The following is a 56571-nucleotide window of genomic DNA, read 5'->3' as shown; positions in this document are numbered from 1 at the left end:
GCGGTGGTAGACGTCGATGTAGTTCAGCCCGATGGCCGTGTGGCGCACCCGCGCCTCGCCGGGGCCGGGATCGGCCAGCTCGACATCCTCGAACAGCATCTTCTCCGGGCCGCCCGGCTCGTGCACGCGTATCGCCTTGACCATGTTCTTCTTCCCTTGCTGGGTGGCCGCTGCCCCCGGTGTCGTCCCGGACCCCGGATCAGGTCCGGGGCAGGCCGCCGATCCGGGACCTGATTCAGAAGGCGCGCGGGCCGGCCCCGCCAACCCCCGCGCGCCGACCTGTTGTTACGCCAGCGCGCTGCGGAACAGCTCCAGCGTACGCTGGTTGGCGAGCTGCGCCGCCTTCTCGTCGTAATGCTCGCCGCCGACGCGGGCGAAGGCGTGATCGTTACCCTCGTAGTCGTAGAGGGTGACGTGCTCGTGGCTGTCGAGGCCCTCGTGCATCTTCGCCTGGGCTTCCTTGTCGACGAAGCCGTCCTCGGTGGCGACGTGCAGGATCAGCGGCCGCGAGATGTTTTTGGCCTCGCCCAGCATCTTGTCGATGTTCACGCCGTAATAGCCGGAGCCGGCGTCCGCGTCGGTCCGGGTCATGGACAGATAGGTCAGCAGGCCGCCCAGGCAGAAGCCGACCGTGCCGACCTTGCCGGTGCAGCCGTCGACGCCGCGCAGGTGGTCGATGGTGGCCTGGATGTCCTCCATGCCCTTGTCGACGTCGAATTTCTGGAACAGTTCGAAGGCCTTGGCCCATTCCTGTTCGGTCTTGTCGGTGATCTGGATGCCGGGCTCGATGCGCCAGAACAGGTCGGGGCAGAGCGCCACGAAGCCTTCCGAGGCGAGCCAGTCGGTGATGCCGCGCATGACCTGGTTGACGCCGAAGATCTCCTGGATGACGACGACGCCCGGGCCGCTGCCCGAGGCCGGTTTCGCCAGATAGCCGCCGAAGCCGCCGCCGTCCTTCGCCTTGATGCGGATGTCCTCGCCCATGTTGTTGTCCTCCCTTGTGCCGCGCGCCGTTTCACGTGAAACGCGTGTCTTTGAAACCCGGCAGGGATGGTAGGGAGGCGACGGTATCCCGGCAAGGGCGGCGGACCGCCCGGAGGGGCGTCAGAGCAGCACGCCCTCGTGGCGCAGCAGCCAGACCTTGTCCTCGACCCCGCCGGCGGCGGAGAAGCCGCCCAGCCTGCCGTTGGCCGCGACGATGCGGTGGCAGGGGATGATGACGGGGATCGGGTTCTGGCCGCAGGCCGTGCCGACCGCGCGGGCCGGAGCGCCGATCTCGCCGGCGACGTCGCCATAGGTGCGGATCGCGCCCTTCGGGATCGCCTGCATGGCGGCCCAGACCGAGCGCTGGAAGTTCGAGCCTGCGGGCCGGAGGGGCAGGTCGAATTCATCCAGCTCACCGGCGAAATAGGCCTCGAGCTGATCCGCGGCGCGGGCGTGCAGGCCGCAGTCTTCCGGCGCATCCGGCCAGCCGTCCTTCGACCAGCGGAGCGCGGTGATCGCGGCACCGTCGCTCTCGATACGGATGGTCCCCAGGGGACTGTCATGCAGGGTCACGGGCATGCAACGAAGATAGGGTGGCCGCGGGTTCCCGTCATCCCGGTTGTTGCGGTGGAAGCGGCGGTCCCGGCTCGGACCTCGCGCTGTCTGGCCAGGCCGGGATGACACCGAAGGGGAAGGCGGCGCAACTGATGTCTTCCCGGCCAAGGCGCGAAGCGCCGCCGAGCCGGGACCTAGGCCCTTCCCGCCAGCTCCCGCGCCAGCGACTCCGGGTCGGTGATCGGCAGGCCGCAGACCATCTCCCGGCAGACATAGGCCGCCGGTTTGCCGTCGACAGGCCCCTTGCCGTGGGCCGGATGGCTGTCGGGCAGGGCGCCGGCGCCGGGGTCGACGAGCTGCAGCAGACGGTCCGGTCCGGCATGGCGGCCGGCGGCGGCGAGGAGCGCGTCGGTCGCCGGGTCGTCGCGGCCGCCGGCGATCACGATGTCGAGGGCGGCCATGTCGAAGGCCATGGCGTTCATCGCCGTGGCGACGGGGAAGAAGTTCTTCGTCATCTGGGTGGCGAAGGCGCCGGCCAGCGTGTCCAGCCGCTCCCGCCAGGCCGCGTCGCCGGTCAGCCGCCAGAGCCGGCTGAGCACGCCGATCATCACGCCATTGCCGTTGGGCGCGGCGTTGTCGCCGAGATCGAGGGTGCGCACGATCAGCGCCTCGGCGTCGTCGGCGGTGAAGAAGTAGGCGCCGGACCGCTCGTCCAGGAAGTGTTCGTCCAGCACCTGCACCCAGCGGGTGGCGTGCTCGACATAGTGGCTGGCGCCGGTCGCCTCGTGCAGGGCCAGCGCGGCGTGGGCCATGCAGGCGTGGTCGTCGCGCATGCCGGTATGGCGCGCGCGGCCTTCGCGCCAGGCGTGGAACAGCCGCCCGCTTTCGCCCTGCATGTCTTTCACCACGGCGGCGAAGGCGCGCTGGGCGGCCTCGATCCAGGCCCGCTCGCCGAAGGTCAGCCCGGCCTCGACCAGGGCGGCGATCATCATGCCGTTCCAGTCCGCCAGCACCTTGTCGTCCCAGGCGGGGCGGACCCTCTCGGCCCGCTTCGCCAGCAGTTTCGTGCGCGCCGCGGCCAGCCGCGCCTCGGTTTCCGCGTCCACGAGATCGGGTTTCAGACGGCGGTTGGGAATGTTCTTCCCCTCGAAATTGCCGTCCGGCGTGATGTCGTAGAAGTCCTTGAACAGCGCGGCCTCCGGGCCGAGGACCGCGTCGATCTCGGCCTCGTCCCAGACATAGAACTTGCCTTCGACGCCCTCCGAATCAGCATCCAGCGAGGCGGCGAAGGCGCCGTTGGCGGCGATCATCTCGCGCAGCACCCATTCCGCGGTCTCGCGCACGCGCTGCTCCAGCAGCGGCAGACCCTCCTTGCGCCAGACCTGGCTCATCAGGGTGATCAGCGCCGAATTGTCGTAGAGCATCTTCTCGAAATGCGGCACCAGCCACTCGGCGTCGACGGAATAGCGGGCGAAGCCGCCGCCCAGATGATCGTAGATGCCGCCCTGGCCCATCCGCGCGAGGGTGTTGAGCACGGCGTGGCGGGCGTTGATATCGCCGGTGCGCAGGTGCATGCGCCAGAGCAGCTCGAAGGCCGGCACCTGCGGGAACTTGGGGGCGCCGCCGATGCCGCCATGCTGGGAATCGACCTCCTGCAGCAGGCGCTGGCCCACCTGGTCGAGCACGTTCGGCGCGATCTGCGGCCGGTCGGGACGGATCTCCAGCGTCGCGTTCTCGCGCAGGCCGGTCGTCAGGGCCTCGGTGTTCTTCGCGATGGTGTCCTTGTCCTGGTCGTAGACCTCGCGGATGCGCTGCAGCACGTCGGGGAAGCCCGGTCGGCCCCAGCGGCTTTCCGGCGGGAAATAGGTGCCGCCCCAGAAGGGCTTGCCGTCGGGCGTGAGGAACATGGTCAGCGGCCAGCCCCCCTGCTCGCCCAGCATGTGCAGGGCGGTCATGTAGATGGTGTCGATGTCGGGGCGTTCCTCGCGGTCGACCTTGATGTTGACGAACAACTCGTTCATCAGCCCGGCGATCGCCTCCGATTCGAAGCTTTCATGGGCCATCACGTGGCACCAGTGGCAGGCGGCGTAGCCGACCGAGAGCAGGATCGGCTTGTCTTCGGCGGCCGCGGCCTCCAGGACTTCGGCCGACCACATCTGCCAGTGGACCGGGTTGTCCCTGTGCTGCAGCAGATATGGACTGGTGCTCTGGTCGAGATTGTTGCGCTTCAGATCGAGCGTCATGACGGCGGCGGCTCCCACGTTCTATGATGCGTCTTGCTTCGGGGCGTTCCCCCAGAGAATAGGTGCCAGCACATGAAAATCACCATCGACATCGACTGCACGCCCGAGGAAGCGCGGATCTTCTTCGGCCTGCCGGACGTCCAGCCCATGCAGCAGCGCCTGATGGCCGACCTCGAGGAGCGGCTGCGCCAGAACATCCAGGACCTGGAGCCCGAGGCGCTGTTCGCCAAATGGCTGCCCATGGGCGTGCAGGGCGTGGAGCAGATGCAGAAGGCGATGTGGGCGGCCATGTCGGGCGGCGGCAAGAAGGACTGACCGGGCTGTCCGGCGCCGACACGATCTGCGCCCTGTCCAGCGCGCCCGGCCCCGCCGGCGTCGCGGTGATCCGGCTCTCCGGGCCGGCCTGCGACGCGGTCTGCCGCGGCCTGGCCCGTGATCTGCCGGAACCGCGGCGGGCCGCGCTGCGCACCCTGCGGGACCGTGACGGCGCGGCGATCGACCGCGGGCTGGTATTGCGTTTTCCCGGGCCGGGCAGCTTCACCGGGGAGGACGTGCTGGAGCTGCATGTCCATGGCGGCCGCGCCATCGTGGAGGACCTGCTCGCCGCGCTGGGCGGCTTCGAGGGGCTGCGCATGGCGGAGCCCGGCGAATTCACCCGCCGCGCCTTCGTCAACGGCCGCATGGATCTCACCGAGGCGGAGGGCGTCGCCGATCTGATCGCCGCCGAGACCACGGCGCAGCGCCGGGCGGCGCTGGATCAGGCAGGCGGGGCGCTTTCGGGGCTCTATGACGGCTGGCGGACGCGGCTGCTCCGCCATCTCGCCCATCTGGAGGCCTGGCTGGACTTCCCCGACGAGGAACTGCCCGATGACGTCATGGCCGGCGTTCTGGAGGATGTGGCCGCTCTCGCGGGCGAGATCGTGGCGCATCTGGCGGATGCGCGCCGCGGCGAACGGCTGCGCCGCGGGCTGCAGGTCGCTATCGTCGGCCCGCCCAATGCCGGGAAGTCGACGCTGCTGAACATCCTGGCCGAGCGCGACGTCGCCATCGTCTCGGAGACGCCGGGGACGACCCGCGACGTGCTGGAAGTCCATCTCGACCTCGGCGGCTGGCCGGTGACCCTGATCGACACGGCGGGACTTCGGGAGACCGAGGACGCCGTCGAAAGGGAGGGCGTGCGCCGCGCCGCCGAGCGCATGGCCGCCGCCGACGTGGTGCTGGCGCTGCACCCGGCGGACGGGGCGGCGGGATTCAGCATGCCGTCGCATGAAACCGCGGCGGTGCTGATCGAGGCGGTGAGCAAGGCGGACCGGCTCGCCCCGGATGCGGGGGCGGACGGGCGGCTCCGGCTGTCTGCGGCGACCGGCCAGGGCCTGCCGGAGCTGCTGGAACGGCTGACGGGGCTGGCGGCGGAGCTGATGGCGTCCGGCGGCGGGGCGGCGCCGACCCGGGCGCGGCACCGGGCCGGCCTGGCGGACTGCCGTTCGGCGCTGGAGCGGGCGGTCGAGGGCGGTCCCGGGCGGCCGCCCGAACTGATCGCCGAGGATCTCAGGCTTGCCATGCGGGCGCTGGGCCGCATCACAGGCGCCGTCGATGTCGAGGATCTGCTCGACGTGATCTTCCGGGATTTCTGTATCGGCAAGTAGGCGCGCCGGGGTTGGCTGGGCCGGCCCGTGCGCCGTCTGCACCGGCCGGCGGGCGTTCTGAATCCGGCCCGCGCCTGAGGTTTCACGTGAAACGGCCCGGCTTGAGGCGGGAGACCGGCAAGCAGCCGTGGACCCGAACCAATACTCCCGCCCTGCGCCACACGGCTCACCGCTTGAGGGCGCGGCCCGATGCGCGTATCTAGCGGCCCATGGGCACGGCCAGCGACATCGCGGACAACACCTGGGACGTCATCGTCATCGGCGGCGGCCATGCCGGCTGCGAGGCCGCGGCGGCGGCGGCGCGCACGGGCGCGGCGACCCTGCTGCTGACCCACCGCGCCGACACCATCGGCGAGATGTCCTGCAACCCGGCGATCGGCGGCGTCGGCAAGGGCCATCTGGTCCGGGAGATCGACGCCCTGGACGGTCTCATGGGCCGTGTCGCCGACGCGGCCGGCATCCAGTTCCGTCTGCTCAACCGTTCGAAGGGACCGGCGGTGCGGGGACCGCGGGCCCAGAGCGACCGCGCCCTCTACAGGGCGGCGATGCAGCGCGCCCTGGCCGAACAGGCGAATCTCACCATCCACGAGGCCGGGGCCGAGGACCTGATCCTGGAGGACCGGGGCGGGACCGCGCCGGGCGTCGCGGGCGTGGTCACCGACCGCGGCGAACGGCTCCGCGCGGGCCGGGTGATTCTCACCACGGGGACCTTCCTGCGCGGCCTGATCCATCTCGGCGAGAAGAACTGGCCCGCCGGAAGGGCGGGGGAGGCGCCGGCCGTGGGCCTGGCCGCCACGCTCGACCGGCTGGGCTTCCGCCTCGGGCGGCTGAAGACGGGCACGCCGCCCAGGCTCGACCGCCGCAGCATCGACTACGCCGCGCTGGAGGCGCAGCCGGGCGACGAGCCGCCCGTGCCCTTCTCCTGGATGACGGCGCGGATCGCGACGCCGCAGCTGCCCTGTCACATCACCGAGACGACGCCGGAAGCTCACGCGATCATCCGCGCCAATCTCGCGCGCTCGCCGATGTATTCGGGCCGGATCGAGTCGGCGGGGCCGCGCTACTGCCCCTCGATCGAGGACAAGGTGGTCCGCTTCGCCGACCGGGACCGCCACCAGATCTTCCTGGAGCCCGAGGGCCTGGAAAGCGATCTGGTCTACCCGAACGGCATCTCGACCTCGCTGCCGGAGGATGTGCAGCGCGCCATGATCGCGGTCCTACCGGGGCTGGCGAAGGCGCGCATCGTCCGCCCCGGCTACGCCATCGAATACGATTTCGTGGACCCGCGGGAGCTGCATCCGAGCCTCGAGGCCCGACGCGTGGTCGGACTCTATCTCGCCGGTCAGATCAACGGTACGACCGGCTATGAGGAGGCGGCCGGGCAGGGCCTGCTGGCCGGTCTCAACGCCGCCCGCGACGCGTCCGGCCAGCCGCCGGTGATTCTCGGCCGCGCGGACGCCTATATCGGGGTGATGATCGACGATCTGGTGACCCGCGGCGCTACCGAGCCCTATCGCATGTTCACCTCGCGCGCCGAATATCGCCTGACGCTCCGCGCCGACAACGCCGACCAGCGCCTGACCGAACTCGGCATCGAAGCGGGTGTCGTCGGCGGTGAGCGCGCGGCCATGTTCCGCGCGCGGATGGGGGAACTGGACAATGCCCGCACGATGATGGCGGAGCGCAGCCTGACCCCGCCCGAAGCGCAGCGCCACGGCCTCTCGGTCAACGCCGACGGCCAGCGGCGCAGCGCCATGGACCTGCTGCGCTACCCGTCGATCGCATTCGCGGACCTGGCCCGCATCTGGCCGGAGCTGGCCGGCATCGCGCCTGGCATCGTCGAGCAGCTCGAGATCGACGCCGTCTATGCCGGCTATCTCGACCGGCAGCAGGCGGATATCCGCGCCTTCCGCAAGGACGAGGCCGTGGCCCTCCCGGCGGATCTCGACTATGGCGCCATCGCCGGCCTGTCCAACGAGATGAAGGAAAAGCTGTCCGCGGCCCGGCCGTCCACCATCGGCCAGGCGGGCCGGATCCCGGGCGTGACCCCGGCGGCCCTGTCGCTGGTCCTGGCCCAGCTGCGCAAGGGCGCGCGCGCGGCGGCGGGCTGAGGGGCCGATGGACGCAGACGGCTTCGCGGCCCGCACCGGTGTTTCACGTGAAACAGTCGAGCGTCTGGAGATCTATGCCGCGCAGCTGCGGCGCTGGAACCGGGCGATCAATCTCGTCGCTCCGAAGACCCTGGACACGATCTGGTCGCGCCACTTCCTGGACTCCTGGCAGCTTCTCGAGATCGCCGGCGGGGCCGGCGGCGCGGGCGGGCGCTGGTACGACCTGGGCAGCGGGGGCGGATTTCCGGGCCTCGTGCTGGCCGCCTGCGGCCTCAAGGGCGTGACGCTGATCGAATCGGACCGCCGCAAGGCCACTTTCCTGCGTGAGACGGCGCGGGCGATGGAGGTCGCGGCGGCGATCCACGCCGAGCGGATCGAGGATCTCGACCTGCCGCCGGCGGACACGATCACGGCCCGCGCGCTGGCGCCGCTGCCGAAACTGATCGATCTGTCGGCGCATCTGCGCGGGCCACATACGCGCTGCCTGTTCCTCAAGGGCCAAGATGTAGAGAGTGAGTTGACTGCGGCTACGAAATATTGGAAATTCACTTTCTCCAGGCACCGAAGCCTCAGCGACAAGCGCGGGACGGTGCTGGTCATGGAGGAGCTGACGCGCCGTGACGATCCAGCATGACATCAAGGCCCAGGCCTCCCGCCGCCCGCGCACGCTGGCGGTGGTGAACCAGAAGGGCGGGGTCGGCAAGACGACGACCGCCATCAATCTCGGCACCGCCCTCGCGGCGGTCGGCCGTTCGGTGCTGATCGTCGATCTCGACGCCCAGGGCAACGCCTCGACCGGGCTCGGCATCGACCGCGACCGCCGCCGTACCAGCAGCTATCACGTGCTCGTCGACGCGGCCGCCGCCAGGGACGCAATCGTACCGTCGGACGTACCGCGCCTGGACATCATGCCGGCCTCGGTAGAACTGAGCGGCTCGGAGCTGGAGCTGATCGAGCTGCCGGAGCCGCAGCTGCGCCTGCGGCATGCGCTCGCCGCCCTACCGGCGAAATACGACTATGTGCTGATCGACTGCCCGCCCTCGCTCAATCTGGTGACGGTCAACGCCATGGCCGCGGCCGAGGCGGTGCTGGTGCCGCTGCAGTGCGAGTTCTTCGCCCTGGAGGGTCTGAGCCAGCTCATGTCGACGATCGACCGCGTGAAGCGTACCCTGAACCCGGAACTGGAGATCCAGGGAATCGTGCTCACCATGTTCGACCGCCGCAACAATCTCTCCGAGCAGGTCGCCGAGGATGTCCGCCGCCACATGGGGGCGAAGGTCTACGACGCGGTGATCCCGCGCAATGTCCGCATCTCGGAGGCGCCGTCCTATGGCCGCCCGGCCCTGCTCTACGACTACCGCTGCGCCGGCAGCCAGGCCTATATCCGCCTCGCCGGCGAACTCATCCGGCGCGAACGCGCCCGCACCGCCGCGGCCTGAAGCGCGCATGTCGGACCAGAACGAACCGCCGCGCCGGCCCGGCAACAGGGGCCTCGGACGGGGCCTGTCCGCCTTGCTGGGCGAGGCCTCGCAGGCCGATGACGAGACCCTGCAGCGCGCCCGCAGCATCCGCACCATGCCCGTCGAGCGGCTGCGGCCGGGGCGCTATCAGCCGCGTCAGAGCTTCGACGACAAGGAGATGCGCTCGCTGGTGGAATCGATCCGCCGCCAGGGCATCCTGCAGCCGATTCTGGTGCGCCGCGACCGTGACGAGCCCGAACTGTTCGAGATCGTCGCCGGCGAACGGCGCTGGCGGGCCGCCCAGGCGGCGCAGCTGCACGAGATCCCGGTGGTGGTCCGCGACCTGTCCGATGAGGACGCGCTGCGCATCGCCCTGGTCGAGAACATCCAGCGTCAGGATCTCAATCCGCTGGAGGAGGCCGAGGGCTATCGCCGGCTGATGCAGGAGTTCGGCCACGGCCAGACCGAGATCGCCGAGGCGGTGGGCAAGAGCCGCAGCCATGTCGCCAACGCCATCCGGCTGCTCGGCCTGCCGGACCGGATCAAGTCATACCTGCGCGAGGGCAAGCTGACCGCCGGCGCGGCGCGGGCCGTACTGACCGCCGAGGACCCGGTAGGTCTGGCGCAGGAGATCGTCGAACGCGGCCTCAATGTGCGCGAGGCGGAGGCCATCCGCCGCAAGGTCACGAAAGCGGCGGGCGACGCGCCGCCGCGCGCGCCGAAGGACGCCGACACGGCGGCCCTGGAGCAGAGCCTGCGCGAGGCCCTTGGCCTGGCGGTGGATGTGCGCCACAAGGGCCGGAAGGGTGGAGAAGTGCGGATTTCCTACCGTTCCCTGGAACAGCTCGACGAGATCTGCCGGCGCCTGACGCGTCATTGATCCGGGGTCCGGGCGGACCGCCCGGCTGCCCCGGACCGATTCAGCAACTGTTTGAATCTCCTGGCGTCCTGGGGCTTGACCCCAGGACCCAGTCCTTCGGTTCGCTGGCCCTTGGATCAAGTCCAGGGGCGACAGCGCATATTGGTTCAATCAACTATCGGATCACGCCAGGTCATACCCGTCCACGGTCGCCGATCAGCCGGTCCTTCCGGCCCTCCGGCAGGGCGGAAACGCGGCATCCGCCATGCCCGCCCGACGGGGTGCGGCGGCCCTACCGCGAAGCGGGACGGTGCAGGGCGGCGGCGCCGAGACGCAGCAGCAGGTTGCGGCAGACGATGCGGTCGTCGGCGTCTCCGCCGCGCATGTCGATATCGGCCTCGATGCAGAGCCGGCGGGCGAGGGCGCGCTTGCGCGACGGCCAGAGCCCGAGCTGGCGGCGGAAGGCGGCCTGGCGGTCCTTCGGCCCCAGGCGCAGCGCCCCCACCGCCTGGTCGGTGGATTTGCCCTGTTCCATCTGGGCGTCGGCCTCGTCGAACTTCTCGATATGCCGCGCCAGCGAGAGCGTCACCAGCATCGCCGGCGTCTTTTCCGCCAGGCTCTTGTCCAGCAGGGCCAGCGCGTCCGCCGTGCGGCCCTCGAAGGCGGCGAAGGCGATGGCGTCGAAACCGACCGCCGACTGGTCGCCCAGCACGGCGGCGACATCGGGCTCGGTCACGGGGCTGTCGTCGCCCAGCTTGTAGGTGGCGAGCGTCTCCAGCATCTGCCGGTTGGCCTGACGGTCGGGCCCCAGGCGCCGCGCAATCATGGCCCGCGCCGCCGGATCGACGCGCAGGCCCGAAAGCGCCTCGCCGATCAGCCGGTCCAGATCCTGCGCGCCGTCCGGATAGCAGGGCAGGGCGACCGCGGCCTTGCTGTCCTTCGCCAGCTTGCGCAGGCGGTTGGAAGGCTTGATGTCGCCGGCCTCGAAGATCACCGCGGCCGCGTCGGGCGGGGTTTCGAACAGGGCCGCCGCCGCCGCGCCCACGGCGGCCTGGCCGGCGTCGGCGACGCGGATCACCCGCTCGCCGCCGAACATGCCGATCTGGTTCGTCTCGTCGGACAGCCGCGAGGGGTCGTCAGACAGCATGTCGGCGTCCAGCCGCACGATCTGGAAGGGGTCGGGGTTGTCGCCCAGCAGGCGCTTCGCGATCCGCTCCGCGCGTTCCCGCACCAGTCCGGTATCAGGGCCATAGATGACGAAGAGCCGGTGCGGCCAGTCGGGCCCGCCCAGATAGCGGTCGACCTCCCAGGGCTTGACCTCCACGGGGCGCCGCTCTCAGTTGCGGGTGAAGTGGAAGAGCAGCCGCGTGCGGATGGCCTGGCCGACCAGCCGGCCCGCCTGTTCCGAGGCCTCGCGGCCCGCGATCAGCGTGGCGTACTCGTCATCGACGACGTTGTAGGAGACCGTGCGGCGCTCGGAACCGCTGTCCAGCACGCTCTCCCGGTCGGCGGCGAGCAGCCACCAGTGACCGGTCAGGCTGACATTGATGCGCGAGACGGTCTCGTCGGCCTGGATGCCGGCGCTTTCGCGATCTTCCAGCACCTCGAGACGGAGAAAATGTTCCGGGTCGGCGGGCTTGTCCGGCGCGCCGAGGGCGTCGAGCAGGGCGTTGCGGGTGGCGAAGGCGGCGTTGCCCTTCTGCTCCTGCACCTCGAGGCGGGAGAGCGGGCCGCGCACATCGCCTGCGCCGCCGGGCGCATAGACCGGCTGGAATCCGCAGCCCGCCAGCGCCAGCGCGCCGAGCGCCAGGGCGGCGAGGGCACCCCGCCGGGCGATGCGGCGCTCAGACGACGACATTGACGATCCGGTTCGGCACCACCACCACCTTGCGCACGGTCCTGCCCTCCATGGCGCGCTGCACGTTCGGCTCGGCCAGCGCCGCGGCTTCCACCTCGGCCGGATCGGCGTCGCGGGCCATGTTGATCACCGCGCGCTTCCTCCCCTTCACCTGAACGGCGATGGCGACGGTCTCCTGGCGCACCAGGGCCGGATCCGCCTCGGGCCAGGGCGCGTCGACGATCATGCCGTCATGACCCAACGCCGACCAGCATTCTTCGGCCAGGTGCGGGGTCATGGGCGCCATCAGCCGCACGATGGTTTCCACGGCGAAGCGCCGAGCGGCCCGGTCGGCCGGGCTGTCGCCGCCGGTCTTCTCGATCTCGTTGGCCAGTTCGTGGACGCGGGCGACGCCGCGGTTGAAATGGAACTTCTCCAGATCGCCGGTGAAGCCGTCGATGGCGCGGTGCGCGGCGCGGACGAGGTCGTGACCGGGGTCCGGCGCCCCGGCGTCGCCGGCGGCGGCGGCGCGGACCAGCCGCCAGACCCGCTGCAGGAAGCGCCAGGCGCCGTTGGCGCCCTCGTCCGACCATTCCAGATCGCGGTCGGGCGGGCTGTCGGAGAGCATGAACCAGCGTGCGGTATCGGCGCCGAAGCGGTCGATGATGGCGCCCGGGTCGACGGTGTTGTTGCGCGACTTGCTCATCTTCTCCAGTGCGCCCTCGGTCACCGGCTCGCCGGTTTCCACATGCCGCCAGGCGCCGTCGGCGCCCTTCTCCACCTCGGAGGGATAGAGCCAGCGCCCGTCCGCCGCGCGGTAGGTCCGGTGCACGACCATGCCCTGCGTGAACAGGCCCGCAAAGGGCTCGGACAGATCCGTATGACCGGTCGCGGTCATGCCGCGCATGAAGAAGCGGGAATAGAGCAGGTGCAGGATCGCGTGCTCGATGCCGCCGATATACTGATCGACCGGCAGCCAGTAGTCGGCGTCGGCGCGGCGCACGGGCTCGGTCCCGGCGTCGGCGCTGGCGAAGCGCGCGAAGTACCACGACGAATCGACGAAGGTGTCCATCGTGTCGGTTTCGCGTTCGGCGTCCGCGCCGCAGGCGGGGCAGGCGACGTGCTTCCAGGTCGGGTGGCGGTCCAGCGCGTTGCCGGGCTTGTCGAAGGTCACGTCCATGGGCAGCTCGACGGGAAGCTGCTCCGCCGGCGCCGGCACGACGCCGCAGGACGGGCAGTGGATCACCGGGATCGGGCAGCCCCAGTAGCGCTGGCGGCTGAGGCCCCAGTCGCGCAGGCGGAAGTTGACCGTGCGTTCCCCGCGGCCGGCCTGTTCCATCCGGCTGGCGACGGCGTCCTTGCCTTCCTCGATGCCCAGGCCGTCCAGGAAATCCGAATTGATCAGCCGCCCTTCGCCGGTGAAGGCCGTGTTGCCGACCTCGAAATCCGCCGGATCGGCGTCCGGGGGGCAGACGACGGGGATCACGGGCAGGCCGTATTTGCGCGCGAAATCCAGGTCGCGCTGGTCATGGGCCGGACAGCCGAAGATCGCGCCGGTGCCGTAGTCCATCAGGATGAAGTTGGCGATGTAGACCGGCAGGGTCTGGCCCTCGACGAAGGGGTGCCGGACCCGCAGGCCCGTGTCGAAGCCGCGCTTCTCGGCGCGCTCCAGCTCCTCCTCGGAGGTGCCCATGCGCCGGCATTCCTCGACGAAGGCGGCCGCCTCGGCGTTCGCCGCCGCCGCCTGCTGCGCCAGCGGATGCTCGGCGGCGACCGCCATGAAGCTGGCGCCGAAGATGGTGTCGGGGCGGGTGGTGTAGACCGTGAGGCCTTCCGCCGGGCCGCCGCCCGCGAAATCGAAGGTCATGCGCAGACCCTCCGACCGGCCGATCCACTGGGTCTGCATGGCGCGGACGCGGTCCGGCCAGCGCTCCAGGTTCGACAGTTCGGCCAGCAGATCCTCGGCGTAGCGGGTGATGCGGAAGAACCACTGGGTCAGCCGGCGCTTCTCCACCGGCGCACCCGAGCGCCAGCCCTTGCCGTCGATCACCTGCTCGTTGGCCAGCACGGTGTGGTCGACCGGATCCCAGTTGACCCAGCTTTCCCGGCGATAGACCAGATCCTGCTTCAGGAAGTCCAGGAACAGCTTCTGCTGGTGGCGGTAATAGTCCGCGTCGCAGGTGGCGAATTCCCTGGACCAGTCCAGGCTGAGGCCCATGGACTTCAGCTCCGCCTTCATGTTGGCGATGTTCTGATAGGTCCATTCCGCGGGATGCACCTTCTGGTCGCGCGCGGCGTTCTCCGCCGGCAGGCCGAAGGCGTCCCAGCCCATGGGGTGAAGCACGTTGAAGCCGCGGGCGCGCTTGTAGCGTGCGACCACGTCGCCCAGCGTGTAGTTGCGCACATGGCCCATGTGGATGCGCCCCGACGGATAGGGAAACATCTCCAGCACGTAATACTTCTCGCGCGACGTGTCGGTCGCGGCGCGGAAGCACTGGCCGTTCTCCCAAGCGGCCTGCCAGCGCGGCTCGACCTCGGCGGGATTGTATCTCTCGTTGATCTCGGTCATGCGTTCGGGAACTGAAGAAGCGGAAGGGATGGGCGCCCCGGACGGGGGCTTCAGAGACTGCCGGACTCCTGGCGCAGCACCAGGGCGCGGGCCAGGATCGAATCCACCAGGTTGGTCGGCACCGCCGGCGAGACCGGCACCTCGCGCCAGTTGCCGGCGTCGTCCAGTTCCTGGCGCTCCATCGTCAGTTCCATGGATTCGGCCCGCAGCGCGCGTGATGAAAATGCCACGTCGGCGCGGAATCTTTCGGTGGGTGCGCCGGGCGGAATGTACCATCCGGTCTCGATCACGCCGGCCAGATCGTCGAGCTCGAGGATCGGCATGAAGCCGATGGTTTCCAGCGTCGCCTGCCACATGAACGGATTGGCCGGCGCCGCTTCCGAACCTGCGGCTCCGCCGCCGCTCGAAGGCTGTGGGATAACCGTCTGATTCGAAACAGGCTGGGCCGGCGCTTCGTCGTCGCCGCCGAAGACGCCGCAGGCAGACGCAACCATGGCGAGCGCGGCGGCGAACGCCGCCCGGCGCAGGCCGGCGGCCGCGCGAGGCGGCCGAAGGGATGTCACGAACGGGATCATGGCGCCTTCATATCCGAGCCCCGCGCCGCGCACAACTGCGCCGCGACGCCCTCCGGCCACGGAATTGTCAATTGATTCACGCCCCGCTCAGCCATAATAACCTGCTGTTAACACGCAACGCGGAATCCTCGATACGCCATGCCGCTTTCAAACCGCCATATCCTCGCCATCGGCCTGGGCCTGTCGTGCGCCGCCGGCGCCGCCGCCCAGGCGCAGGAAGGCACGCTGCGCCTGAACCTGCAGGCGCCGGCGAAGGACGCGTCCGTGCAGGATGCGCCGGCGGCCGCGACGCTGGACGAACTGCTGTCGATGACGCCGCGCGCCAGCGGGCTCAACCTCAATCTCGACGCCGACCGGGCTCATGCCGAGGATATGCCGGATGTCCGCCTCGACTTCGGCGATCAGGCCGCGGGCGTCGGCTATCAGATCTTCGGCAGCGTCGGCGATGCGCGCGGCGACCGCGTCGGCATCTCCGGCCTGCAGGCGCAGGGCCTGTCGCTGGGCGCACCGCCGTCCGGGCCGCTGGCCCTGGCGGCGCCGGATGACAGCCGCGGCGGCGAATGGCGCGTCGGCGGCCGCATCGACTATGCCGGTTTCAGCTTCGGCGCCGACATGGCCCGTGAATGGCGGCTGGCCGAGGGCGCGGGCGTCCGCGATTACCGGCTGGGGATGAGCTATGGCGGCGAGGACTGGCGCGTCGGTATGCAGTACATGCGCTCGCTTTCCGGCGACCAGCAGCGCCTGACCGCGATCTCCGACGCGGTGGAGCTGGGCGGCGTGTGGAACGTCTCGCGCTCGGTCAACCTCGTCGGCGGCGTCCAGCTCTGGGACCAGGAGGACATCTCCAGCCTGGACAGCGACAGCCAGCGCGCGGCGCTGATCTTCCTGGGCACCCGCATCCAGTTCTGAGGCGGCCGTCGGCTCCGCCGCACGGCACGGGATTCAGTCCTGCAGCACGTAGCGCCGGTTGAGCGGCTGCAGCGGCCGGGCGTTCATGGCGTGGATATCCCGGAACTTCGCGATCGCCGCATCGGACACCGCGACCGAACCCTCCATCACCGACCAGAGCACGATCTCCGAGCAGGGCGGCGTCGTCAGCGAACCCTGATAGCGGAAGAAATCGTCGTCGCCGGGCATCAGCGCCCGCGCGTCCGCCGCGCCCAGCGCCGCTTCGCCCTTCGCCGCCGGGGCGGCGTCCATCACCCGCTCGAACAGGCCGTTGGCGCCGCCGCCCGACATCATCACCCCGATCACCGCAAGCCGGCCGTCCTCGGCGGCATGGACGAAATGGACCTCCATGGGCCAGCGCTCGCCGTCGATGGCGTGCTCGGACGGGCTGTGGAAGTGGAACTGCAGCAGATCGAAACGCTCCCCGTCGATCACGGCGTAACCCGCGTCCGGCGCCTGGACCTGAATCGTGTGGCCGTTGTTCAGCACCGTCCAGGCCGCCTCGGCGTTCCAGGCGAGCTCGATTTCCTCCAGTTCCGCCTCGACCGTATCCGGTTCGACGATGTCGACCGGCGACTGCTGCACGCCGCCGCCGCAGGCCGCGAAGCTCTCCGACAGCGCCGCCCATTGCGCCGGGCCGTCCGCGCCGGCGTAGCTCCAGTGCGTGTCCGCCGCCCATGCTGCGGCGGCGCCCATCGCGGCGGCGAACCCGATCGCCGCGAGCGGTTTTCCAGTGATCATCGGCGTGTCCCCCTCTGTCACGGGCCCGCAAACGGGCCGAACGGCGACATGATAGCCTATTTCACAGTTGAAATGGAGGTATTCAAAAGGCTTTCCACAGAAAAAATGGCTTCTATGTGACGCAGACAACGCCCCGGCGCTTGACACGCTCCTTGCACTCGTCTCTGTCTTCCGCGCCGCAACACGGAACCCGATCACGGAGCCGCCCGAATGGATCATCTCGACCGGCTGGAAAGCCAGAGCATCTATATCTTCCGCGAGGCCTTCAACCGCCTCGACCGGGTCGGCATGCTCTGGTCCCTCGGCAAGGATTCCAACGTCATGATCTGGCTGGCCCGCAAGGCCTTCTTCGGCCGCGTGCCCTTCCCCGTCATGCACGTCGACACGGGCAAGAAGTTCCCGGAGATGTACGAGTTCCGCGACCGTTACGCGAAGGAGTGGGACCTGACCTTCCTGCGCGGCGAGTGCCCGCCGATCGAGGAGATGGACCCGAGCCTGCCGCCGGCGGCGCGCTCGGCGGCGCGCAAGACCGAGGGCCTGAAGCGGTTCCTGGCCGAGAACCCCTTCGACGGCATCTTCGCCGGCATCCGCCGCGACGAGGAGGCGACCCGCGCCAAGGAGCGCGTGTTCAGCCCCCGCGGCGAAGGCGGGCAGTGGAACTTCCGCGACCAGCCGCCGGAGTTCTGGGACCAGTTCAACACCGAGTTTCCGCCGGGCACGCACATCCGCATCCATCCCCTGCTGCACTGGACCGAGGTCGATATCTGGCTCTACACCCAGCGCGAGAAGATCCCGGTCATCGACCTGTACTTCGCGAAGGACGGCAAGCGCTACCGCAGCCTGGGCGACAAGGACATCACCAGCCCCGTCGCCTCGAACGCCACGACCATCGAGGAAATCATCGAGGAGCTCCGGACCACGAAGATCCCCGAGCGCGCCGGGCGCGCCATGGACCACGAGGCCGAGGACGCCTTCGAGCGCCTGCGCGCCGACGGGTACATGTAGGCGCCGGCGAGAGGGGCACAGTCAGATGACCAACGGCAATATCCGCGATTTCCTGAAGATCGTCTTCGTCGGCCATGTCGACCACGGCAAGTCGACGCTGGTCGGGCGCATCTTCCACGACACCGACAGCCTGCCCGAGGGCAAGGTCGAATCCATCCGCCGCATGTGCGAGCGCCGCGGCATGCCGATGGAGTACGCCTTCCTGCTGGACGCGCTGCAGGCCGAGCGCGATCAGGGCATCACCATCGACACCACCCAGATCTGGTTCAAGTCGGCCAGGCGCGACTACGTCATCATCGACGCGCCGGGCCACAAGGAATTCCTCAAGAACATGATCACCGGCGCGGCCTCGGCCGACGCGGCCATCCTGGTGATCGACGCCAAAGAAGGCGTGCAGGAACAGTCGCGCCGCCACGGCTACCTGCTGCACCTGATGGGCGTGCCGCAGGTCACGGTCTGCGTCAACAAGATGGACCTGGTGGGCTATTCGCAGGACCGCTTCGACGCCATCGAGCGCGAGATCCGCGGCTATCTGCAGAGCATCGGCGTCAGCCCCGACCACGTCATCCCGGTCTCGGGCCGGGAAGGCGACCTGATCGTCGGGCCGTCGGCCAGCATGCCCTGGTACCCCGGCCCGTCGGTGGTGGACGCCCTGGACGGCTTCCGCGTGCCGGCGCCGGCGACGGATCAGCCGCTGCGCTTCCCCGTGCAGGACGTCTACAAGTTCGACGACCGGCGCATCATCGCCGGCCGTATCGAGAGCGGCACGCTCAGGGTCGGCGACACGCTGCTGTTCAGCCCCACCAACAAGACCGTGCGGGTCAAGTCCATCGAGGCCTGGAACGCGCCGGCGCCGCCGATGAAGGCCTCGGCCGGGCAGTCCGTCGGCATCACCCTGGACGAGCAGATCTTCGTCGAGCGCGGCCATGTCGCCAGCCACGAGTCCCACCCGCCGATCGAGACCGACGTCTTCCGCGCCCATGTCTTCTGGCTGGGCCGCGAGCCGCTGAAGACCGGCAAGACCTACCGCATGAAGCTGGCCAACACCGAGGCGCCGGTGACCGTGCAGTCGATCGACAACGTCATCGACACCGGCGACCTCAGCCAGCGCGCCGGTGCGACCGTGGAGCGCAACGCCGTCGCCGAGATCACAGTGCGCTCGCGCAAGATGCTGGCGCTCGACGAGTTCCGCGACAACCAGAAGACCGGCCGTTTCGTGCTGATCGACGGCTACGACATCTCCGGCGGCGGCATCGTCTCCATGGAGGGCTATGCCGATCAGCGCCAGATGATCACCAGGCGCGCCTCCAACATCACCCAGGTGATGCACGACATCACCGACGCCGACCGCGCCCGGCGAAACGGCCACAAGGGCGGCGTGCTCTGGTTCACCGGCCTGTCGGGCGCCGGCAAGTCGACGCTGGCGGTCGCCACCGAACGGCGGCTCTTCGATCTCGGCTACCAAGTCTACGTGCTGGACGGCGACAATGTCCGTTTCGGCCTCAACGCCGATCTCGGCTTCAGCCCCGAAGACCGCGCCGAGAACATCCGCCGCGTCGGCGAGGTCGCCGCCCTGATGGCCCGGGCGGGGCTGATCGTCATCACCGCCTTCATCTCGCCCTACCGTTCCGACCGCGACCGGGCGCGCCAGGCGGCCGGCCACGATTTCCACGAGATCTTCATCCAGGCCGATGTCGCCACCTGCGAAGCGCGCGATCCCAAGGGCCTCTACCAGAAGGCCCGCGCCGGCGAGATCAAGGAGTTCACCGGCGTCTCCGCGCCCTACGAGGCGCCCGACGCGCCGGAACTGTCGGTCGACACCGCGGCGCTGCCGGTGGACGCTTGCCTCGACAAGCTGATGGCTTATGTGGAGGAGACCTTCACGCGGACTAGGTGACATCATGGAATTCGCCCGCGCCGGCTTCGACATCGGCCTGTTCTCCAACGCCCGCGAGCCCCAGCTCGACTTCTGGCAGAAGACCGTCGGTCTGGCATACGACCACATGGGCAAGCTGGGCGGCGGCGTGCAGCAGCACCGCCACCATCTCCACGACGCGATCCTGAAGATGAACCATGCCCGCGACCCCCTGCCGGCCATGCCGCCGACCGGCTATGCCGAGCTGATCGTCGCCGTCGAAGGCCGCCCGGGCACCCATTCTGAGACCGACCCGGACGGCAACCGGGTGACGCTCGCGCCCGCCGGCAAGGACGGCATCGACGGCTATGCGCTCAAGCTTTCCGCCAACGACCCGGAAGCGACCATGCGCTTCTACCGCGACGTGATCGGTCTGGAGCAGCTTGGCGATCCGAAGGTCTTCCGCCACGGCAAGGGCCGCATCCTGATCCAGCCGGGCGAGGTCCGGGTCATCGACGACGCCGACTGGCGCGGCCCGGGCTTCCGCTACATCACCTTCCAGGTCATGGATGCGAAGACGGCCTTTCAGGAGGCCGAAGCCAAGGGCGCGTCGATCGGCGCGCCGCTCAGGGAGCTGGGCGACGTGGTGCGCTTCGGCTTCCTGCGCGACCCGGACGGCAACATGATCGAGATCAGCGAGCGCACGACCTTCACCGGCAAGGCTCTCTGAAACCGGGTTGCGCGGGATGGAGCGGCCGGCGCCGATGCGCCCACGAATGACGGCGCGGGCACTTTCATCGATGTCCTGCCCGCCGCAAGCAGCGCGCCGGTCGGATCGATCCTCCAATGCCGCGTCCCGGGGCCGGCGAAGCCGGCCCTTCGCGCCGGGCAGGACTCGGGTTCCCGCCGCCTCTGGACCGCGACCTTGAAGAACATCCCCCTCCCGAGCCGCTGACGCGGGCCACCCTCCCCCTTCCCGGAAGGGGGGCCAGGGAGGGGGGGATGTCTCGACAGATCGCCGGGGAATGCGCGCTTCCGTGAAAGCCCGCCCTCAGCCGTGCAGCGCGGTCCAGACCTTCACGGGCGTCAGCGGCATCTCGAGGCCTTCGAGATTGCCCTTGCCGTCGACGGCGTTCCGCACCGCGTTGACGAAGGCCGGCGGCGCGCCGATCGCGCCCGCCTCGCCCGCGCCCTTCACGCCCAGCGGATTGGTCGTGCAGCGGACATTGCGCGTGCGGAAGCGGATCGGGGGGAAGTCCTCGGCCCGGGGCATCTGGTAGTCCATGAAGCTGCCGGAGAGCAGCTGGCCGGTCTCCTCGTCATAGACCGTGTGCTCGTGCCAGGCCTGGCCGACGCCCTGGACGATGCCGCCATGCACCTGGCCCTCCAGCAGGATCGGGTTCAGGGTGACGCCGAAATCGTCGACCACGGTGTAGTCCAGAAGCTCCACCTGGCCGGTCTGCGGATCGACCTCGACCTCGCAGATGTGGCAGCCGTTGGGGAAGGTCGGCTTCTCGTTGTTGTGGTTCTGCTCGTTGTCCAGGCCCGGCTCGACGCCCTCGGGCAGGTTGGCCGGATCCTTCGCCGCCTCGGCGACCTCGTACAGGGACATGCCCCGGTCGGTGCCGGCGACCGAGAACCGGCCGTCGGCGTATTCGATGTCGACCTCGGCCGTCTCCAGCATCTTCGCGGCCACCTTGCGGCCCTTCTCCAGCGCGGCTTCGGCCGCGTCCAGCACCGAGGCGCCGCCCACGGGGATCGACTTGGAGCCGCCGGTGAAGCCGGGCGGCGTGCGGTCGGTGTCGCCCTGGATCAGCTCGATGTCCTCGGCGTCGATGCCCAGCTTCTGCGACAGGATCTGGGCGTAGGAGACGGCGTGGCCCTGGCCGGAATCGAGGCCGCCGGAATAGATCCGGACCTTGCCCTTCTCCTCGAAGCTGATGCGCGCCGGAACCCCGGCGCCGCCGCCGCAGCGCTCGACATAGGTGGCCATGCCGATGCCGCGCAGCCGGCCGCGGGCTTCCGACTGCTTGCGGCGCTCCGCGAAACCGGCCCAGTCGGCGTCCTTCATGGCGTCTTCCATCAGGCCGGTGAAGTCGCCGGAATCGATGACGTCGCCCAGTCCCATGGTGTGGGGCATCTCGTCGGCGTCGGGGAAGTTGATGCGGCGGATCTCGTCGGAGCTGATACCGGCGTCCTTCGCCGCCTGCTCCACCAGCCGCTCGATCATGTAGGCGGCCTCCGGCCGGCCCGCGCCGCGATAGGCGTCGGTCGGCACGGTGTTGGTCATGACGCCCTTCACGTTGAGGTACATCTTCGGGATCTTGTAGAGCCCGGTGTACATGCCGGCGCATGCGTCGGTCGGGATGAAGGGCGCGAAGTTCGCCAGATAGGCGCCCAGCGCCGCATAGGTGGTCGCCCTGAGCGCCTGGAAGCGGTTCTGCTCGTCCATCGCCACCTCCACGAAGGTGACGTGGTCGCGGCCCTGGCTGTCGGAGACGAACATCTCGCCCCGGTCGCCGGTCCAGCGCACGGAGCGGCCCAGCCGCTTCGCCGCCCACAGCGTCAGGCAGGCCTCCGGATAGAGGAACGCCTTGGTGCCGAAGCCGCCGCCGACATGGCCGGTGACCAGCCGGAGGTTCTTCATGTCGATGCCCAGCATGGCCGAGAGCTGCTGCATCTGCATGGCCGGGCCCTGACTGGGCACGTAGAGGGTGATCTTCCCGTCGCCCGGCTTCACCTCGGCCACGGCCGCGCGCGGCTCCATGGCGTTGCAGACCAGGCGGTTGTTGACGATGCGGACCTTCGAGACCTTCGCGGCCTTGTCGAAGATGGCTGCGACTTCCTCCTTGTCGCCCTTCTCGTAGTCCAGGATGACGTTGTTCGGCGCCTCCTCCCAGACCTGCGGCGCGCCGTCCAGCGTCGCCTCGTAGGTGCCGGTGGCCACTGGCAGCTCGTCGAAGTCGAACTCGATCAGGTCGGCGGCGTCGCGCGCCTGCGCCAGCGTTTCGGCGACGATGAAGGCGACCGGTTCGCCGACATGGCGCACCTTCTCCTTCGCCAGGATGTGGCGCGGCGGCTTGGGATGCTTCGAGCCGTCGCCGTTGCGGATGTCGGTGAGACAGGCCAGCGGCTTGACGTCGTCCTGCGTCAGCTCCTCGCCGGTCAGCACCGCGACCACGCCGGGCGCGCTGCGCGCCGCCTCGACGTCCAGCTTCGTGATCGTCGCGTGCGCCACGGGCGAGCGGAAGACATGGCCCTTCAGCGCGCCCTCCACGTGCACGTCGTCGGTATAGCGTCCCTGGCCGCGCACCAGGACCGGATCCTCGACCCGCCGCGGGCCGTCGCCAATGCCGAATTTCATGTTTCCGCCTCCCCGATGCGAACTGCTGCCTCTTGGCCCTGATTATGGGGCACACCGCCGCCGGCGAACAGGGGGCGGGGCGATGTTCATGCCGCGGGTGCGGTCATTTCGGCCGGCCATGCGGATCCACGGGGACGTTGCAGACCAGCAGCCGGCGCACCTCGGCGCCCTGCCCCAGCGGCAGCATCAGGCGGTGCCAGCTGCCGATCATGATGTCGTCCGGGGCCTGGTGGACGGTGTAGATTGGCGCGTGGTGGCGCTGGACGGCGATGTAGCAGGCGACGAAGAACAGCCGCGTCGGCAGGGTGGTCGGGACCTCGGTCACCAGCCGGCCGGTCATGTCGAATCCCGCCACGCCGGCGATGCGCGAGCCGTAGAGCGCATAGCGGAACCCCTCCCCGCCCTCCAGCGCGTCGACCAGCATGACATAGCCCAGCGCGCCGGCGATCCGCTCCGGTTCGATGCGGAGCTGCTGGGCCACGCCGTCGATCCGGGTCATGTCCTTCCAGTATTCGTGGACCACGGCCAGCGGCCGGTAGGGCAGGTCCGCGGTGTCGGGAAAGACCGTGGCCGACGGGCCGTGCAGGGCATCCCAGATTTCCGGCGCGCTCTCCCGCGTCAGCCGCCCGCGCGCCAGATCCTGGATCAATCGTTCCGGCGGCTGCGTCATCGGGGTCTCTCCGGCGGGTGGGCGCGCCGCCGCTTTGCGCTGCCTCGGGCGTCGGAGGATCGTGGCCGCCCGCGCGGGGGTTGTCAAACCGCCCGGACCGCAACTCCCGGCAGTTCCGCCGTGCGCATGGCGGATGGACGGTGATCGCCCTTCGCAGTGTGGACCGGCTGCACTAATCTCCTCCGCTGGTTGGGATCAGGGGAGACTGGCATGGACGCGAAGCACGATCTGGTCATCCGCGGCGGCACGGTCGTCGACGGCTCGGGCGGGACGCCCTTCGAAGCCGATGTGGCGATCGACGGCGGCGTGATCGCGACGGTCGGCGACGTCGCCGGCAGGGGCGCGGAGGAAATCGACGCGAAGGGCCGCATCGTCACGCCCGGCTTCGTCGACATCCACACCCACTATGACGGCCAGGCGAGCTGGGACCGGCATCTCACGCCCTCGTCCATGCACGGCGTCACCACCGCGGTGATGGGCAATTGCGGAGTCGGCTTCGCGCCCTGCCGGGCCGAGGACCATGGCCGGCTGATCCGCCTGATGGAGGGTGTCGAGGACATTCCCGGCGCGGTGCTGGACGAGGGCCTGCCCTGGAACTGGGAGAGCCTGCCCGAGTACCTCGATGCGGTCGCATCCATCCCCCACGACATCGACTTCGCCGCCCAGGTGCCGCACGGCGCGCTGCGCGTCTATGTCATGGGCCAGCGCGGCGCCGACCGGGAGCCGGCGACGGCGGAAGACATCGCCGAAATGGCGCGGCTGGCGCGCGAGGGCGTGGAGGCCGGGGCGCTCGGCTTCTCCACCTCGCGGACGCTCAACCACCGCACCAGCGACGGCCAGCCGACGCCGACGCTGACCGCCGAAGCGGACGAGCTTGTCGGCATCGCCAACGGCCTCGGCGCCGCCGGCCGGGGCGTGCTGCAGGTGGTCTCCGACCTCAAGGACCGGGAGGAGGAGTTCTCGATCTTTCGCCGCATGGTCACCGAGTCCGGCCGCCCGCTCTCGGTCTCGCTGGCGCAGAACGCCCGCGCGCCGGAGGCCTGGCGGACGACGCTGGACATGATCGGGCGGGCGGCGGCCGACGGCCTGCCCATCCGGGCGCAGGTCTGCGGCCGGCCCGTGGGCATCATCTTCGGCTTCGAGCTGACCATGAACCCGTTCTGCGACTTCCCGGCCTGGGACCGGGCGGCAGCCCTGCCGGTGGCGGAGCGGCTGAAGCTGGTGCAGACGGACGATTTCCGCCGCGAACTGCTGTCCGGCGCGCCGGAGAAACGCTCCGGCTTCGCCCGCCACACGCTGGCCGACTATGACAACATGTTCCCGCTGGGCGATCCGCCGGACTACGAACCGGCGCCGGACCGCTCCATCGGCGCGATGGCGGCGCGTCAGGGCGTGGACCCGGCGGCGCTGGCCTATGAGATGATGGCCGCGGACCACGGCCGGGGCATGCTCTACGTGCCGTTCCTCAACTTCGCCGGCCGCGACCTGCAGCCCAGCTTCGAGATGCTGACCGATCCGAACACCGTGCCGGGCCTGGGCGACGGCGGGGCGCATGTCGGCCTGATCTGCGACGGCAGCTTCCCGACCACCATGCTGACCCACTGGACCCGCGACCGGAAGCGCGGACCGAAGCTGGACCTGGAATGGGTGATCAAGGCGCAGTGCCGCGACACCGCCGAGGCGGTGGGCCTGCTGGACCGCGGCCTGCTGCGGCCCGGCTACCGCGCCGACCTCAACGTCATCGATCATGCGCGGCTGACCCTGCACCGCCCGGAAGTGCTCTACGACCTGCCGGCCGGCGGGCGGCGGCTGATGCAGCGCGCCAGCGGCTATGACGCGACCATCGTCGCGGGCCAGGTGACCTGGCGCGACGGCGAGCCGACGGGCGCCCTGCCCGGGCGGCTGGTCCGGGGCGCGCAGGCCGCTCCCGCCGCAAGGAGCGCCGCCTGATGCCGTCGCGCGTGCATGTCTACTCCAAGTTCAACGACCGTATCGTGGAGCCGCTGCAGGCGGTCTTTCCCGGGGCCGAGATCGTCACCCTGGACAGTGAAGCCGAGTTCGCCGACGGGCTGGGCGAGGCCGAATACCTGATGTGCCTGAAACCGCCGCGCGGCCACTGGGCGAAGGCGAAGCGGCTGAAGCTGGTGCAGAGCTTCGGCGCCGGCATCGACCATCTGGTGCCGATGGACGGCCTGCCCAAGGGCGTGAAGGTCTGCAACGCCGCCGGCCTCGCCGCCGAGCCCATGGGCGAATACGCCCTGACCCTGATCCTGATGTGCCTGAAGCGCGCCTGCTGGGCGGTCACCGGCCACCGTTCCGCCACCTGGCGGCAGTACATGCCGGGCTCGGCCAGCGGCGCCACGGTCTGCATCCTGGGGCTGGGGCGGATCGGCGAATCGACGGCCGCAAAATGCGCCGCGCTCGGCATGCGCGTCACGGGCACCCAGCGCCGCCCGCGGGAGGTGGCGCATGTCGAGCGGATCTGGCCCGCCGAGCAGACGAAGGAAGCCGTCGCCGATGCCGACGTGGTCGTCTCCATCCTGCCGCTGGTGCCGGAGACCGAGAACCTGATCGACGAGGCGCTGATGCGGGCGATGAAGCCCGGCAGCTACGTCATCAATCTGGGCCGCGGCGGCCAGGTCGACGAGGCGGCGCTGATGAAGCTGCTGGAGGAAGGGCATCTGGCGGGCGCGGCGCTCGACGTCTTCGCGCAGGAGCCGCTGCCGGCCGACAGCCCGCTCTGGACGACGCCGAACCTGATCATCACGCCCCATGTCGCCGGCGGCTTCCCCGACTACATGGGCGGGATCAGCCGCCTGTTCGCCGAGAATGTCCAGGCCCTGGAGGCCGGCCAGCCGCTGAAGACCGAAGTGGACCTCGCGCGCGGCTACTGAGACGGGTCCCGGACCCCGGCGCGCCAATCGCCGCTCAGGCCGCCAGTTCGACCTCGGGCAGGGTCAGGCCCAGCTCCTCGCAGACTTCCGTCGCGCGGCGGACATAGTCGTCGCGCATCTCCGCATTGGTGCGCTGCTTGATGCCCCATTTGCGGAAGATCTCGTTGTTCTTCGATTTCGGCCGGCCGAAGAAGGCGGGCAGATAGGGATAATAGCGGTTCACCGCGTCCTGGATGGCCGTCCGGCCTTCTTCCGTCTCCAGCATTTCCTTCGTGAAGTCCTTGCCGAACTGGGCGTGAAAGCGCTCCTCCGGCATGGTCATGCGGGCGAGATTGCGCAGCGGATGGAAGGAGCACATGGCCAGATCCTCGACCTGGATGATCTCCGCCAGATCGGCCAGCAGCTTGATGACGCAGAACTCGGCCCAGGTTTCCAGCGGGAATTCGAAGATCGAGAGCGGCCGCTTGCCGCTTTCGGGCACCATGCGCGCCGATTCGATACCCATTTCCTCGCCCAGTTCGCGGAAGCGGACGTGATGGCCGTACTCCTCCATGGCCACCCGGCAGGTGAGCCACTTGGCGTAGGGCGTGGGCGCCAGCGCGATGGCGGGCTCGTCGAAGACGCGCGCGCCGTGCAGCTCGTTGACGGCGTGGGAGATGACGATCTTCTCCAGCGCCTCGACATATTCCGGGTCGAGCCCCTTCAGCTCGGCCGCGGTCTTGACCTGCGGGATCTCGGTCATGGCTCAGTCCTCCACGGAGATGTCATGCCCGCCTTGTGCGGGCATCCGGTTTGCGTCGAAACATCCTTCGTCGCGGCGTGGCCGGAACGGCCGTCCGGACCCCCGCACAGGGCGGGGGTGACGGCAAAGGTTGCGGAAGCGATCCGGAGCCGCCGGCATCAGACGAAGGGCTCGGTATTGAACGCCTCGAGATCGGTTTCGAGGGGCGTGTAGTCGCTTTCGAACGCGGCCGCCGCCTCGGCCAGGCTTTCGGGCGTCCAGTCGGCGTCCTCCTGCACCAGCCGGGCGACGGGCCGGGGCTGGCTGAACAGGAAGATCTCGCGCCCGCGCACGCCGAAAAGCTGCCCCGTGACCTGCTGCGCCGCCGGGCCGCAGAGCCAGGTCACGGCGGTCGCGACGTGCTTCGGGTCGAGTTTCAGCGCGCGCGCCTTGTAGGACGCCTGGGCTTCGTTGGCGGGCTGGATGATGTCGGTGACCCGGGTGCGGGCGAAGGGCGCGAGCGCGTTGGCGGTGATGCCGGAGCGGGCCAGGTCCATCGCCGCGACGCGGGTCAGGCCGACCAGCCCGGCCTTGGCCGAGGCGTAGGGCGACTGGCCGAAATTGCCGTAGAGCCCGGCGGTGGAGACGATGTTGACGATGCGGCCGCGGTCATAGCTTTCGCCCCCGCCCCGGCCGGTCTTCGCGTTCTCGCGCATGATCGGCGCGGCGGCGTTGATCAGGTAGAAGGCGGCCGACAGATTGGTGCGGATCACCGCTTCCCAGTCCGCCGGATCGGCCTTGAAGATGAAGGCGTCGCGCAGGATCGCGGCGTTGTTGACGACGATGTCGAGACCGCCGAAGCGGTCCACGGCCATGCCGACGGCATGCCGCGCCGCGCCCGGGCTGGCGATGGATTCGGTGAATGCGGCTGCATCGGCCCCCAGTTCGCCCGCGGCCCGGCGGGCCACGTCCGGATCGCCGCCCTCGCCCGCGATGCCGCCGCCATGATCGGCGATCAGCACCTTCGCGCCCGCTTCGGCGAGGCCCCGTGCGATGGCGAGGCCGATGCCCCGGCCGCCGCCGGTGACGATGGCGACGCGTCCCTCCAGGCTTGCGCTCATGCCCGCTTCCTTTCCTGTTCGGCCAGTTCGCCGGCGCTGTAGAAGGCGTCGGCGTGGCAGTCGGCCTTCGCCAGACCCATGTCGGCGAGCGCCTCGACCGAGCTTTCCACCATGACCGGCGGGCCGGCCAGATAGGCCTTCCAGCCGTCCAGCGGGAATTGCCGCATCAGGTCGGCGCGCAGCACGTCCATCATCATCCCCGTGCGCCGCGCCGTCGGGCCGGACGGCTCCGACAGGGCGAAAGTCACCGACATGTCCCCGTGCGTCCCGGCCAGCGCCTTCAGTTCGTCTTCCATGTAGACGTCGCGTTCGTCGCGGACGCCGACGAAGACGCGGATCGGCTGAGGCAGCCCGGCATCGACCGCGCGCCTGACGATGGCGCGGATCGGCGCGAGGCCGGAGCCGCCGGCCACCGCCACGATCGGGCCGTTGTGTTTCTCGCGCAGATACGAGACGCCGAGCGGGCCCTCGACGCGGACCCGGTGGCCGGGCCGGAGGTCGCGGCGGACGAAGCTGCTGACCCCGCCCTCGCCCGAATCGCGGATGTGGAATTCCGGCCCCGGCTCGTCGGGGCTGTTGGCCATGGAATAGTCGCGCGCCGGCCAGCCGCCCTCGAAGCGGACCGAGGCGTACTGCCCGGCGGAAAAGTCGAACGGCCCGCCGGCCAGGATCTCCAGCCGGACCCGCGCGGTGTCGTGGGTCAGGGGCTCGACGCTCTCGACGGCGCAGTCCAGCTTGCGCAGCGGATGGGCCACGGTCTCGTCCTGATCCTGCCAGGTAACCTCGGCGTCGGACCAGGGCACGGCCCGGCAGGCCAGAATCAGACCCTGGCGCTGTTCGGCGCCGGTCAGGGCGTATTCGGAGAAGGGCGACATCTCGACCTCGCCCGAAGCCAGCGCCGACTTGCAGGCGCCGCAGTTCCCGGACTGGCAGCCGCACGGATAGGCGATGCCGTGACGAAGCGCGGCCTGGAGAATGGTTTCCCCCATGTCCACGTCGATGGTCTTCTCGACATTGGCGATGCGGACGGCGAAGGCCACGGACGCTCCCCGGGAATTATTGTTTGGTTACCCAACAATATCGTTCAAGGTGCGTTCATGATCAAGCGTCAGGAATTGAACCGGGGCATCCTGCCCTCGCTCGTAGGCTACAATCTGCGTCAGGCTCAGATCGCCGTGTTCAAGGATTTCGCGGACAGCGTCGGCCGGCTGGGGATCACCCCCGGACAGTTCGGGGTGCTGGAGCTGATCGCCAACAACGAAGGGCTCAGCCAGTCGGCCCTGGCCCGGGCGCTGGACGTCGACCGTTCGACCATCGTCGGCGTGCTGGACCGCCTCCAGGAAGCGGGGCTGGTGCAGCGCCGCCCCTCCCCGCGGGACCGCCGTTCCCACGAGCTGCATCTCAGCCCGCGCGGGGCCGAACGGGTGGGCGAGGTGCGCCGCGCCATTGCCGAACACGAAGGCCGCATGCTGTGCCGGCTGTCGGCGGAGGAGCGGGCGCGGCTGCTCGATCTGCTGGGCCGCATCCGTTAACGGGTTGTTCGACTTCTCAACCGACTATTGCCAGCCGTCCCGATTCCGCAACAATGCGACAGGGCGAAGGAGCTATCCCGTCGTGGAACTGCCGGAGCACAGCAGCCGATACGTCACCGTACTGGCCGAGGGCGAGGACGCCCTGGCGCGCGCAGACGGCCATTTCCGGCCGGCCATCGAGATGTGGCGCGCGGGCGGCGGACCGCTGCCGGACCGGCGGACGCTGGATCCGGCGCGGCTGGGCCGGCTGCTGGACAGCGTGCTGCTGCTGAAGCGCGAGGGCGACGACCTGATCCACCGCATCGCCGGCGGCGGCTTCATCGCCAGCAATGGCGACTTCGACCCGACCAGCCACGGCATCGGGGAGCTGTCGGCGACGCGCCGCGTGGCCCGCGTGCTGGCGCCGGTCTATTTCGACGTCGTGCAGCGCCCCCGGCCGGTGCTGGTCGACATCGTCTACGCCGACGACGGCGAGACCCTGGCCGACGCCGAGATGCTGATGCTGCCCTATGGCGACGGCGAGTCCGGCGGCGGCCTCAGCCACGTGCTCTCGGTCTACCGCTTCCGCGAATAGCGCCCGCGTCGTCGGAACCAGGTCCCGGATCGGCGGCGCCAAGCGCCACCCAGGACACGGAGTGCACAAGTAAAAATCCCGCGCAGGGCTGTTTCAGGATCACCCCTCCCGACCCGCTGACGCGGGCCACGCTCCCCCTTCCGGGAAGGGGGAGGGCAGGGAGGGGGATGACGTCACGGTGGGCAACGCTCGGGCATGGGGTCCGGGCGGCAGTGTTGAATCAGGGGCAGCCGGCTTCCGCCCAGGCCCTCAGCGCGCCGCGCGAGCCCGGGCCGAAGGCGCCGTCGATCGGTCCCTTGTAGTAGCCGGCGCGCTTCAGATAGCTCTGGGCCACCGTCGCGCGGATGACGCCGCGGGAGATCAGGTCGACATTGTCCTTTACCGTGATTTCGGGCTCGCCGGCCCGGCAGGCCGCGCCCGCGCGGTTGATCAGGGCCTTGCGATGGGTCGGGTTCAGCGTGATCGCCTTGCTGAAGTCGGCCAGCGCCTCCTGGTCGCGGCCCAGCCGGGCCAGCTCCCAGCCGCGCCAGTAGAAGCTGTCGGCCAGCTTGGGCTCCTTCTTCATGGAGACCTCATAGGCCTTCATCGCCGCGTCGGTGCGGCCGAGACGCGAGAGCGCGACCGCGCGGGAGAGGTAGACGCCGTCGGTTTCGTGGCCGCGTTCCAGGGCGCGCTCGACGTCTTCAAGGGCCTCGCCGGAGCGGTTCAGTTCCATCAGGGCGACGGCGCGGCGGTGAAAGTGCAGCCCGTTGGCGGGGTCGTGGCGGGTGGCCGCGTCCAGATCCGGCAGCGCGAGGTGATAGTACTTCTTCTTGTTGTAGGCGTGGCCGCGGCTGGAATACAGCGTCGCCAGCATCACGCCCTTGTAGTCGCCGGATTCGATCAGGGCCGTGCAGGCCTTGACCCGCGCGTCCCAGTTCTGGGACTGCTGACAGAGATCCATGTTGGCGGCCTGCGCTGTGCCGAACCCGGCCAGAACGGCCACCGCCGCCGCGGCGAGGAAGTTACGTACGTTCATCGTTGTCAAACTCCTCAGAGTACCGAACGCTTCTTCGGGAGCGGTTGATCGTACAGTTCGCGGGTGGAACCGGCCGCCCCCGCGCGGCCGCGCCCCTCAGCTGTCCCCTCCGCCGGTCAGGCCCCGTGCAGGCCGACGATCGCGATGGACGACACGTTCTGATGCGGAAACCCGCCCAGATTATGTGTCAGACCGATGGTCGGATCGTCAAGCTGCCTCGCGCCCGCGCGGCCGAGAAGCTGATTGTACATCTCGTAGAGCATACGCAGGCCGGACGCGCCGATCGGGTGGCCGAAGCACTTCAGGCCGCCGTCGATCTGCGCCGGCACGCCGCCATCGGCGTCGAAGAAGCCGTCGAGGAAGTCCTTCCAGGCCTCGCCCTCCTTCGAGATGAACAGGTCCTCCGCCGTCACCAGTTCGGTGATCGAGAAGCAGTCATGGCACTCGAACATCGAGACTTCCTTGCGGGGGTCCTTGATGCCGGCTTCCTGGTAGGCGCGCTTCGCCGCGTGCCGCGTGGTCAGGAAATAGCTGCCGTCCCAGTCGTTGTAGCTCGCTTCCAGGCCATTGGAGACGGCGAGCTGCAGCGCCTTGACCGAAACCATCTCGGCGCGCTTGCGGCCCAGCTTCTCGGCCATCTCGGTGGTGCAGACGATCGCCGCCGCGGCGCCGTCGGAGACGCCGCAGCAGTCGTAGAGGCCCAGCGGCTCGGCCACCATCGGCGCGTTGAGCACCGTGTCGGTGTCGACCGCCTTCTGCAGATGGGCCTTGGGGTTCTTCGCGCCGTTGGCGTGGCTCTTGACCGACACCTGGGCCATGGCGCGCTTCAGATCGTCGGCCCCGACGCCATGCTTCTTGCGGTAGGCGGAGGCGAGCTGCGCGAAGGAACCGGGCGCGGAGGCGTTGGCCCAGTACATGTTGGCGACGGGTCCGGCCATGTTCTGCGGCAGGCCGCCATAGCCGGTGTCCTTGAGCTTCTCGACGCCGCAGGCCAGCGCGATGTCGGCGGCCCCGGAGGCGACGGCGTAGACCGCGCCGCGGAAGGCCTCGGTGCCCGAGGCGCAGTAGTTCTCGACCCGGGTGACGGGGATGTAGGGCAGGCGCAGCGCCGTCGCCAGCGGCAGGGCCGACTTGCCGACGTGGATCTCCTCCAGCGCGGTCGAGAACCACGCCGCCTCGATCTGACTGGTCTCGACGCCGGCGTCGGCGAGGCATTCCTCATAGGCTTCGACGATCAGGTCGTCGGCGTCGCAGTCCCAGCGCTCCCCGAACTTCGAGCAACCCATCCCCAGAATGGCGACCTTGTCGCGGATACCCGACGGCATTTGGCGTTCTCCCCAGTCAAACAGCGGCCGATGAATTTTCGTTCGCATGTGTATCATATCGCCGCGCCGGGCGGAACGGTGCATGCGTCACACGGGGAGGAGAATTGATCGGGGATCGTCCGATGCTGTCATCCCCGATGGCCCGTGGGCCGCTCGGGGACCGGGCGAAGCCAAACGTCGACGCCCTTCCGTCGCCCCGATGCCCGCGCGCCTTCGGCGGCGGGCAAGACACCAAGGGAAACTCACTCCCCGATCAGCGCCTCCAGGGTCTCCAGGCGGTCGGCCTCCGCCGCGGGCTTGTCCCAGCGGATACGGGCGATGCGCGGGAAGCGCATGGCGACGCCGGACTTGTGGCGCTTCGAGCGGTGGATGCCGTCGAAGGCGATCTCCAGCACCAGCTTCGCCTCGACGGCGCGCACGGGGCCGTAGCGGTCCACCGTGTGGTTGCGCACGAAGCGGTCGAGTTCCGCCAGCTCCGCGTCGGTGAAACCGAAATAGGCCTTGCCCACGGGTACCAGCTCCGGGCCCGCCTCGCCGCCGCGCCAGACGCCGAAGGTGAAATCGGAATGGAGCGAGGAGCGCTTGCCGTGGCCGCGCTGGGCGTAGAGCAGGACGCAGTCGACGGTCATCGGATCGCGCTTCCACTTGTACCACAGCCCCTTCGGCCGGCCGGCGCGGTAGGGGCTGTCGGCGCGTTTCAGCATCACGCCCTCGATCGCCGGATGCGGCGGGTCCATGCGCCGGGATTCCAGCTCGTCCAGGTCGCGGAAGGGCACGAGGGGCGAGAGGTCGAGGCGCGGATGCGGCCTGGCCCGCGCCCAGGCCTCCAGTCTCGTGCGCCGGTCGTCGAAGCCGAGGCCGCGGAGGTCTTCCGCGCCGTCGAACAGGATGTCGTAGAGCCGCACGCCGGCGGGAAAGTCGGCCAGCAGTTTCTTCGTGACCGTCTTGCGGTTGAGGCGCTGCTGCAGGTCGTTGAAGCGCCCGAGGGCGCCTTCGCGCATGACCAGCAGTTCGCCGTCCAGCACGCCCTCGCCTTCCAGGCTCTCCAGCAGGTCGGGGAAGGCGGCGGAAATATCGTCGCCGGTGCGCGAGAACAGCCGCCGCTCGCCGCCGTGCAGCGCGAGCTGGACGCGGATGCCGTCCCATTTCCATTCGGCCCGGAAATCCGCCGGGTCGAGCCTCGGGCGCTCGGCGTCGTCGAGCGCATGCGAGAGCATCAACGGGCGGAAGACCACCGCTTCCGAGAGGTCGGGCTTCGGCGCGCGGCCCTCGATCCAGTCGAACAACGGGCCGTAGGGCGGCGCCAGCGCGTGCCAGACCTCCTCGATCTCGTCGATACCGGGCGCGCCCAGCTCGGCCAGCGCCGTCCGCGCCAGCCGCGCCGAGACGCCGACGCGCAGCCCGCCGGTGATCAGCTTCAGCAGCGCCCAGCGGCCATTGGCGTCGAGGCGGTCCAGCAGCTCGGCGACCAGCGCCGGGGCGTCCTTCCGCGCCGCGGCCTCCAGCCGTTCGACGGTCTCGGCCAGGCCCGGCGCGGCGTTCGCCGGCGTCTCGGGCGCGGGCCAGAGCAGGGCCACCGTCTCGGCCAGGTCGCCGACATAGTCGTAGGACAGGCGGAACAGCTCCGGGTCGGTGCGCGCGCCGGCCAGTTCGCGCACCAGCGCCGGCTTGACCGTCTTCAGGCTCAGCTCCCCGGCCAGCGCGGCCAGCGCCACGCCCCGGTCCGGGTCGGGCGTGCGGCGCATGTAGTCCGCGATCAGCCTGACCTTGACGTTGCGCGCGCCGACATGACTCAGCCGGTCGAGCAGTTCGGCGAAGGCTTCCATGTCCGCGGCTACCGTGCGGCTTCAGCGCCCGCCCGCATAGAGCCAGTCGAACAGCGCCGCGTCGGTCCCGGTAAGCCGGCCCGTCCGCGCGATGGCCGTCGCCGCCTCGTTGCGCTTCATCGTGTCGGTGGCGTAGAGCGAGTCGCCCGGCGGCTGGGCCGCGAACTCGACGTGCAGGAAAGCCGAGGCCAGGGCGATGGCGATCTTGGCCTCGGGGCGCACGCCCTCGATGGCGTAGGGATTGTCGATCGAGATGTAGAACACCGTTTCCGCGCGCGTCGGACGGTCGCCGGGGCCCAGGCCGATGGAGCGCCGCTGGTCGACGAGCTGGCCCGATTCCACGGTTTCCGTCCATGAGGTCACGAAATCCTCGGCGCTGCGCCCGCCGGAGGCGCTCGCCCAGACGCGCTCGAAGAACGGCCGCCAGTCCGGGTGGCGCAGCAGGAACTCCGGATGATCGGTGAAGAACAGCAGCATGTCGGGCTGGCAGCCCGGCGCGAACTCGATCCCCGGCAGGTTCGGGGCGGCGGACCTGAGCGCATCCTCGTAGACCCGCTTCACGTCGCCCGGCCGGATCGGCTCGTGCTCCTGGAACAGCGCCACCGAACCGACGCAGACGGGATCGTACCAGCGGTCGTAGAGGGCGATCTCCGCGCCCTCGAGCTCGGGCGGGCGCTCGCCTTCCTGCGCAGCGGCGCCGGCGGCGAGCCCCGCGGCGACAAGGCCGGCCGCGAGCAGGGCGGGCAGCCGGAACGGACGGCGGGCGGGTTCGGCGGTCACGGCGTCTCTCCTGTGTCGGCCTTGGAGCTCCGTTCGAATGTGGGCGATCGCCGCCGGCCTGTCACCCCGCAAGCCCCCCGGTCCCGGGGTCGGCACGCGGTTCAGGCGGCTTCCTCGTCCTCCTCGCGGCCGACAAGATGCAGCGCGCGGGCGTCGCGGCCGATGGAGCGGGCGTAGTGGACCAGCGCGTCCTCCCGGCCATGCGTGACCCAGATCTCCGGGGCATCGACCTCTTCGATGGTGCGGGTCAGTTCGTCCCAGTCGGCATGGTCGGAGATGATCAGCGGCAGCTCCGCGCCGCGTTGCCTGGCGCGGGCGCGGACCCGCATCCAGCCGGAGGCGACGGCGGTCACCGGGTCCGCCATGCGCCGCGACCAGCGGTCGGCGATGGCCGACGGCGGGCAGAGCACCAGCCTGCCCCTGAGCGCCGAACGCGGCAGGCCGGCGACCGGCGCGGTCGGACCCAGCTCGACGCCGAAGCGTTCGTAGAGCTTGCAGAGATTCTGCAGCGCGCCGTGCAGGTAGATGGTCTGATCGAAACCCGCTTCGCGGATCAGGCGGATAACCCGCTGGCACTTGCCCAGCGCGTAGACGCCCAGCAGGTGCGTCCGCTCGGGGAAGCGCTGCATGGAGGCCAGCAGCTTCGCGATCTCCTCCGCGTCCGGCGGATGGCGGAAGACCGGCAGGCCGAAGGTCGCCTCGGTGACGAAGACGTCGCAGGGCACGACCTCGAAGGCTTCGCAGGTGGGATCGCGGCGGCGCTTGTAGTCGCCGGAGACGACGATGCGCTCGCCGCCGTGCTCGATCACCGCCTGGGCGCTGCCCAGGACATGGCCCGCCGGGGCGAGGCGGAGCCTGGCGTCGCCGATGGTCAGCGTCTCGCCGAGGCGGAGCGGCTGCAGGCTGCGGCCCGCGCGTTCGCCGTAGCGCGCCTCGGCGATGGCCAGCGTCTCCGGCGTCGCCAGCACCGCCCCGTTGCCGGGACGGGCGTGGTCGGCATGGCCGTGGGTGACCACGGCCCGGTCCACGGGGCGGACGGGGTCGATGTAGAAATCGCCGGCATGGCAGTAGAGCCCCGCGGGGCGCGGCTCCAGCCAGGACCGGCGGCGGCTCAACTGAGCAGCAGCGCCGACAGCCGGCGCCGCGTCGGGCGGGTCAGCGGATCCTTCGGACCCCAGGCCTCGAACAGCTGCACCAGTTTCTTGCGGGCGGCGTCCTCGTTCCACTCGCGGTCGTGCTCGAAGATGTGCAGCAGGTGCTCGACCGCTTCCTCGCGCCGGCCGGCCGACAGCAGCGCCTCGGCCAGGTCGTAGCGGACCTGCGAATCGGACGGCTTCCCGTCCAGTTCGGCCTGCAGCCTGTCGACCTCCTCCGATCCCGCCGGGTCGCCGGTGTTGCGCGCCAGGTCGAGCGCCGCCTTGGCGCCGGAGATCTCGCCATGGAGGGAAATCGCCACCGGCACCTGGTCCAGCACTTCCTGCGCGGCATCCAGTTCGCCCAGTTCGACATAGCAGCGGATCAGCCCGGCGAAGCCCTCGGGGCTTTCCGGCTGCTCCTGCAGCAGCTGCGCATAGGCGCGCGCCGCGGTAGCGAAGTCGCCTTCCTCGCGTGCGGCGCTGGCTGCTTCGATGAGCTGTTCGGCGGGGCTCGGGCCGATGCCGCCGGCGATGCGATCGATGAACTCCCGGATCTGGCTCTCCGGCAGGGCGCCCATGAAGCCGTCCACCGGCTGACCGTCCTGGAACGCGAACACCGCCGGGATCGACTGGATGCGCATCTGCTGGGCGATCTGCTGATTCTCGTCGACGTTGATCTTCACCAGCTTGACCTTGCCGCCGGCCTGCTGGACCACCTTCTCCAGAATGGGCGTGAGCTGCTTGCAGGGGCCGCACCAGGGGGCCCAGAAGTCGACCAGCACCGGCTGTTCGCGCGACGCCTCGACGACGTCGGCCATGAAATTGCGGGTATCGGTGTCCTTGATCAGATCGCCGGCCGCGGGTGCCGCGCCGCTGTCGGCGCCGCCAATTATCGTTTCCATCTGCTTCGATCCCCGTGGTTCATGTCGTGTCCCGTGATGTAGAACGTCCGGAGCTTCAGGGCAATCGGGGGGCGCGCGCGGCCATGGCGGAGGAAAGGACGGGACGGCTGAGGTCCGGCTGGACCACCGGCGCCTGCGCGACCGCCGCGGCCAAGGCGGCCTTCACCGCGCTGCTGACCGGGCGTTTCCCCGATCCTGTGACCATCACCCTGCCGAAGGGGCAGACGCCCGCCTTCGCGCTGGCGTATCAGGGGCTTTCCGGCGAGGCCGCCAGCGCAGGCGTGATCAAGGACGCCGGCGACGACCCCGACGTCACCCACGGCGCGCTGATCGTCGCCACGGTGCGCCGCCTGCCGGCCGGTTCGGGCGTCCGCTTCCGCGCCGGCGAGGGCGTCGGCACGATCACGAAACCCGGCCTGCCGCTGCCCCCCGGGGAGCCGGCGATCAACCCCGTGCCGCGCGACATGATGCGGGCCGCCATCTTCGAGGCCGCGAGCGCCCTTGGCGCGGCGGGCGACGCGGAGATCGAGATCTCCATCCCCGGCGGGGAGAAACTGGCGGAGCGCACCTGGAACGGCCGCCTCGGCATCGAGGGCGGGCTTTCGATCCTCGGCACCACGGGCATCGTCAAGCCGTTTTCCTGCGCCGCCTGGATCGCCTCGATCCACCGCGGCGTCGATGTCGCGGTGGCAAACGGCTTCGCTCACGTCGCCGCGGCCACGGGCTCGACCTCGGAAGCGGCGGTACGCGCGCGCTACGGCCTGGACGAAAGCCATGTCCTCGACATGGGCGACTTCATCGGCGGCACGCTGAAGTACCTGAAGTCCCATCCCGTACCGCGGCTCACCATCGCCGGCGGCTTCGCCAAGCTGCTGAAATTCGCGCAAGGGGCGAACGACCTCCATTCGGGCCGCAGCCAGGTGGATTTCGCCCGGCTTGCGGCGACGCCGGGCCTGCCGGAGGCGCTGCGCGCGAAGGTCGCCGCGGCCAACACGGCCAAGCAGGCGCTGGACCTCTGCGGAGAAGCCGGCTTCGACCTCGCCGGGCCGGTGGCGGAGGCCGGACGGGCGCGCGCGGCGGAGATGCTGGCGGGCACAGGGGTCCGGGTCGGCGTCATGATCGTCGACCGCCAGGGCGGGATCGCCGCGCTGGCGGAAGATGCAAGCGCATGAAACGGGTCTTGCTGCTGGCCGGCACGGGGGAAGCACGCGCGATTGCGGCGGCGCTGAGAGACCGCTTCCGGGTCACCGCTTCGCTGGCCGGCGCGACGGCGCGGCCCGGCGATCTCGGCGTCGCCACCCGCACCGGCGGCTTCGGCGGGGCCGACGGGCTGCGGCGATTCATCGAAGCCGAAGGGATCGACCTGCTGATCGACGCCACGCACCCTTTCGCCGCGCGGATGAAGGCGAATGCGGCGGCGCAGATGGTTCCGGTGCTCCATGTCATCCGCCCGCCCTGGCGGCCCGGCCCGGACGAACGCTGGACCGTCGTTCCAGACCTCGAGGCCGCGGCCCGGGCGCTGCCCGCGGACGCCCGCGCCTTCCTGGCGCTGGGCGCGCGCCATCTCGATGCCTTCCGCGGCCACCCGGCGGAGATGCTGGTGCGCAGCGTGGACGCGCCGCCCGCGCCGGACACAGCGAACAGGTCTTCGCTTGAATCCCCCTCCCCCTTGGTGGGGGAGGGTCGGGGTGGGGGTGAGACACCCGGCGCCGGTGATGGGCTCAATGATTCAGAAGGCGCGCCAGCCAGCCATGCCATCCCTCGCGCGCCGACCGTCATCACCTTCATCCAGGGCCCGCCCGGCGCCGTGGCGGAAGAGACGGCGCTGCTCCGCGACCGCCGCATCACGCATCTGGTCTGCCGCAATTCGGGCGGCGGCGCCGGCCGGGCCAAGCTGGATGCGGCGCGGGCGCTCGGGATCGAGGTCATCGTGATCGGCCGTCCGCCCCCACCTTCCGGCGAGATTGTGGAATCCCCGGAAGACGCCATCCGCTGGGCGCTCGCCCGCGCCGGCGATTGACGCTCCCGCCCCCTCGCCGCACTCTCCGGCGAGAGACGATGTCACCGGGGAGGACAGCATGAACGCGGACGGGGCCGGGCGGCCGGACTATCACGACTTCATGGCGGGCTTCGATCCCGACAGCCTGGTGCGGGAGCTGGCCGGCGACATGAGCGCGCTCAACGCCTGCGTCGAGTGCTGCGACCGGCACGCCGGCCAGGGCCGGGTGGCGGTGAACTATGAGGGCGCGGACGGGACCAGCCGCGCCATCACCTTCGAGGAACTGAGAGATCGCTCGGCGCAGGTGGCGAACCTGCTGGCGAAGCACGGCGTCGGCCCCGGCGACCGGGTCTCGGGCCTGCTGCCGCGGATTCCGGAGCTGGTGGCGCTGGTGCTCGGCGTCTGGCGCGCCGGCGCGGTCTACCAGCCGCTGTTCACCGCCTTCGGGCCGAAGGCGATCGATCATCGCCTGAAGACGAGCGGCGCGAAGGTCGTGGTCACCGACCGGGAGAACCGGCCCAAGCTGGACGAGGTCGAGGAGCGCCCCGTCATCATGACCATCGGCGGCCATGGCGGCGACATCGACTTCAACGCCGCCGCGGACGCGGAGCCCGCCCGCTTCGAGCCGGTGATGCGGAAGGGATCCGACGGCATGCTGCTGATGGCGACCTCGGGGACGACGGGCCTGCCCAAGGGTGTGAAGGTGCCGCTCTCGGCGCTCCCCGCCTTCGCCGCCTACATGAAGTTCGGCCTGGAGCTGCTGCCCGACGACGTGTTCTGGAACATCGCCGATCCGGGCTGGGCCTACGGCCTCTACTACGCCGTCACGGGGCCGCTGCTGCTGGGCCACCAGACCACGCTGCACGACGGCCCGTTCAGCGTCGACAGCACGGTGCGCATCGTGAAGAAGCTGGGCGTCACCAACTTCACCGGCGCCCCCACCGCCTACCGCATGATCGCCGCCGGCGGCGGCGAAGCGCTGGCGACGATGAAGGGGCAGATCCGCGTCGCTTCCAGCGCCGGGGAGCCGCTCAACCCGGAGCTGATGCGCTGGTGGGAGGCCAATGTGGGCAGCCGCCTGTTCGACCAGTACGGCCAGACCGAATGCGCCATGGTGCTGATGAACCATCACGGGCTCAGCCATGATGTCCATCCGGGCGCCGCCGGCTATCCCATGCCGGGCTTCGCGCTCGCCGTGGTCGACGAGCAGGGCCGTCCGGTCGAGAAAGGGCAGCATGGCATCCTGGCGGTGGACCTGAAGAACTCCCCCTACATGTTCTTCGAGGGCTATCTCGGCCGCGAGGGGCAGGACTGGGTTGGCGATTACTACCTCACCGGCGACACGGTCGAGGAAAACCAGGACGGCACCATCAGCTTCGTCGGCCGCTCCGACGACGTCATCACCTCGGCGGGCTACCGCATCGGCCCCTTCGACGTCGAAAGCGCCCTGCTGGAGCACCCGGCGGTGGCCGAATCGGCGGTGGTCGGCAAGCCGGACCCGGAGCGCGGCGAGATCGTCAAGGCCTTCGTCATCCTGACCGCGGGCCATGCGGGCACCGACGCGCTGGCCGAGGAACTGCGCCAGCATGTCCGTCAGCGGCTCGGCAAGCACGCCTATCCGCGCGAGGTCGCCTTCCCCGACAGCCTGCCCAAGACGCCGTCGGGCAAGATCCAGCGCTTCCTGCTCAGGAAGGAATAGAGCGCGGGCAGGGTCTGGCGGTGATCCCCCCTCGATGGGGGAGGGTCGGGGCGGGGGTGAATTGGCGAAGCCGAATGGTCTCCGGTACATCCGAAAGCCGCCGCCGCCGCGCTGCATACCTTCCGGATCCCGGAGACGGCGGGCTGGCCGGCCCGGCCATCTCCAGACCGCCTGCGCCAGGAGCTCAGCCCGGCTTCGTCAGGCGGAAATGGCCGACGTCGATGACGCCGTGCTGGAAGCCCGCGGCGCAGTAGGCCAGGTAGTAGTCCCAGAGCCGCCGGAAGCGCTGATCGAAGCCGGGCATGGTCTGGATGTCCCCCCAGGCGCCGTGGAAGCGTTCGCGCCAGTCCAGCAGCGTCCGGGCGTAGCACTGGCCGAAGAAGCGTTCGGCCCGGGCCTCCAGCCCCGCCGCGCCCGCCGCGCGCACCAGGCGCTCGGCGCTGGGCAGCATGCCGCCGGGAAAGACAAAGCGCTGGATGAAGTCGGCGCGGCGGCGGTAGCTCTCGAAGGCCGCCTCGTCGATGGTGATGGACTGCACCACGGCGCGGCCGCCGGGCTTCAGCCGTTCGCGGACGGTGCGGAAGAAGGCCGGCCAGTGTTCCTCGCCCACGGCCTCGAACATCTCGATGGAGACCACGCGATCATAGGTTCCCCCGGTCTCCCGGTAATCGGTGAGGTGGAAGCTGGCGCGGTCGGCGAAGCCGCCCTCCGCCGCGCGCCGCCTGGCCCATTCGAGCTGCTCGGTGGACAGGGTGACGCCCTCGACGGTGGCGCCGTATTCGCGCGCGGCGAACGCCGCGAAGCCGCCCCAGCCGCAGCCGATCTCCAGCACCCGGCATCCGGGACGCAGGTCGGCCAGCTCGGCGATGGCCCGGTACTTGGCTTCCTGCGCGCGCTCCAGACTGTTGGCGCCGTCGGCGTAGAGGGCGGCGGAATAGGTCATCGAGGGGTCGAGCCAGCGGGCGTAGAAGTCGTTGCCCAGGTCGTAGTGCTCGGCAATGTTGCGCCGGCTGCCGCGGCGGCTGTTGCGGCGGCGGCGATGGGCCAGCAGGTTGACCACCCGCGACAGGGCCGAACCCTGCAGCGCGTCGTGCAGCGCCGTGCGGTTGGCCTGGATCACGCGGAACACCGCCAGCAGGTCCGGCGTCGTCCATTCGCTGTCCAGAAAGGACCGCGCGACGCCGATCTCGCCGCCGAGCGCCAGCCGTCTCAACGCCCGCCAGTCGCGGATCGCGACCTCCGCCGTCTCGCCGCCGCCGCCGCCTTCCAGCACCCGCCCGTCGGGCAGGGTCACGCGGATGCGGCCGCGCTCCATGCGCGCCAGCAGCCCGGCCAGCAGCCGCGGCCAGAGCCGTCCCGCCAGCCCCGCGCCCTCGCGGCGGCCGGCGTCCCCGAAATCCAGGTCCATCGTCATCCCCGAACGGTTCCCGCCGCGCCGCCGTTGCGGCCGATGAAGGGAACGCCCTTCAGCAAGAGCCGCGCCGCTTCCCAGTGAATACCGGCGATCACCTTGTAGGTCATCAGCGGATGACGCAGCGCCGCGCCGAGCAGCGCCCGGTCGGTCAAGGGCCGGCGCCGGCCGGTGAAGGCCGCGCCCAGCACGGGTCCGTCGGCGTCGGAATGGCGGATGACGACGGCGACATCCTCGCCGGGCGGGCGGACCTGGAAGCGGTACTGGCCTTCCATGGTCAGGAAGGGAGAGACGGGAAACCCCTTGTCGGCGCGCTGGCGGATCAGGGCGCCGTCGCGGCCGCCGTCCACGGGCAGGACATAGGCGTGGCGCTCGCCGAAGGTGTTGTGCACCTCGTAGACCGTGGCCGTCACCGCGTCCCCGCTGTCGCGGCAGAAATAGACCGTCAGCGGATTGAAGACATAGCCCATCAGCCGCGGATAGCACAGCATCTCGACCCGGACCGGGCGCTCGACGCCGATCCCGGCCACGGCCCGGTCAATCCACTGGCGCAGTGTGCCCTCGCGCTCCTTCGGTCCGTGATCGGGGCTCCGGATCGACATCAGACCCGCGCGGTCATGGGCGAACAGCCTGAGATCCCGATCGAGTTCGTCCAGCCGGTCGATATCCGCCAGCAGGGTGAAGACGCGGTAGGACAGGCGGTGGCGGCGCGGTCTCAGACGCTGGTGGACCACCCGGCCTTCATATATGGCGCCGGCATCGGCCATCAGGCGGCCCGCCGCCGGGCGGCCAGCAGCTCGGGCCAGCCGGCCGGGATCTGCAGCCGGCCGGATTCGTCGTCGACCCGCCAGGGCCGCCTCAGTCCGCTCAGTCCCTCGGCCACGGCGAGGCCGGACTGGATGCCGTCCTCGTGGAAGCCGTAACCCAGATGCGCGCCGCAGAACCAGAGATTCCGCGCGCCCTGGATGTTCCAGATCATCTTCTGCATGGCCGCCGCCTCGCCGTCGAACACGGGATGATCATAGGGGAAACTGCGCAGCACCGTCCCCGCCGCCGGCTGGTCCGCGGGGTTGAGGGTGACGAACAGCTCGCGCCGGGTCGCCAGCGGCTGCAGGCGGTTCATCCAGTAGGTCACCGAGGGCGGGCGCTTGCCGTCGTCCTCGCCCAGCAGGTAGTTCCAGCTGGCCCAGGCCCGCCGCCGCCGCGGCATGAAGGCCGGGTCGCTGTGCAGCACCGCCAGATTGCGCTGATAGCGGAAGCCGCCCAGGACGCGGCGTTCGGCGCCGTCGGCGTCCTTGATCATGGCCAGCGCCTCGTCGGCGTGGCAGGCCATGATCACCGCGTCGTGAATCTCGACGCCGTCCTGGCGATCCTCGACGCGCACGCCGTCGGGGGTTCGGGTGATGGCCTCGACGCCGGTGTTCAGGCGCACGCGGTCGCGGAAGCCGGCCGTCAGCGCCTCGACATAGGCCCGGCTGCCGCCGCGGACGGTGCGCCAGCGCGGCCGGTCGGTCAGGCCCAGCAGGCCGTGATTGTCCATGAAGCGGAAGAAGGCCGCCGCGGGGAAGTCCAGCATCCGCGCCGCCGGCGTCGACCAGATCGCCGCGCCCATCGGCAGCACGTGGCGGCTGACCAGTTCCGGGCCGAAGCCGTGGCAGTCCAGGAACTGGCCCAGCGTGGCCTCGCCGCCGCCGGCGAGATGCGCCTTGCCGGCGCGATGGAAGCGGCCGATGTCGCGCAGCATGCGGTAGAAGCGCGGGCTGGCGAGATTGGACGCCTGGGCGAACAGCATGGACGGCCGGGCGGCGCCGTATTCGAACCGCCCGCCTTCCGCCGAGACCGAGAAGGACATGTCCGACGGTGCGGTCTCCACGCCCAGCCTGTCGAACAGCGCCAGCAGGTTGGGGTAGTTGCGGTCGTTGCAGACGATGAAGCCGGTATCGACCGGTACGGCGCGGCCGCCATCGTCGACGTCGACCGTGTTGGCGTGGCCGCCGGCGTATTCGGCGCGGTCATAGACCGTGACCCGGTAGTTGCCGGCCAGCAGCCAGGCGGCCGACAGGCCGGAGATGCCGGCGCCGACGACGGCGATGCGGGAGCCGAATGGGAGGCCGGCGGTCATGGGGCGGACATCATGAACAGTTTCATTTCGATCATGGCCCCACTACGTCTGCCTTCCGGCGGCGGATCACAGCGCCGCCCGGCAGTGATCCACCGGCCGCCGGGGCCGTAGAAGGGACCATGAGGGCAATGGCGACAGTGCGCAGCGGCGGACCGACAGGCGCGACGGCCGCACCGGAGATCGACGGCGTCGCGCTGCTGGCGCGGGTTGCCGAGGCGCGGTGCCGGCTGAGCTTCGCCGACCTGTTCGGCCATTTCGGTCCGCGCATCAAGGGCTTCATGATGCGCTCAGGCGCGTCCGAGGATCTGGCCGAGGAAGTGGTGCAGGAAACCATGGTGACCGTCTGGACCAAGGCGCATCTGTTCGATCCGGCGAAGGCCGGCGCCAGCACCTGGATCTTCACCATCGCCCGCAACAAGCGCATCGACCTGATCCGTCGCCGCAACCGCCCGGAGCCGGACCCGAACGATCCCATGTTCGTGCCCGACCCGCCGGAGAGCGGCATCGAGACGGTGACCCGCAAGCAGGACGAACGGCGCATCCGCCAGGCGATTTCCGAACTGCCGCCGGAGCAGGCGCAGATCGTGATGCTGTCCTTCTTCGAGGAGCTACCCCATTCCGCCATCGCCGAACGGCTGGACCTGCCGCTCGGCACCGTGAAATCGAGGCTGCGGCTCGCCTTCCGCAAGGTGCGTGATTCCGTGGGAGAGGATTCGTGATGTCGATCCGACACCATCCGGCCGAGACGACCCTGATCGCCTACGCCGCCGGCCATCTGGACGAGGCCCTGTCGGCCATCGTCGCCAGCCATCTGGCCGTCTGCCCGCGCTGCCGCGGGCGCAGCCGCCTGGCCGACGGCATCGGCGGCGAGCTGCTGGACTCCGCCGAGCCCGCCACCCTGCGCGACGATGCGCTGGACGCGGTGCTGGCCCGCATCGCCGGCGCGGGGCCCGAGACCGCCGAACCGGCGCCACGGGCCGGCCGTCACGGCGTGGCCGCGCCGCTGGGCCAGCTCCTGCCGGAGCGGCTTTCGGACATCCGCTGGCGCACCGTCGGGCCCGGCATCCGCCAGGCGCGCCTGGGCGAGACGGGCCGCGACCCGGAAGGGCTGAAGCTGCTGAAGATCGCGCCGGGCCGCTCGGTGCCGCGCCATACGCACCGGGGCCACGAGATGACCCTGATCGTCTCCGGCTCCTACACCGACGAGCTCGGCCGCTTCCAGGCCGGCGACATCGCCGACCTGGACGGCGAGGTGGATCACCAGCCGGTCTCCGACACCGGCGAGGACTGCATCTGCATCATCGCCACCGACGCCCCGCTCCGCTTCGAGGGCTGGGTGCCCCGGCTGATGCAGCCCTTCGTGCGCATCTGATCCGGCCGCGGAGATCGATCGCCCCTGCAATTCCTCCACCCTTGTGGGGGAGGTGACTGCGCAGCAGCCGGAGGGGGCTGGTTGGCGCGTGCGGAACGCTCCGGGCCGGCGCGGTGCCGATTTCTGTTGTGCGGTGCTGATTTCGGGGTAAACGGGAACTGCGCTCCCTGATTTCGGGGCGCTTTGGGAACCCCGAGCCCATGACCGGCTACGCCAATCTGATGACCGGCGATCCCGCGCCCTGGTTCCATCAGCGCTCCTTCGCCAACCCGCGCTACGCCTTCGACACGGCGGCGGGCCGCTACATCGTGCTGTGCTTCTTCGCCTCCGCCGGCGACGACCATGCGAAGGCCGCCATTGCCGGCGTCCGCGCCCGCCCCGACCTGTTCGACGACACCATGGCCTCCTTCTTCGGCGTCAGCGCCGATCCGGCCGACGAGAGCGGCCGGCGCGTGGCAGAGAGCTATCCGGGCTATCGCTTTCTCTGGGATTTCGACGGCCTGATCGGCCGTCTCTACGGCGCGTTGCCGAAGGAGCCGGCGGCGGGCGCGGCCCCTGTGGTGCGCCGGCGCTGGGTCGTCCTCGACCCGACGCTGAGGGTGCTGAAGGTGCTGCCCTTCCGCGGCGACCGGGGCGACATCGCCGAACTGCTGGCCTTTCTCGACGGCCTGCCGCCGCCGTCGCGCCATGCCGGCGTGGAGCTGATGGCGCCGGTGCTGGTGCTGCCCAACGTCTTCGAACCGGCTTTCTGCGCGAAGCTCATCGGCCTCTACGAGGAGCATGGCGGCGAGGAATCGGGCTTCATGCGCGAACGCGACGGCCGCACCGTCGCCACCTACGACAACGCCCACAAGCGCCGCCGCGACCACGTGATCGAGGACGAGGCCGTGATCCAGCAGGCCCGGGCGCGGATCGCGCGCCGCGTGGTGCCGGAAATCCGCAAGATCCACCAGTTCGAGGTGACGCGGATGGAGCGCTACATCGTCGCCTGCTACGACGCCGAGGAGGGCGGACATTTCCGCACCCACCGCGACAACACGACCCGGGGGACGGCGCACCGGCGCTTCGCCGTCTCGGTCAACCTGAATGACGGGTTCGAGGGCGGCGAGGTCGGCTTTCCCGAATACGGCCCGCGCGGCTTCCGGCCGCCGGCGGGCGGGGCGCTGGTGTTCTCGTGCTCCCTGCTGCACCGGGTCTCGACGGTGACGCGGGGCCGGCGCTACGCCTTCCTGCCCTTCCTCTATGACGACGCCGCGGCGCGCCTGCGGGAGGCCAACAGCCGCTTCCTGGAGGACGGTCAGAGCCGATACCGCGCCACCCCGGCGAGCGAGCCGGAAACCGAAGGGGCGCGTCAGGCGTAGGGCAGCTTCGCCTTGCCGGCCCCCGGCCGCCCGCCTATCTTCCGCCACACGCCGACATTCACGGACCGAGGTCAGGGCGAACCCATGCCGATCCACGCGGCTCTCAACCACAAGACGCTGTACGACTACGACCGCAAGGTCTCGCTCTCGCCGCAGGTGATCCGGCTGCGGCCGGCCGGCCACTGCCGGACGCGGATCATCGGCTATTCGCTGAACATCTCGCCGAAGAACCACTTCATCAACTGGCAGCAGGACCCGCTGGGCAACTATCTCGCCCGCGTGGTCTTTCCCGATCCGGTGGACCATTTCCACGTCGAGGTCGACCTGACCGCCGAGATGGCGGTGCTCAATCCCTTCGACTTCTTCGTCGCCGAGCATGCCGAGACCTACCCCTTCGCCTATGAGGGCGAGGAGGCCGAGGAACTGGAGCCCTACCTCGACCCGGAGCCGGCGGGGCCGCTGCTGCAGGAATACCTGACGAAGGTCGACCGTTCGGAACGCCACATCGTCGACTTCCTGGTGGCGGTGAACCAGGACCTGGAACAGCGCATCGACTACATCGTGCGCATGGAGCCCGGCGTGCAGACGCCGGAGGAGACGCTGGAGAAGAACCGCGGCTCATGCCGCGACTCGGCCTGGCTGATGGTCCAGATCCTGCGCCATTGCGGGCTGGCGGCGCGCTTCACCTCGGGCTACCTGATCCAGCTCACGCCGGACCAGAAGGCGCTCGAAGGTCCGACCGGACCGGAGGCCGACTTCACCGACCTGCACGCCTGGGCCGAGGTCTACCTGCCCGGCGCCGGCTGGATCGGTCTCGACGCCACCTCCGGGCTGCTGGCCGGCGAGGGCCACATTCCGCTGGCCTGCGCCGCCGTGCCGACCAGCGCCGCGCCGATCACCGGCAATGTCAGCCGCTCCGAGGTCGATTTCCGCCACGAGATGTCGGTCCAGCGCATCTACGAGAGTCCGCGGGTGACCAGGCCCTACACGGGCGCGCAGTGGGCGGCGATCGACGTTCTGGGCGAGGCGGTGGAAGCGCGCCTGACGCAGGGCGACGTGCGGCTGACCATGGGCGGCGAGCCGACCTTCATCTCCATCGACGACATGGACGGCGCGGAATGGAACACCGCCGCGCTGGGTCCGACCAAGCGCAAGCTCGCCTACAACCTGATCCAGCGCCTGCGCAAGCGCTTCGCGCCGGACGGCTTGCAGACCTTCGGCCAGGGCAAGCAGTATCCGGGCGAGCCGCTGCCGCGCTGGGCCTTCGGTCTCTACTGGCGGGGCGATGGCCGGCCGCTGTGGAACGAGGAGCGGCTGATCGCCCGTGAGGACGTGGACTACAAGCCGACGCCCGTGGACGCGAAGCGCTTCATCATCTCGCTCTGCGAGAGGCTGGAGGTCGACCCGGACTACGTGATGCCGGCCTATGAGGACCCGCTGGAGCACGTCCAGGCGGAACAGGGCCTGCCCGTGAACCTGGACCCAGACGCGCCGGAACTGCAGAAGGACCAGGACCGCGCGCGGCTGGCCCGGGTGCTGCGTCAGGGCCTGGGCAATCCGGTGGGCTATGTCCTGCCGCTGCAGGCCTGGCAGGCCAAGGCCGGTCCGTCCTGGATCACCGGCCGCTGGCCGTTCCGCGGTGAGCACCTGTTCCTGCTGCCCGGCGATTCGCCGGTCGGCTTCCGGCTGCCGCTGGAATCGCTGCCCTACATCCCGCCCGGCCGCTATCCCTATCATTTCCCGGCCGACCCGTTCTCCATCGAGGGGCCGCTGCCGGAGCCGGACCTGAAGCGCCAGCCCTTCCGTCGCGGCGAGACTGGGCCCGCCGGCGAGACGCAGTCGCCCCAGCGCCTGCCGGACCCGGCGGCCCAGCGCGAGCCGACGGAAGGCGACGTCGGGCTGGTCAGCAAGGACGTGCGCACAGCCCTGGCCGTGGAGCCGCGCGGCGGGCGGCTCAACGTCTTCATGCCGCCGACCAGCCAGGCCGAGCAGTATCTGGAGCTGGCGGCGGCCTGCGAGGACGTCGCCGCCGAGATGGACATCCCGATCCACCTGGAAGGCTACGACCCGCCCCACGATCCGCGGCTCAACGTCATCAAGGTCACCCCGGACCCCGGCGTGATCGAGGTGAACATCCACCCCTCGGCCAGCTGGAGCGGCCTGCGCGACGTGACCATGGCGCTCTACGAGGAGGCCCGCCAGTCCCGGCTGGGCACCGAGAAGTTCATGGTCGACGGCCGCCATATCGGCACCGGCGGCGGCAATCACATCGTCTGCGGTGGCAAGTCGCCGGCCGACAGCCCGTTCCTGCGCCGCCCCGACCTGCTCGGCTCGCTGATCCGCTACTGGCAGAACCATCCGAGCCTCTCATACCTGTTTTCCGGGCTGTTCATCGGCCCGACCAGCCAGGCGCCCCGGGTCGACGAAGGCCGCGACGACATCCTCTACGAACTGGAGATCGCGCTGGCGCAGCTGCCCGGCCCGGGCGAGAACGCGCCGCTGTGGCTGGTCGACCGCATCCTGCGCAACCTGCTGATCGACCTGACGGGCAATACCCACCGCGCCGAGATCTGCATCGACAAGCTCTACTCGCCGGACGGGCCGTCGGGGCGGCTGGGCCTGGTGGAGTTCCGCGCCTTCGAGATGCCGCCGCATGCGGAGATGAGCCTGGCGCAGCAACTGCTGCTCAGGGCGCTGATCGCGCGCTTCTGGGATCATCCCTACACCAAGCCGCTGGTGCGGCACGGCGACCGGCTGCGCGACCGCTACATGCTGCCCCACTACATCTGGCAGGACTTCCGCGGCGTGCTGCAGGAAATGCGCGAGAGCGGCATCCCCGTGCAGGACGACTGGTACGCGCCGCATTTCGAGTTCCGCTTCCCGCGCTGCGGCGACGTCAGCTACAGCGGCATGAACATCGAGATCCGCACCGCGCTGGAGCCCTGGCACGTCATGGGCGAGGAGCCGGGCGGCGGCGGCACGGTGCGCTATGTCGACAGCTCGGTGGAGCGCCTGCAGGTCAGGATCGACGGGCTGACCCATCCCGAGCGCTATGTCATCGCCTGCAACGGCCGCCGCGTGCCGCTGCAGGCCACCGAGACCGCGGGCGAGTACGTCGCCGGGGTGCGGTTCCGCGCCTGGCAGCCGTCCTCGGCCCTGCACCCGACGATCGGCGTGCATTCGCCGCTGGTCTTCGACCTGATCGACAGCTGGAACGGCCGCGCGCTCGGCGGCTGCCGCTATCATGTCGCCCACCCCGGCGGCCGCTCCCACGAGACCACGCCCGTCAATGCCGAGGAGGCCGAGGGCCGGCGGCTGGCGCGCTTCGACGCGCACGGGCACACGCCCGGCGTCGCCGGCGTGCCGGTGCGCGAGCACAATCCGAGCTATCCGCACACGCTCGACCTGCGCGCGCCGGTCATGCGATCGGACGTGTGAGCGGGACCGGCATGGGCGACGGCGAGCGGGCGGCGCCCCGGAATCCCTGGAGCAGCGATTTCCGCCTGGGCTACGGGCCGGAACCCGGCGTCCATGACGAGATGACCGAATCCCATGGCGGTCTCAGGCCGGCCTGGGGGGAGATCGCCGACTTCATGGCGGAACTGTCGGAGGAGGACTGGCGCCGGCGCTGGGACCGCGGCCTGCGCACCCTCCGCGAGCATGGCGTCACCTACAACGTCTATCACGGCCGCCAGTCGGAGGCGGACCGCTGGCGGCTCGATCCGGTGCCCATGGTGCTGCGCGCCGACGAGTGGGGCATGCTGTCGGCCGCGCTGGCGCAGCGCGCCAAGCTGCTGGATCTGATCCTGCGCGACCTGCTGGGGTCGCAGACCCTGCTCGCCAGCGGCCTGATCCCGCCGCCGCTGGTGTTCGGCCATCCGGGCTTCTTCCGACCCACCGTCGACGCCGCCGGCGGCGACCGCCAGCGGCTGTTCCTCTACGGCGCGGATCTCGCCCGCACCCCGGACGGCCAGTGGCGCATCATGATGGACCGCACCGAGGCGCCGTCGGGCTTCGGCTATGCGCTGGAGAACCGGGCGATCCTGGGCCGGGTGTTCCCGGAACTGATGCGCCGCGCCAATGTGCGGCCGGTCTCCGCCTTCTTCGCGGCGATGCGGGAGGGTCTGGGCGCGGCCGCCCCCGGCAAGGACGATCCGCGCATCGTCGTGCTGACGCCGGGGCCGCGCAACGAGGCGCATTTCGAACACGCCTATCTGGCGCGGCGGCTGGGCTGCCCGCTGGTTGAGGCCGACGACCTGACCGTGCGCGGCGGCGAGGTATTCCTGAAGACCCTGCAGGGTCTGCGCTTGGTCGACGTCATCCTGCGCCGCACCGACACCGCCTTCTGCGACCCGCTGGAGCTGCGCGGCGATTCGGCGCTGGGCGTCGCCGGCCTGACCCATGCGGCCCGCGAGGGCGCGGTCGCGGTGGTCAACGCGCTGGGCTCGGGCGTGGTGGAATCGCCGGGGCTGATGCCCTTCATGCCGGGCCTCTGCCGCAGCCTGCTGGACGAGGAACTGCGTCTGCCGTCGGTCGCCACCTGGTGGTGCGGCCAGACGCAGGAGCGCGCCCATGTGCGCGAAAGTCTGGACTCGCTGGTGGTCAAGCCCGCCTTTCCTTCCGATCCGGGCGAGCCCGTCTTCGGGGCCAGGGCGGACGCCGCGCGGCTGGCGGCGCTGGAGACCGCCATCGGCGAACGCCCCGAGCGCTTCATCGGTCAGGAATATGTCCGCCTGTCGACCGCCCCCACCTGGTCCGATCACGGGCTGGAGCCGCGGGCGATCATGCTGCGTATGCTGCTCTGCTGGACGCCCGAGGGCTGGACGGTGATGCCCGGCGGCATGGTCCGCGTCGCCCCCGACCGCCACGACCCGGTCGTCTCCATGCAGCGCGGCGGCGGCGCCAAGGACGTCTGGGTGCTGGGTCAGGTCGGCCCGGAGGGCGGGGAGAGCGAGCCCGCCGAGCGCCCGCCCGAGATCCGCCGCGGCCGCGGCAACCTGCCGTCGCGCACCGCCGACGGCATGTACTGGTTCGGCCGCTATCTGGAGCGCGCGACGGCCATCGCCCGGCGCTTCCGCGGCGCGGTCAACAGCGTCGACGAACGGCTGCTGCCGCTGGCCACGGGCGAGGAGGCGGAGGTCGTGCGCGGCCTGCTCGGCTCCGGCGTCTTCAGCGCGCCCGAGGCGGAGAAGGCAACGCCGGCCCGGCTGCTGGATCACGCCTCGGGGCTGCTGTTCGATCCCGATCATCAGGGCGGGCTGCTGCACGCGCTGACGCGGCTGCGCGATTCGGCCGAGACCGTGCGTCACGTGATGTCGAACGACACCTGGCTGGCGGTCACGCGGGTGCACGAGGCGCTGGGCGCGGCCCGGCGCGCGCCGCGCCGCCCGACCCTGCTGGGGGAACGGATGGACGACGTCGTCTATGCCCTGCAGGCGGCCAATGGCTCCACCAACGAGACCATGGACCGCGGCCACGCCTGGCGCTTCTACGATCTCGGCCGGCGGCTGGAGACGGGGCTGCAGATGCTGGAGCTGTTCTCCGCCACCGTGCTGCAGCCCAGTGGCGGTTCGCGGCTGATGCTGGAGACGCTGCTGGAGGTCTGCGACTGCGTCACCACCTATCGCGGGCGCTACCGCGATCGTCCGGAATTCACCACGGTCCTCGACCTGCTGATCTCCGACCTCGACAATCCCCGCTCGCTGGGCCATCAGCTCCGCCGCATCACCGGGCATGTGGAGGCCCTGGCCGAACTGCGCGGGCCGCTGGTGGGCGACGACGAGCGCCTTGCGGTCTCGGCCTTTGCCGCGGTCAGGACCGCCGATGCGGCGCAGCTCGCGCTGCTGGAAGACGGCGAAAGACCGCTGCTGGGGCGTTTCGTCGAGTTCCTGCAATCCCATCTGTGGGAGATGAACGACGCCGTCGTGGTGCGCTATTTCAGCCATGTGGAAGGCCGGGGGCGGCAATTGTCCATCGGTCTCGCCGCCGGCATCGAGGACGTGCTGTGATCTACCGCGTCCGCCACAGAACCGCCTACGCCTATGGCGACACGGTGCTGCTGTCGCATCACATGCTGCACCTGACGCCGCGCTCGACGGAGCGGCAGAAGCGGCTGGAGACGCGGCTGGTGATCGAGCCGGAGCCCGCCGGACCGGTGGCGCGGCGGCGCGACTTCTACGGCAACGAGGTGGCGATCTTCGAGCTGACCACCGCGCATCGCCGCTTCGCCGTCGAGAGCTCCAGCCTGGTGGCGGTGGACCCGCTCGTCCTGCCGCCGGCTGGCGCGACCGAGCCGTGGCAGGACATCGCCGCCGACGTCATGAACAACAACGATCCCCGCGCCTATGCGCTGTCGGACTTCGCCGGCCGCAACGAGCATTCCCAGGTGGCGGAGCAGTTGCGCGACTATGTCCGCCCCAGCTTTCCCGCCGGCCGGCCGGTGCTGGAGGCCGCCCGCGACCTGGCGCGGCGCGTCCACGACGATTTCGACTACGTGCCCGGCGTCACCGACGTGACCACCTCCGTCGGCGCGGTGATGCAGAAGCGGCGCGGCGTCTGCCAGGACTTCGCCCATCTGATGGTCGCGGGGCTGCGCGTCATCGGCCTGCCGGCGCGCTACGTCTCGGGCTATCTCAGGACCGAGCCGCCCGAGGGTCAGGCGCGCCTGATCGGCGCCGACCAGTCGCACGCCTGGGTCGGCGTCTGGATGCGCGAGGCGGGCTGGATCGACCTGGACCCGACCAACGCCTGCTTCGCCGGGGAGGACCACATCACCCTGGCCTGGGGCCGGACCTATGCCGACGTGGCGCCGGTCAAGGGCGTGCTCACCGGCGGCGGCGAGCACCAGCTCAAGGTGGAGGTCGACGTCATCCCCGCCGAGACCGGCCCGGCCGAGGACAGCGCCCTGGTGGCGTGAGGGGTCCTGTTCTTCATGCAACGATCAGGATTGTTAACCGACACTTGATTCTGGAGTGATCCGGGACTTTCCGGGACGAGGCGGGACTATGCGGGACGGCGCGGAAAACCGGGGCTCCTGCATGGGGAGGTGTCAGGCGTCGTTCATGGCGTCTGAATCCGGAGTGGCGGTCGATCCGAGGAATCTCGCCAGTTGAAACCGGAATCGCGCGGCAGGCAATGAGCGGCCTATCAGACGTCAATTAGAGCGCCCCGAGAGGGCCATTAGATGAGCCTGCCAATCCAGCGGACACGACCGGCGACGTGGACCTGGTCGAGCTCGCCCGCGCCGATGGTCTGCTCAACATAGGCGGGATTGTCGGACTTCACCGAAACGCCGCCGGTGAAGAAGCGCTGGATGCGCTTGACCACCAGATTGCCGGCCATGGCGATGACGTAGATGGCGTCGTCGCGGAAGTGGTCGATCGAGGTGTCGATCAGCAGCAGGTCTCCGGAGCGGATGACCGGCTCCATGGAATCGCCGGCGGCCGTGATCAGGACCAGGTGGTCCGGGTCGGCGCGGAGCGCCTGGCGCACCCATTTCCGCTGGAAGGCCATGTAATCCACGACGTTTTCCTGATCGGAGAACATGCCGGGCCCGGCCGAGGCCTCGACATCGTAGCGGGGAATCATGACGAATCCAGGTTCCAGGCCGTTGGCGCTGCCCACGCCGTTCTCGATCGCCTTCACGCGTTCCCGGATGTCGGCGAGCTGGGTTTGTGTGTGGTTCTGCTGCTGGGCTGGCGGCTCGTCTGGCCGCATGGGCCCTTCGCCATAGGTGAGCCATTCGAGCCGGAATCCTGTGGCCTTAGCAATCTCGCCCAGCGCAATTGCCGAGGGCGTCGTACCGGTCTTGTAGCTCTGGAGACTGCGGACCTTCACGCCAGACCGGTCGTTAACAGCCTTGTCGCCGCCTGCGCATGATATTGCGTACCGAATCCGCTCCTGCATTTCGGAGTTCGGCCCCGGAACTGCGAAATCCGCTTCGTTCTTAACAGACATTTTCGTTGTTCCCGCAAGTGAATGATATTGCGGAGAAAATCCAAAATTGCATGATCATGCGCTCTATCTTGAACTACGAAGCGCGAAATTATGTTGATAGAAGCCCATAATTTTGCGTACCCTCGTCTCAGTTGCGATGCGCATAGCGCGAACAAAGCCGGCCTGGCGGGGCCGGCGATCGGACAGAGAGACGGATGGCCCAGAAGGCAAGGAACGCAGACCCGAACGACATCATGGCCGAGATCCGCAAGCGGATCGGGTCCATGTCGGAACTCGCGCGCCGTCACGGCGTCTCGACCTCGACGATCCGCTGCGCCACCCGCAGGCCGCAGCCGACCGGCAACCGCATCATCGCCGAGTTCCTGGGCCGGAGCGTGCACGAACTCTGGCCCGAATGGTTCGACGCCGACGGCAACCGCCGTCTCTCCAGCCTGAACCGTAGCGCCGGGCGCGGCCGGAGTCAGTGTCAAAAGCGGGAGGCGGCGTAGACATGGGCGCCCGCACCAAGCTCCGCCCGACGACGCTATCCAAGCATGAAGCGCAGCTGGCCCAGTGCTCCGGCAAGAAGCGCTTTCCGAATGGCACCCTCGCGCACCGCGCCCTCAAGGGCCGCCGGAAGATCAAGGGCCGCGAGGCCTATCGCTGCGAATTCTGCGGCGGCTGGCACCTCGGCGTCTCGAGTACCGCGCCATGACCGGTCTCGTCCTGAAGCGCATCCCCGTCGCCGACATCCTTGTCGGGCGCCGCATCCGTCCCGTCGACCGGCGGGCGCTCGGGCCTCTCAAGGCGGACATCGAGGTCCACGGACTTCGCAACCCGATCGAAGTCGGCCAGGAGGAGGGAGGGCGCTGGCGCCTGGTTGCCGGCCTGCACCGGCTGACCGCGGTCCAGGAACTCGGCCACGAAGAGATCGACGTGCTCGTCTGCGAGGACGACGCCAATGCCCGGCGCGAGCGCGAGCTGATGGAGAACCTCTGCCGCATCGAGCTCTCCGCGCTGGAGCGGTGCCAGTTCCTGCACCAGCTGAAGTGTCTTTTCCAGGAGCGCACTCACGCCCGGCACGGCGGCGACCGGCGGAGCGATCACGCGACCAATGTGCCACGGTTGGCAGATTGGTATCGCTCCGTCGCGCTGCGGGCGAGTTGCAGCGCCAGAACCGTCCAGCGCCAGGCGCTGATCGGCCACGACCTGGACGAGCTCGCCGCCGACAGGCTGCGCGGCACCCCGTTCGAGGACAGCCAGCGGGAGCTGGAGTCGCTGTCGCGGCTGGAACCGCGGAAGCAACAGCGCGTCGCGCTGTTGCTGACGGCCGAGGACGAGGCCGCCCGCGCGGCGAGCGTGGCCGACGCCCTGGCGAAGGTCGATGGCGAGACCGAAGCGCCCGAGGCGAAGACGCCGAC

Annotated in this window: 49 protein-coding genes and 1 pseudogene (2 of these 50 running past the window's edge); 26 read left to right on the top strand and 24 right to left on the bottom strand. The window is 70.0% G+C overall.

The window, feature by feature from the left end; all coding sequences use genetic code 11:
- The 4 genes from CWC60_RS03695 to CWC60_RS03680 all read right to left on the bottom strand — a co-directional run.
- Window positions 1–144, bottom strand: the start of a protein-coding gene (locus CWC60_RS03695) for a quinone oxidoreductase family protein (RefSeq protein ID WP_109792656.1). 831 nt of this gene lie to the left of the window's left edge; 144 of the gene's 975 nt are visible here — the first part of the coding sequence; it begins with the start codon at window positions 142–144; its stop codon lies off the left edge, out of view.
- A gap of 141 nt (window positions 145–285) precedes the next feature.
- A complete protein-coding gene (locus CWC60_RS03690; RefSeq protein WP_109792655.1) occupies window positions 286–984 on the bottom strand; it encodes a dienelactone hydrolase family protein in 699 nt (232 codons plus the stop codon).
- A gap of 120 nt (window positions 985–1104) precedes the next feature.
- Window positions 1105–1563: a methylated-DNA--[protein]-cysteine S-methyltransferase gene (locus tag CWC60_RS03685; protein ID WP_109792654.1), complete on the bottom strand. Its 459-nt coding sequence runs from the start codon at window positions 1561–1563 to the stop codon at window positions 1105–1107.
- A gap of 170 nt (window positions 1564–1733) precedes the next feature.
- Complete coding sequence (locus CWC60_RS03680; RefSeq protein ID WP_109792653.1) at window positions 1734–3782, bottom strand: thioredoxin domain-containing protein; 2049 nt, start codon at window positions 3780–3782, stop codon at window positions 1734–1736.
- 72 nt (window positions 3783–3854) lie between these two features.
- Here CWC60_RS03680 and CWC60_RS03675 point away from each other — a divergent pair, with 72 nt between their 5' ends.
- The 6 genes from CWC60_RS03675 (at window position 3855) to CWC60_RS03650 (ending at window position 9879) form a co-directional block, all read left to right on the top strand.
- Window positions 3855–4097 carry a DUF6489 family protein gene (locus tag CWC60_RS03675; protein WP_109792652.1) on the top strand — a complete coding sequence of 81 codons (243 nt, stop codon included), beginning with the start codon at window positions 3855–3857 and terminating at the stop codon, window positions 4095–4097.
- Entirely contained in the window at window positions 4061–5428 is a 1368-nt protein-coding gene (mnmE, locus tag CWC60_RS03670; RefSeq protein WP_206419752.1) for a tRNA uridine-5-carboxymethylaminomethyl(34) synthesis GTPase MnmE, read from the top strand. The genes CWC60_RS03675 and mnmE overlap by 37 nt, the downstream gene beginning before the upstream one ends.
- 209 nt (window positions 5429–5637) lie before the next feature.
- Window positions 5638–7539 (top strand): tRNA uridine-5-carboxymethylaminomethyl(34) synthesis enzyme MnmG, encoded by a 1902-nt coding sequence (gene mnmG / locus CWC60_RS03665; RefSeq protein ID WP_109792650.1) that lies wholly within the window; start codon window positions 5638–5640, stop codon window positions 7537–7539.
- A 7-nt stretch (window positions 7540–7546) separates the two neighbouring features.
- Window positions 7547–8173 carry a 16S rRNA (guanine(527)-N(7))-methyltransferase RsmG gene (rsmG, locus tag CWC60_RS03660; RefSeq protein WP_109792649.1) on the top strand — a complete coding sequence of 209 codons (627 nt, stop codon included), beginning with the start codon at window positions 7547–7549 and terminating at the stop codon, window positions 8171–8173.
- Window position 8174: 1 nt separating this feature from the next.
- Window positions 8175–8978 (top strand): ParA family protein, encoded by an 804-nt coding sequence (locus CWC60_RS03655; RefSeq protein ID WP_109792728.1) that lies wholly within the window; start codon window positions 8175–8177, stop codon window positions 8976–8978.
- A 7-nt stretch (window positions 8979–8985) separates the two neighbouring features.
- Window positions 8986–9879: a ParB/RepB/Spo0J family partition protein gene (locus tag CWC60_RS03650; RefSeq protein WP_109792648.1), complete on the top strand. Its 894-nt coding sequence runs from the start codon at window positions 8986–8988 to the stop codon at window positions 9877–9879.
- Between the two features lie 271 nt (window positions 9880–10150).
- On the opposite strand, the gene holA is transcribed toward CWC60_RS03650, so the two are convergent.
- From holA to CWC60_RS03630, 4 genes are read right to left on the bottom strand one after another with little or no spacing between them, the layout of a single operon-like run.
- Window positions 10151–11182, bottom strand: coding sequence for a DNA polymerase III subunit delta (gene holA, locus CWC60_RS03645; RefSeq protein WP_109792647.1), 1032 nt, complete (start codon window positions 11180–11182; stop codon window positions 10151–10153).
- 12 nt (window positions 11183–11194) lie between these two features.
- A complete protein-coding gene (locus CWC60_RS03640; RefSeq protein WP_109792646.1) occupies window positions 11195–11716 on the bottom strand; it encodes a hypothetical protein in 522 nt (173 codons plus the stop codon).
- Window positions 11703–14264: a leucine--tRNA ligase gene (gene leuS, locus CWC60_RS03635; protein ID WP_109792645.1), complete on the bottom strand. Its 2562-nt coding sequence runs from the start codon at window positions 14262–14264 to the stop codon at window positions 11703–11705. Before leuS ends, CWC60_RS03640 begins: the two co-directional genes overlap by 14 nt.
- A 50-nt stretch (window positions 14265–14314) precedes the next feature.
- A complete protein-coding gene (locus CWC60_RS03630) occupies window positions 14315–14872 on the bottom strand; it encodes a DUF3576 domain-containing protein (RefSeq protein ID WP_109792644.1) in 558 nt (185 codons plus the stop codon).
- Window positions 14873–14977: 105 nt separating this feature from the next.
- Between CWC60_RS03630 and CWC60_RS03625 the strand changes: the two are divergent.
- Window positions 14978–15652, top strand: a pseudogene (locus CWC60_RS03625) (hypothetical protein); the annotation flags it as partial.
- A 129-nt stretch (window positions 15653–15781) separates the two neighbouring features.
- Here CWC60_RS03625 and CWC60_RS03620 read toward each other — a convergent pair.
- Window positions 15782–16528, bottom strand: coding sequence for a carbonic anhydrase (locus tag CWC60_RS03620; protein ID WP_164516344.1), 747 nt, complete (start codon window positions 16526–16528; stop codon window positions 15782–15784).
- A gap of 210 nt (window positions 16529–16738) precedes the next feature.
- Between CWC60_RS03620 and cysD the strand changes: the two genes are divergently transcribed.
- Genes cysD through CWC60_RS03605 form a run of 3 tightly spaced genes read left to right on the top strand, consistent with a single transcriptional unit; the run spans window position 16739 to window position 20118 of the window.
- The gene (gene cysD, locus CWC60_RS03615) at window positions 16739–17533 is read left to right on the top strand and encodes a sulfate adenylyltransferase subunit CysD (RefSeq protein WP_109792641.1); all 795 of its coding nucleotides are present in this window, start codon (window positions 16739–16741) and stop codon (window positions 17531–17533) included.
- Window positions 17534–17558: 25 nt separating this feature from the next.
- Window positions 17559–19430 (top strand): adenylyl-sulfate kinase, encoded by a 1872-nt coding sequence (gene cysC, locus CWC60_RS03610; protein WP_109792640.1) that lies wholly within the window; start codon window positions 17559–17561, stop codon window positions 19428–19430.
- A 4-nt stretch (window positions 19431–19434) separates the two neighbouring features.
- Window positions 19435–20118, top strand: a complete 684-nt coding sequence (locus tag CWC60_RS03605) for a VOC family protein (RefSeq protein WP_164516343.1) — start codon at window positions 19435–19437, stop codon at window positions 20116–20118.
- Between the two features lie 321 nt (window positions 20119–20439).
- On the opposite strand, the gene CWC60_RS03600 is transcribed toward CWC60_RS03605, so the two are convergent.
- Both CWC60_RS03600 and CWC60_RS03595 read right to left on the bottom strand, forming a co-directional pair.
- Entirely contained in the window at window positions 20440–22752 is a 2313-nt protein-coding gene (locus CWC60_RS03600; protein WP_109792638.1) for a xanthine dehydrogenase family protein molybdopterin-binding subunit, read from the bottom strand.
- 103 nt (window positions 22753–22855) lie between these two features.
- Entirely contained in the window at window positions 22856–23422 is a 567-nt protein-coding gene (locus CWC60_RS03595) for a PAS domain-containing protein (RefSeq protein WP_109792637.1), read from the bottom strand.
- 210 nt (window positions 23423–23632) lie between these two features.
- Between CWC60_RS03595 and CWC60_RS03590 the strand changes: the two genes are divergently transcribed.
- Together CWC60_RS03590 and CWC60_RS03585 are read left to right on the top strand one after the other, a co-directional pair.
- Window positions 23633–25372 carry an N-acyl-D-amino-acid deacylase family protein gene (locus CWC60_RS03590; protein WP_109792636.1) on the top strand — a complete coding sequence of 580 codons (1740 nt, stop codon included), beginning with the start codon at window positions 23633–23635 and terminating at the stop codon, window positions 25370–25372.
- Window positions 25372–26316: a D-2-hydroxyacid dehydrogenase gene (locus tag CWC60_RS03585; RefSeq protein ID WP_109792635.1), complete on the top strand. Its 945-nt coding sequence runs from the start codon at window positions 25372–25374 to the stop codon at window positions 26314–26316. The genes CWC60_RS03590 and CWC60_RS03585 overlap by 1 nt, the downstream gene beginning before the upstream one ends.
- A gap of 34 nt (window positions 26317–26350) precedes the next feature.
- Here CWC60_RS03585 and CWC60_RS03580 read toward each other — a convergent pair whose 3' ends face one another.
- The 3 genes from CWC60_RS03580 to CWC60_RS03570 all read right to left on the bottom strand — a co-directional run bounded on the left by CWC60_RS03580 (window position 26351) and on the right by CWC60_RS03570 (window position 29198).
- On the bottom strand, window positions 26351–27058 hold the full coding sequence (locus CWC60_RS03580) for a Phenylacetic acid catabolic protein (protein WP_109792634.1): 708 nt from the start codon (window positions 27056–27058) through the stop codon (window positions 26351–26353).
- A 158-nt stretch (window positions 27059–27216) separates the two neighbouring features.
- Window positions 27217–28158, bottom strand: a complete 942-nt coding sequence (locus CWC60_RS03575; RefSeq protein WP_109792633.1) for an SDR family NAD(P)-dependent oxidoreductase — start codon at window positions 28156–28158, stop codon at window positions 27217–27219.
- Window positions 28155–29198 carry a 2Fe-2S iron-sulfur cluster-binding protein gene (locus CWC60_RS03570; RefSeq protein ID WP_206419751.1) on the bottom strand — a complete coding sequence of 348 codons (1044 nt, stop codon included), beginning with the start codon at window positions 29196–29198 and terminating at the stop codon, window positions 28155–28157. Before CWC60_RS03570 ends, CWC60_RS03575 begins: the two co-directional genes overlap by 4 nt.
- A gap of 57 nt (window positions 29199–29255) precedes the next feature.
- Between CWC60_RS03570 and CWC60_RS03565 the strand changes: the two genes are divergently transcribed.
- Entirely contained in the window at window positions 29256–29690 is a 435-nt protein-coding gene (locus CWC60_RS03565; RefSeq protein ID WP_109792632.1) for a MarR family winged helix-turn-helix transcriptional regulator, read from the top strand.
- Between the two features lie 82 nt (window positions 29691–29772).
- Window positions 29773–30264, top strand: a complete 492-nt coding sequence (locus tag CWC60_RS03560; protein ID WP_109792631.1) for a PAS domain-containing protein — start codon at window positions 29773–29775, stop codon at window positions 30262–30264.
- A gap of 220 nt (window positions 30265–30484) precedes the next feature.
- Here the strand turns inward: CWC60_RS03560 and CWC60_RS03555 are convergent, their stop codons facing one another.
- The 6 genes from CWC60_RS03555 to trxA all read right to left on the bottom strand — a co-directional run bounded on the left by CWC60_RS03555 (window position 30485) and on the right by trxA (window position 37251).
- A complete protein-coding gene (locus CWC60_RS03555; RefSeq protein WP_109792630.1) occupies window positions 30485–31282 on the bottom strand; it encodes a tetratricopeptide repeat protein in 798 nt (265 codons plus the stop codon).
- A 116-nt stretch (window positions 31283–31398) separates the two neighbouring features.
- Window positions 31399–32607 (bottom strand): acetyl-CoA acetyltransferase, encoded by a 1209-nt coding sequence (locus CWC60_RS03550; protein WP_109792629.1) that lies wholly within the window; start codon window positions 32605–32607, stop codon window positions 31399–31401.
- Between the two features lie 242 nt (window positions 32608–32849).
- Entirely contained in the window at window positions 32850–34433 is a 1584-nt protein-coding gene (locus CWC60_RS03545) for a cisplatin damage response ATP-dependent DNA ligase (RefSeq protein WP_109792628.1), read from the bottom strand.
- 21 nt (window positions 34434–34454) lie between these two features.
- Complete coding sequence (locus CWC60_RS03540; protein ID WP_109792627.1) at window positions 34455–35213, bottom strand: hypothetical protein; 759 nt, start codon at window positions 35211–35213, stop codon at window positions 34455–34457.
- 101 nt (window positions 35214–35314) lie between these two features.
- Window positions 35315–36328, bottom strand: coding sequence for a ligase-associated DNA damage response exonuclease (locus CWC60_RS03535; protein ID WP_206419750.1), 1014 nt, complete (start codon window positions 36326–36328; stop codon window positions 35315–35317).
- Complete coding sequence (gene trxA / locus CWC60_RS03530) at window positions 36325–37251, bottom strand: thioredoxin (protein WP_109792626.1); 927 nt, start codon at window positions 37249–37251, stop codon at window positions 36325–36327. The genes CWC60_RS03535 and trxA overlap by 4 nt, the downstream gene beginning before the upstream one ends.
- 83 nt (window positions 37252–37334) lie before the next feature.
- On the opposite strand from trxA, the gene CWC60_RS03525 reads away from it, so the two are divergent.
- From CWC60_RS03525 to CWC60_RS03515, 3 genes are read left to right on the top strand one after another with little or no spacing between them, the layout of a single operon-like run.
- Entirely contained in the window at window positions 37335–38423 is a 1089-nt protein-coding gene (locus tag CWC60_RS03525) for a cobalt-precorrin-5B (C(1))-methyltransferase (RefSeq protein ID WP_109792625.1), read from the top strand.
- Window positions 38420–39271, top strand: a complete 852-nt coding sequence (locus tag CWC60_RS03520; protein ID WP_109792624.1) for a precorrin-6A/cobalt-precorrin-6A reductase — start codon at window positions 38420–38422, stop codon at window positions 39269–39271. The genes CWC60_RS03525 and CWC60_RS03520 overlap by 4 nt, the downstream gene beginning before the upstream one ends.
- A gap of 58 nt (window positions 39272–39329) precedes the next feature.
- The gene (locus CWC60_RS03515) at window positions 39330–40949 is read left to right on the top strand and encodes an AMP-binding protein (protein WP_109792623.1); all 1620 of its coding nucleotides are present in this window, start codon (window positions 39330–39332) and stop codon (window positions 40947–40949) included.
- 184 nt (window positions 40950–41133) lie between these two features.
- Here the strand turns inward: CWC60_RS03515 and CWC60_RS03510 are convergent, their stop codons facing one another.
- From CWC60_RS03510 to CWC60_RS03500, 3 genes are read right to left on the bottom strand one after another with little or no spacing between them, the layout of a single operon-like run.
- Entirely contained in the window at window positions 41134–42363 is a 1230-nt protein-coding gene (locus CWC60_RS03510) for an SAM-dependent methyltransferase (RefSeq protein WP_206419749.1), read from the bottom strand.
- A complete protein-coding gene (locus tag CWC60_RS03505) occupies window positions 42360–43127 on the bottom strand; it encodes a DUF1365 domain-containing protein (protein WP_109792622.1) in 768 nt (255 codons plus the stop codon). Before CWC60_RS03505 ends, CWC60_RS03510 begins: the two co-directional genes overlap by 4 nt.
- Window positions 43127–44482 (bottom strand): NAD(P)/FAD-dependent oxidoreductase, encoded by a 1356-nt coding sequence (locus tag CWC60_RS03500; RefSeq protein WP_109792621.1) that lies wholly within the window; start codon window positions 44480–44482, stop codon window positions 43127–43129. The genes CWC60_RS03505 and CWC60_RS03500 overlap by 1 nt, the downstream gene beginning before the upstream one ends.
- Before the next feature lie 128 nt (window positions 44483–44610).
- Here CWC60_RS03500 and CWC60_RS03495 point away from each other — a divergent pair, with 128 nt between their 5' ends.
- From CWC60_RS03495 to CWC60_RS03465, 6 genes are all read left to right on the top strand, one after another.
- The gene (locus CWC60_RS03495; RefSeq protein ID WP_109792620.1) at window positions 44611–45201 is read left to right on the top strand and encodes a sigma-70 family RNA polymerase sigma factor; all 591 of its coding nucleotides are present in this window, start codon (window positions 44611–44613) and stop codon (window positions 45199–45201) included.
- Window positions 45201–45854: a ChrR family anti-sigma-E factor gene (locus CWC60_RS03490; RefSeq protein ID WP_109792619.1), complete on the top strand. Its 654-nt coding sequence runs from the start codon at window positions 45201–45203 to the stop codon at window positions 45852–45854. The genes CWC60_RS03495 and CWC60_RS03490 overlap by 1 nt, the downstream gene beginning before the upstream one ends.
- A 200-nt stretch (window positions 45855–46054) precedes the next feature.
- Window positions 46055–47215 (top strand): 2OG-Fe(II) oxygenase, encoded by a 1161-nt coding sequence (locus CWC60_RS03485; RefSeq protein ID WP_109792618.1) that lies wholly within the window; start codon window positions 46055–46057, stop codon window positions 47213–47215.
- Window positions 47216–47299: 84 nt separating this feature from the next.
- Window positions 47300–50653 carry a transglutaminase family protein gene (locus CWC60_RS03480; RefSeq protein WP_109792617.1) on the top strand — a complete coding sequence of 1118 codons (3354 nt, stop codon included), beginning with the start codon at window positions 47300–47302 and terminating at the stop codon, window positions 50651–50653.
- Window positions 50650–53223 (top strand): circularly permuted type 2 ATP-grasp protein, encoded by a 2574-nt coding sequence (locus tag CWC60_RS03475; protein ID WP_125182717.1) that lies wholly within the window; start codon window positions 50650–50652, stop codon window positions 53221–53223. The genes CWC60_RS03480 and CWC60_RS03475 overlap by 4 nt, the downstream gene beginning before the upstream one ends.
- Window positions 53220–54131, top strand: coding sequence for a transglutaminase family protein (locus tag CWC60_RS03465; protein WP_164516342.1), 912 nt, complete (start codon window positions 53220–53222; stop codon window positions 54129–54131). Before CWC60_RS03475 ends, CWC60_RS03465 begins: the two co-directional genes overlap by 4 nt.
- Window positions 54132–54394: 263 nt before the next feature.
- Here the strand turns inward: CWC60_RS03465 and CWC60_RS03460 are convergent, their stop codons facing one another.
- Window positions 54395–55051 carry a S24 family peptidase gene (locus CWC60_RS03460; RefSeq protein WP_164516296.1) on the bottom strand — a complete coding sequence of 219 codons (657 nt, stop codon included), beginning with the start codon at window positions 55049–55051 and terminating at the stop codon, window positions 54395–54397.
- Window positions 55052–55365: 314 nt separating this feature from the next.
- Here CWC60_RS03460 and CWC60_RS03455 point away from each other — a divergent pair, with 314 nt between their 5' ends.
- The 3 genes in view from CWC60_RS03455 to CWC60_RS03445 are tightly spaced (at most 2 nt apart) and all read left to right on the top strand, a layout consistent with a single transcriptional unit that may run on beyond the window.
- Window positions 55366–55659: a helix-turn-helix domain-containing protein gene (locus CWC60_RS03455; protein ID WP_109792156.1), complete on the top strand. Its 294-nt coding sequence runs from the start codon at window positions 55366–55368 to the stop codon at window positions 55657–55659.
- A 2-nt stretch (window positions 55660–55661) separates the two neighbouring features.
- A complete protein-coding gene (locus CWC60_RS03450) occupies window positions 55662–55865 on the top strand; it encodes a hypothetical protein (RefSeq protein ID WP_109792155.1) in 204 nt (67 codons plus the stop codon).
- Window positions 55862–56571: the 5' portion of a ParB/RepB/Spo0J family partition protein gene (locus tag CWC60_RS03445; protein WP_109792154.1), read on the top strand. It continues 127 nt past the right edge of the window; only the first 710 of its 837 coding nucleotides appear in the window; the start codon lies at window positions 55862–55864; its stop codon lies off the right edge, out of view. Before CWC60_RS03450 ends, CWC60_RS03445 begins: the two co-directional genes overlap by 4 nt.

Source organism: Minwuia thermotolerans (genome assembly GCF_002924445.1).
Taxonomy (GTDB): Bacteria; Pseudomonadota; Alphaproteobacteria; order Minwuiales; family Minwuiaceae; genus Minwuia; species Minwuia thermotolerans.
This window is presented reverse-complemented; position numbering and strand designations above follow the sequence as displayed.

Bases quoted from the DNA above. Each gene is read 5' to 3' on its own strand.
- CWC60_RS03690 (WP_109792655.1), bottom strand. From the start codon at position 984: ATGGGCGAGGACATCCGCATCAAGGCGAAGGACGGCGGCGGCTTCGGC.
- CWC60_RS03685 (WP_109792654.1), bottom strand. From the start codon at position 1,563: ATGCCCGTGACCCTGCATGACAGTCCCCTGGGGACCATCCGTATCGAG.
- CWC60_RS03680 (WP_109792653.1), bottom strand. From the start codon at position 3,782: ATGACGCTCGATCTGAAGCGCAACAATCTCGACCAGAGCACCAGTCCA.
- CWC60_RS03675 (WP_109792652.1), top strand. From the start codon at position 3,855: ATGAAAATCACCATCGACATCGACTGCACGCCCGAGGAAGCGCGGATC.
- mnmG (WP_109792650.1), top strand. From the start codon at position 5,638: ATGGGCACGGCCAGCGACATCGCGGACAACACCTGGGACGTCATCGTC.
- rsmG (WP_109792649.1), top strand. From the start codon at position 7,547: ATGGACGCAGACGGCTTCGCGGCCCGCACCGGTGTTTCACGTGAAACA.
- CWC60_RS03650 (WP_109792648.1), top strand. From the start codon at position 8,986: ATGTCGGACCAGAACGAACCGCCGCGCCGGCCCGGCAACAGGGGCCTC.
- CWC60_RS03640 (WP_109792646.1), bottom strand. From the start codon at position 11,716: ATGTCGTCGTCTGAGCGCCGCATCGCCCGGCGGGGTGCCCTCGCCGCC.
- leuS (WP_109792645.1), bottom strand. From the start codon at position 14,264: ATGACCGAGATCAACGAGAGATACAATCCCGCCGAGGTCGAGCCGCGC.
- CWC60_RS03620 (WP_164516344.1), bottom strand. From the start codon at position 16,528: ATGATCACTGGAAAACCGCTCGCGGCGATCGGGTTCGCCGCCGCGATG.
- cysD (WP_109792641.1), top strand. From the start codon at position 16,739: ATGGATCATCTCGACCGGCTGGAAAGCCAGAGCATCTATATCTTCCGC.
- cysC (WP_109792640.1), top strand. From the start codon at position 17,559: ATGACCAACGGCAATATCCGCGATTTCCTGAAGATCGTCTTCGTCGGC.
- CWC60_RS03605 (WP_164516343.1), top strand. From the start codon at position 19,435: ATGGAATTCGCCCGCGCCGGCTTCGACATCGGCCTGTTCTCCAACGCC.
- CWC60_RS03600 (WP_109792638.1), bottom strand. From the start codon at position 22,752: ATGAAATTCGGCATTGGCGACGGCCCGCGGCGGGTCGAGGATCCGGTC.
- CWC60_RS03595 (WP_109792637.1), bottom strand. From the start codon at position 23,422: ATGACGCAGCCGCCGGAACGATTGATCCAGGATCTGGCGCGCGGGCGG.
- CWC60_RS03590 (WP_109792636.1), top strand. From the start codon at position 23,633: ATGGACGCGAAGCACGATCTGGTCATCCGCGGCGGCACGGTCGTCGAC.
- CWC60_RS03585 (WP_109792635.1), top strand. From the start codon at position 25,372: ATGCCGTCGCGCGTGCATGTCTACTCCAAGTTCAACGACCGTATCGTG.
- CWC60_RS03580 (WP_109792634.1), bottom strand. From the start codon at position 27,058: ATGACCGAGATCCCGCAGGTCAAGACCGCGGCCGAGCTGAAGGGGCTC.
- CWC60_RS03575 (WP_109792633.1), bottom strand. From the start codon at position 28,158: ATGAGCGCAAGCCTGGAGGGACGCGTCGCCATCGTCACCGGCGGCGGC.
- CWC60_RS03565 (WP_109792632.1), top strand. From the start codon at position 29,256: ATGATCAAGCGTCAGGAATTGAACCGGGGCATCCTGCCCTCGCTCGTA.
- CWC60_RS03555 (WP_109792630.1), bottom strand. From the start codon at position 31,282: ATGAACGTACGTAACTTCCTCGCCGCGGCGGCGGTGGCCGTTCTGGCC.
- CWC60_RS03550 (WP_109792629.1), bottom strand. From the start codon at position 32,607: ATGCCGTCGGGTATCCGCGACAAGGTCGCCATTCTGGGGATGGGTTGC.
- CWC60_RS03545 (WP_109792628.1), bottom strand. From the start codon at position 34,433: ATGGAAGCCTTCGCCGAACTGCTCGACCGGCTGAGTCATGTCGGCGCG.
- trxA (WP_109792626.1), bottom strand. From the start codon at position 37,251: ATGGAAACGATAATTGGCGGCGCCGACAGCGGCGCGGCACCCGCGGCC.
- CWC60_RS03525 (WP_109792625.1), top strand. From the start codon at position 37,335: ATGGCGGAGGAAAGGACGGGACGGCTGAGGTCCGGCTGGACCACCGGC.
- CWC60_RS03520 (WP_109792624.1), top strand. From the start codon at position 38,420: ATGAAACGGGTCTTGCTGCTGGCCGGCACGGGGGAAGCACGCGCGATT.
- CWC60_RS03515 (WP_109792623.1), top strand. From the start codon at position 39,330: ATGAACGCGGACGGGGCCGGGCGGCCGGACTATCACGACTTCATGGCG.
- CWC60_RS03510 (WP_206419749.1), bottom strand. From the start codon at position 42,363: ATGACGATGGACCTGGATTTCGGGGACGCCGGCCGCCGCGAGGGCGCG.
- CWC60_RS03505 (WP_109792622.1), bottom strand. From the start codon at position 43,127: ATGGCCGATGCCGGCGCCATATATGAAGGCCGGGTGGTCCACCAGCGT.
- CWC60_RS03500 (WP_109792621.1), bottom strand. From the start codon at position 44,482: ATGACCGCCGGCCTCCCATTCGGCTCCCGCATCGCCGTCGTCGGCGCC.
- CWC60_RS03495 (WP_109792620.1), top strand. From the start codon at position 44,611: ATGGCGACAGTGCGCAGCGGCGGACCGACAGGCGCGACGGCCGCACCG.
- CWC60_RS03490 (WP_109792619.1), top strand. From the start codon at position 45,201: ATGTCGATCCGACACCATCCGGCCGAGACGACCCTGATCGCCTACGCC.
- CWC60_RS03485 (WP_109792618.1), top strand. From the start codon at position 46,055: ATGACCGGCTACGCCAATCTGATGACCGGCGATCCCGCGCCCTGGTTC.
- CWC60_RS03480 (WP_109792617.1), top strand. From the start codon at position 47,300: ATGCCGATCCACGCGGCTCTCAACCACAAGACGCTGTACGACTACGAC.
- CWC60_RS03455 (WP_109792156.1), top strand. From the start codon at position 55,366: ATGGCCCAGAAGGCAAGGAACGCAGACCCGAACGACATCATGGCCGAG.
- CWC60_RS03450 (WP_109792155.1), top strand. From the start codon at position 55,662: ATGGGCGCCCGCACCAAGCTCCGCCCGACGACGCTATCCAAGCATGAA.